We start from the raw sequence: 57,671 nt of genomic DNA, 5'->3' as shown, positions 1-57,671 counted from the left end.
GAGCTTGGGGAGAACGTGCTACGTTGTTGCGCTTCGGCTGAATTTTTATTGACATAATATTGATCAAAGAAGCGCTGACCAGGGTAGCTTTCTTTAATTGCAGTTTGAAGTGCTTGATTGTCCACCTCAGTTGTACTGTCTTTAGAGTCGGCATAACTTGAGACTGTGCTACCACACAATAAGGTTAAAATAGCAGTCGCCAAAGGGCTGAAAGTAAACTGATGCTTCATTTATATCATTAACCAAGTATGCAAATTGCAATTAATTATTGTCGCATCATAGAGAAAAAACGGATTAGTGGCTACACTTAGCACTTTAAATATTCAGCCTGTACTAGAATTTATAGCAAATGAATACACAACGTGAACAATTGATACATACGTGGGTGCAATCTGTACTTCAATCAGAGCAGTTCGAAATAAAATATTTAGCAGGCGATGCCAGTTTCCGTCGCTATGCGCGAATCACCTTGAATAATAAATCATTTATGTTAATGGATGCACCTCCAGAAAAAGAAGATTGTGTACCTTTTGTGACGATTGATGAATTCTTCGATCGTCATGGTGTTCGTGTTCCACATATTGTTGCAAAGGATTTAGAGCAAGGGTTGTTGCTTCTTGAAGATTTTGGGGATGAGCTTTTAGCGAACCATTTAAACAATGACACGGTAGATCAGCATTATTTACAGAGTTTTAAACAACTCATTCAATTACAGTCTATTCATGGTGTGGATCAGTTTCCAGAATATAGTTACGAAAAATTAATCAGTGAAATGGAGTTATTCACAGATTGGTTGCTTCCATCACTAAATATTCGATTAAATGCTGATGAACAAGGTTTGATTAAGCGTACTTTTGCGATATTGGCAAATGCGGCTTTAGCTCAACCACAAGTGATTGTTCATCGAGACTTTCACAGTCGTAATCTCATGCTGTTAAGTGATGAGCAAGAGCAAGGTGTAATTGATTTTCAAGATGCGGTAATCGGTGCGGATACCTACGACTTGATTTCAATTACACGTGATGCATACGTGCAATGGCCTCCAGCACGTGTAAAACAATGGTTTAAAACCTTCTATGAATTATTACCAGATGATTCAAAAATTGATCGTGATTTAGAGCGCTTTATTAAAGATGCTGACTTCATGGCGATTCAACGCCATTTAAAGATTTTAGGTATTTTTGTGCGATTGTTTGAACGTGATGGAAAGTCGGGCTATTTAAAAGACTTGCCTCGTGTCATGTGGTATTTACTCGAAGAGTCGAAGCCTTACGCTGAACTCACTCCATTTATTCAATGGGTTGAAGATAAAGTGCTTCATGCATTTGAAGCCAAGTATGGTCACTATGAGGTAGTAGCTGCATGAAAGCCATGATTTTAGCAGCGGGTCTGGGTAACCGTATGCGTCCCTTGACGCTTTATAAACCAAAGCCACTGTTGGAAGTGGGTGGAAAGCCTTTAATTGTATGGCATATTGAAAAATTAAAGTCGATTGGTGTTAGTGAAATTATTATTAATTCGGCATGGCTGGCAGACAAATTGATTGGTGCTTTAGGCGATGGTTCTCAGTTTGGTGTGAACATTCGCTGGACGCGTGAAGATGAGGGTTTGGAAACAGCTGGTGGAATCATCAATGCTTTGCCGTTGTTGGGTGAAGAACCATTTATTCTCGTCAATGGGGATGTGTGGACTCAGTTTGATTTTGCTCAGTTGCTTGAGCTTGATTTACAAGAAGATCTAGCACACTTGGTACTTGTGCCAAATCCGCTACAACATCCTCAAGGTGATTTCACACTATTAGATGGTCGTGCTTATACTTTTGAGCAAGAAAAAGAGGGCGAAAATCTGACTTATAGTGGTATTGCGGTGATTCATCCTCGTTTATTTCAAGGTCTAGAATGGGGCAAGCGTCCTTTAGCACCTTTGCTTAAAGATGCTATGCACAACCACAGAATTTCTGCTGCAAAAATGGCAGAAATGTGGGTGGATGTGGGTACTCCAGAAAGGTTGATGCAGTTGGATCAGCAAATTCGAGAAGGACAATTTAACTAACTGAGTATTCACTAAGCGTTAAATAGTGTTCCACGATGCATAAAACGGTATACTTTGATTAATTTTATTGAGATGTTTACTGTTTATGCATCCTTTTTTTCATGAGTTACAACAAGGTAGTCAAAAACTAGGTTTATCACTCAGTGATGAGGCGTTGAGTTTATTATTAAAATATCAAGATGCGCTTGTATTGTGGAATAAGGCGTACAACTTGACCGCGATTCGTGATCCTAAAGAAATGTTAGTTAAGCATTTATTGGATAGCCTCAGCATCTTGAAAGACTTGCCTCAAGGGCGATTGCTTGATATCGGTACCGGTGGTGGTATGCCGGGGATGATCATCGCGCTATGTCAACCTGAGCGAAGCTGTGTGCTTCTGGATTCGAATGGAAAAAAAATTCGTTTTCTCAAACAGTTTATTGCTGATCTAAAACTAAAAAATGTTGTGGCAGTTCAAACTCGAGTAGAGAATGAAGAGAGTATTAATGAACTGGGTAAATTCGATGTAATTACCAGTCGTGCTTTCGCCTCACTGACAGATTTTATTACTGCTTCTCGTCCTTTTATGCATGAAAACAGTGTTATTGCTTCTATGAAAGGTTTAATTCCTGCTGAGGAAATTGAAAACCATAAAGATGAGTTGAGTTGCGAAATTATTGAGCTTCACGTTCCTCGTTTAGATGAACAACGTCATTTATTGCTACTTAAACAAATTTAAAAATTCTAGGGATTGGGGTTACCATGGCTCAAATTATTGCTATTGCGAACCAAAAAGGTGGCGTAGGTAAAACCACGACTGCTGTAAATTTGGCTGCATCATTAGCAGTGCTTAAAAAGCGAGTATTGTTGATTGATATGGACTCTCAAGGCAATGCCACTATGGGTTCAGGTATTCAAAAGAATGATCTCTTATACTCAGTAACTGATGTTTTACTGGGTGAAGTGCCAATTGAAACTGCCATCACTAAAGCTGAAGTTGGATATCGCGTACTTGGCTCCAATCGTGATTTAGCAGGTGTTGAATTAGCCATTGCTGAGCAAGACGGTCGTGAATTTATTCTGCGTGATGCGATCCAACAAATTGAAGATAAGTTTGATTACATCATTGTGGATTGTGCACCAAGCTTAAGTTTGATCACGGTAAATGCATTGGCTGCTGTTAAAAGCGTGATCATTCCAATGCAGTGTGAATATTATGCCTTGGAAGGCTTGGCAGATTTAACACAAACGATTGATCGTATTCAACAAGCGTTAAATCCTGATTTAGAAATCATTGGTGTATTGCGTACCATGTACGATGCTCGAAATGCACTGACACGTGATGTGTCGGATGAGTTGGAGCAGTATTTTGGTAAAAAATTATACGAAACGGTTATTCCTCGAAATGTGCGTTTAGCGGAAGCGCCAGCACATGGGTTACCGATTATTTATTTTGAAAAAAGTTCTAAGGGTGCAGTGGCTTATTTGAATCTTGCTGCTGAAATGTTAAAAAAAACCAAAGTGAAAAAAGGAAGTAAAGCATGACCGTGAAGAAAAGAGGCTTAGCAAAGGGTCGTGGCTTAGATGCGTTATTGGGCTCTATTCAAAAAGAAAAATTACAATTAGAAGCACAGTCATTAGATCATGGTCAGCTCAAACAAGTAGATGTCAAACTTCTTAAACGTGGTAATTATCAGCCGCGACGTTTTATTCATGAAGAAGACCTTCAGGAATTAGCATCTTCTATTAAAAAGCATGGCATCATGCAGCCGATTGTCATTCGTCCAATTGAGGATGATGTGCATCAATATGAAATTATTGCAGGGGAGCGCCGTTGGCGAGCAGCTCAAATCGCTGGACTAAATGAAGTTCCTGCAATTGTTCGTGATTTGTCAGATCAAGTTGCAATTGCATTGGCATTAATTGAAAACATTCAACGCCAAGATTTAAATCCAATTGATCAAGCTATGGCATTGCAGCGTTTTCATGAAGAGTTTGGATTAAGTCACCAAGAAATTGCTGAAACAGTGGGCAAGGCACGTACTACAGTAAGTAATTTATTGCGCTTATTAAGCTTAGCGGATCCGATTAAAGACCATATCCAACAAGGTCAATTAGATATGGGGCATGCGCGTGCAATATTGACTTTGCGTGCAAAAGACCAAATTGAAATTGCAAAAATTGTCATTGAAAAAAACCTTTCTGTTCGTCAAACAGAACAGTTAGTGCGTGATTTTAATGCACCAAAACAGGATAAGCCAAAACCATCAATTTCAGCTGATTTAGAGCAACTGACTCAGCGTCTTTCTGAACGTTTCAGTGCAGATGTTAAAATTGATCACAATAAGCAAGGTAAAGGTAAGCTTGTGATTCATTATCATTCACTTGATGAGTTAGATGGTATTCTAAATATCTGTTTAGATGAAAAATAATTAATTTAAAAGCAGTAAATGTGATTTATTTAGATGAGTTTGAGATTTAAGTCATTTAGGTCTCAATACTCCAATTGAGCTAAGGTTTACTTTGATCATTCCATACAATCAGGTCATTGATTTTAGAGTGGGGCAGACTTTAGCATTCGATGTTCGAATTATGTATGATTAAATTGCATACGTGCTGAATCTGTTTAGGTGTTTAAGGATACCGTACCAATTAGAGGTTGTGAGTGAAGCAAGATTTTAAAGTTTATATGCGTTTGTTGAGTTACTTAAAACAGTACTGGACGATTGCATTGATTGTTGTATTTGGTTTTGTGCTGAATGCCGCGACTGAAGTTTCTGTTGCGAAATTATTAGAGCATATTATCAATGCCATTCAAGAACAGGATCGAAGTTTCACGAACTTATTCCCATTTTTGGTTGTGGTTTTGATGTTTGTACGAGGAGTGGGGCTATTTCTAGGTGGATACTACACTTCGGTGATTTCTCGAAATCTAATTTTTAATATTCGCCAAGAAGTTTTTGCTAAATTAATGCGATTGCCGTCGCAATATTATTTAGATAACACTAGTGGTCATATTACTGCCAAAATTATGTACAACGTTGAACAGCTGACTGCTGCCTCAACGGAGTCATTAAGAACCTTATTACAACAAGGTTTGATCACCATTGCGCTGTTAGGATATTTGTTCTATTCCAACTGGCGCTTGACTTTATGTATTTTGATTTTTGCGCCATTAATCGGTTTGTTGATTAGAAAAGCTGCTAAACGTATGCGTAAGCTGTCTACTCAAGTGCAAGATACGATGGGTGATGTAAACCATGTAGTGCAAGAAACCGTGAATGGTAATCTGGTTGTTAAAGGGTTTGGTGGACAGGCATACGAGCAAACTCGTTTTAAAGAAACCTCACTCGAAAACTTGCGTCGTGGTTTAAAAATGGTTGCAGTACAACAATTAAATAGTCCTGTTGTGCAACTTATTATGGCGATCGCTTTAAGTATTGTGATTTGGATTGCTTTAAGACCTGAGATATTACAGGATACTTCAGCAGGTCAGTTTGTTGCGTATATTACTGCAGCCGGTATGTTGAGTAAGCCAATTAAAGCTTTGACCGATATCAATGAAAAATTACAGCGAGGAATGGCTGCAGCACATTCAGTATTTGAATTATTGGATATGCCTGAAGAAAAAAATGAAGGGCAGTTAAAACCACAACTCAAAGGCAATATTGAATTTAATCAGGCAAATTTAACATATAGCGATGGTTTCCATGCCATCCATGATTTCAATTTAAATGTAAAAGCTGGGCAGACTGTAGCTTTGGTGGGGCGTTCGGGGGCTGGCAAGTCTTCTTTAGTTAACTTATTGGTTCGTTTTCAAGAATTAAGTTCAGGGTCAATCAAATTTGACGGCCATGATATTCAAGATATTGAAGTTACAGCGTTACGCTCACAAGTGGCTATGGTCAATCAGCAAGTCGTGCTGTTTAACCGTACTGTTCGTGAGAATATTGCTTATGGTCAGTTACAAGATGCTTCGGAAGAGCAGGTTATTGCTGCTGCGAAAGCTGCTTATGCCCATGACTTTATTATGGCACTGCCTCAAGGCTATGACACACCATTAGGTGCTCAAGGTTTAAATTTATCTGGCGGACAAAGACAGCGTATTGCAATTGCTCGCGCAATCTTAAAAAATGCTCCGATTTTAATTCTTGATGAAGCGACAAGCGCATTAGACAATGAGTCTGAATACTTCATTCAACGTGCTTTTGATGCAGCTATGCAGGATCGGACAACGATTGTCATTGCACATCGATTATCAACGATTGAGAATGCAGATCTTATTGTGGTAATGGATAAAGGTCGAATATTAGAGCAGGGAACACATCAGGAATTACTCGATTTGCGTGGTGCATATTTCCAACTGCATCAACGTAATTTTGAGGAATAAGTTATGTCTATTGCGCAGGTCATTCAAAACGCTTGGAATAAGCAATCCAAGTGGTTGATTGTATTGCGACCTCTGTCATTGCTTTATCGATTAGGATTTTTCCTGAACAAAGCCTTGTATCAACGTGGTATAAAACCTATTTATACTGCACCAGTTCCTGTCATGGTCATTGGCAATATAACGGTAGGTGGTAGTGGTAAAACACCGTTATTAATTCAATTGGTTAAATATCTTCAACAAAAAAATATTCGAGTTGGAGTAATTAGTCGAGGCTATGGTGGCAAAGGTCCTTTTCCTGCAAGCGTGAATCTCGATTCTGAGCCAAATGAAGTGGGTGATGAGCCCTGTTTAATTGTGCAATCTACTGGCGTGCCGATGGTCGTAGGTGGGCAACGACAGAAAAGTATAGAGTTACTTCTCTCTCAGCATCAACTTGATTTGATCATTAGTGATGATGGTTTGCAACATTGGGCACTTGATCGTCAATTAGAATGGATTGTGCTGGATAACAATCGTGGTTTAGGTAATCAGAAACTGTTGCCAGAAGGCTTTTTGCGTGAGCCAGTAGCACGGTTATGCAGGGGTACAGTAATTGAGCATGCTGAACAACCAAGCTCAAATCTGTATATGCAATTACAAGTTGCAGCGCCGTACTTGTTAAATCCAGTTGAAGATCAAGTTGAATATTTTGCCACTGATTTGAATTATTATGCGGTCGTTGGTATTGGGTTCCCGCAACGGTTTTATAAAACCCTTGAAAGTATGGGCTTAAAGCATTTTCAGTGTCATGAATTTCCTGATCATTATGATTATCAGATTGATGATTTACAATTTGAAGATTCAAATCCAATCATCACCACTGAAAAAGATGCTGTGAAACTCCTCCCTTTGTTAAAACAACATCCAGAATTTAGTCGTGAAATTTGGGTGGTTCCTGTTGAAGCAGCTTTATCATCAGCTTGTTATGATTTGCTGGATCACCAGCTTGCAAAACTCGGTATCGTAAACACATAAGGAATATCCATGAAACATATTGTAATACCTGCTCGCTTTGCAAGTTCGCGTTTACCTGGAAAACCACTACTTAAAATACACGGGCGTGAAATGATTTTACGTGTGGTAGATCAGGCACGAAAAGTGACTGGGTTTGATGATTTATGTGTTGCTACTGATGATCAAAGAATTGTTGATCTTTGTAAGGCAGAACAAATTGATGTTGTGTTGACCAGTGCAGAACACCCTTCTGGAACCGACCGATTGAGTGAAGTCGCACGAATCAAAGGTTGGGCGAGTGAAGATATTATTGTAAATGTGCAAGGTGATGAACCATTATTACCTGCTTCGTTAGTCCAACAGGTTGCTTCTTTGTTAGAGCAAAAGCCTGAATGTTCAATGTCCACTTTGTGTGAAGTGATCCAAGAATTAGAAGAGTTTAAACGCGATAGTATTGTCAAAGTCGTCATGAGTAAGTTCAATGAAGCGCTTTATTTCAGTCGTGCAACCATTCCATATGATCGTGATGGATCAAAGCAACAACCTCAGATACTACATCGAAAAGCCTACCGACATCTTGGTTTATATGCCTATCGAGTGAAGTTGCTACAAGAGTACGTGACATGGGATCAGGGAGATCTCGAGGTTTTAGAAAGCCTTGAGCAACTGCGTGTTTTAGAAAATGGTCATCGAATCGCAATTGATGTGGCAGAGGTGAGCTTACCACCAGGTGTGGATAAGCAACAAGATTTAGACCGTCTTAATGCAATGCCTATTTCTCATTTCCAATAGTATAGATTAGTCAATGACTCAGACTCAGCATGTTTATCCTTGGCAACTTAATGTATGGAGCACACTGACTCAGCGGTTTCCTCAAGTAGGTCATGGATTACTTTTTTATGGCAAAAAAGGCTGTGGTAAAGAAGCTTTTACCCAGCAATTTGTTACTTGGCTGCTATGTTTAGATAAGCAGCCAAATCAACCTTGTGGTCAGTGTTCGAGTTGTTTGTGGCTAAAATCAGATACTCATCCAAATTATGTTTACGTCACGACGGATGAGGACAATAAGAAACAAAACGCTAAAATTAAAATTGAGAAAATTCGTGAATTACAGCCATTCGTGCAACAAACCGTCGATGGTTGGCGGGTTATTGTGATTGAACCGGCGGAAGCGCTCAATATCGCATCGTCAAATGCTTTATTGAAAACACTTGAAGAACCAGGTGAGCGTGTTGTGATTATTCTTTTGGCGGATCATTATTTAAAATTACCAGCCACTATACGAAGTCGCCTACAACATTACGCCTTAGATCGGCTGACTGATGATCAAGCCAATGCATATTTGAATGAACATTTGAATGCAGAGCAGCAGACTTTGAGCTCACTGTTGCTTAACCTTTCGAATGGTATGCCTTTAGCTGCTATTGAGTTGGCCTCAAGTGAATGGTTAACTCTGCGAAGTGCGTTTATAAATGATTGGTATCATTTAGTCAGTCAAAAAAATATGCCAATGCAGTACGCCTCTAAATGGAATAAGCAACTCAACTTTTCCGAGTTGATTGTTATGTTTGAGTACTTATTAGCTGATCTTGTTGCCTATAAAATGGAACAAAATGTAAAAAATAGCGATTTAGACTTTAGTTTGTTGGCTGAGCAATATCAATTAGAGCAATTATTTGATATTTATAATGATGTGCATCAAGCAAAACAAATGGTTGAGCAGAATGTTCAATCAAATTTAATTGTTGATCAGCTTTTTATAAAATTAATGAATGTTCAATAATCATGTTTGAATACAGGGGATAGAGATGCAGCCACGTCCGGGCGGTTTATTACAAGTCAATATTAATGATCGCGAAACTCTGCAATCCAGTTATATGCCTTTTGTTGAGGGTGGTGGATTATTTATTCCAACCAAACATCCAGTCAAAATGGGTGAAGAAATTTTTATCTTGGCAACACTTCCTAATCAAACCCAAAAAATACCAATTACGGGTAAGGTGATTTGGATTTCCTATAAGCAATCGGGCATTAAACCACAAGGTTTTGGAGTGCAGTTAACTGGAGATAAAGGAGCCTATTACAAAATGGAAGCAGAAAAAATACTCGCTGGAAGTATGTCAACAGCACGCGCAAGCTTTACAATGTAGGCTCTGACTTAAAAAATTAAAAGGTGTCCTTGTGTTTGTAGATACACACTGTCATTTAAACATGCTCAATCTTGAACCTTACGAGGGAAATATCGATTTAGCAATTCAGCAAGCGATTGATGCTGGTGTCACAAAAATGATGGGGATATCGGTTGATTTAGATGATCATATTATTCTGTCAGAAATTGCAGCTCGACACGAAGGAGTAGGCTACAGTGTTGGGGTGCATCCATGTGAAGATCCAGCAGTCATGCAGCGTGCTACTCTTGAAATTTTGGTTGAATTGGCGAGTAAAGATAAGGTCTGGGCAATTGGTGAAACGGGTCTAGATTATTATCACAGTACTGAATTTGTTAAAGAACAAAAAGAATGTTTTGCACGACATATTCAAGCTTCACAGATGGTGAAAAAGCCAGTGGTTGTACACACACGCTCATCTAAAAACGATACGATAGATATTATAAGAGCTGAAAAGTCGACACACGGAATTTTGCATTGTTTTACTGAGGATTGGGATACGGCAAAAGCGGTTCTAGATTGCGGTTATTACATTTCATTTTCAGGAATAGTATCGTTTAAAAATGCTCAGGATTTACGTGATGTGGCCAAGCAAGTTCCATTAGATCGACTATTAATTGAGACTGATAGCCCTTATTTAGCACCAATGCCATATAGAGGAAAGTCTAATGAACCAAAGTATGTCCCATATGTAGCCAAAGCATTAAGTGATGTATATGATAAGTCAGTCGAGGAGATTGCCTTTATTACAACGCAAAATTTCGAGAATCTTCTACGAATGCAGTAAAAATTTAATACGGAAAATAGAAAGAAGAGAGTTTATAGAGTGAAGATGGATCGTCAGGCTCAGTTTAGAGCGAGAGAAGCATTAATATTTCAGGTCGCAGAACAACTTCTTTTGGAAAACGGCGAAGCGGGCATGACATTGGATGCATTGGCCGCTGAGTTGGATTTGGCAAAAGGAACACTCTATAAGCACTTCCAAAGTAAAGATGAATTGTACATGTTGCTCATTATTCGTAATGAGCGCATGTTATTAGAAATGGTTCGAGATACTGAAAAAGGATTTCCTGAACATTTAGCTTTTTTTATGTTGCACCATTTGCATCATCCAGAACGTACTGTACTCTTTCATCAAATTGAAGAGCGATTGTCTACAACCGGTCAAGGTATTAATCATTTGTTTAATGAAATGTATCAGATTCGCAAAAGTAGACTCAGAATTATCATTCGTATGACAGAAAATCATCTAGCATCCATTCAAAGTAAGATGAGTTCTCGGGATTATTTAGCATCCATTTGGTCGATTACTCATGGTGGTGCTGCGATATTAAACTCGAGTTTCTATCAACGCTATTTAGGCTGTCGAGATACGTTAAGGGTTGCTTTAATTGATCAAGCGTTGATGATGCCTAAACAGATTAATTTGACAGAATCAGTGGCCTAATATGCAATCTCTAGATCACCGTCAAGGCGGATTTACTTTAATCGAATTGATGGTGGTCATTGTGATCATCAGCATCATGGCGGCATTGGTGGTGATGAATATTGGTGGGATTGATCAACGTAAGGCAATGCAAGCTAGAGAAGCTTTAATATTAGATTTAAAACGTATTCAACGAGAGGCTGTTGATCAATCGTTAGTGGTTGCATTGATGCCACAATGGAATGGTGATCAGTTTCGCTATACATTTCAAAAATATAATGATTTAACTCGTCCTGAGCAGACGCTTGTATCGAACAATAATCGTCAACCTTCCACTTGGGTTGAAATGCCAGAGTTTTCTGCGAGAGAGCTACCTGCTAAGGTTTCATTTCAGATCGAAAGTAGCGACTATAGTTTTGAAAATGCAACTAATGCAGACTTGATGAATAATAATGCACCGAAATTAATTTGGTTGGGCAATGGCGAGGTTAAACCTGTCACAATTCAAATGTATTATGAACAAAAAGCAATTGGTGATCTTATTCAAATAGATTACTTAGGTAAAATCGATGCGGGCGCTTAAAGGATTTACCTTGATTGAGGTTGTGGTGGCTTTGGCTATTTTCGCTGTAGCAGCAATGTCATTGACGAAGGTAGCTATGCAGTACACACAGGCGACTGCGAATGCAATTTTACGAACAAAAGCACAATTCGTCGCACAAAATGAAGTCGCTGCAATGCAAATTAGTGGTGAATGGTTAGAGGGAACTCAATCGAAGCAAATTACCTCTCAAGGGTTAAGTTGGCAAATTGATAAAAAATCAGAAGCGACTATTAGCCCAGATGTTCAGAAAATAGAAGTGCAAGTGAGTCTATATAACAATGATTTAGGTAAAGTTGAATCAGGTGTCACCACCATGGTGTTTTATAACTATCCTATCAGAGAGCAATCCAACTCATGATCAAGAGTAAACAACAAGGTTTTACCTTGGTAGAGCTTTTGGTTGCCATAGCCATCTTTGCAGTATTGTCTGCTTTAGGATGGAAAATTTTTGATTATTTAAATAAAGTCAAAGATCGCAATGCGGTGCATGAGCAGCAGCTTCTCAGTTTGCAAGATAGTTATTTACAAATGCAAAGAGATGCTTTGCAAATTGTACCGCTGACTGCAAATATCGCAGGACAAATCCAACCTGCATTTTTACTGGATGATCAGTCTTTACAATTTAGTAAGGCAGGGGTCACTGATCCGCTGAAACAGGGTTTGTCTCCATTTGAGAGAATAGAATATCGTTATAATGCACAAGATCGAAAAGTTTATCGTTTAAAGTATCCCAATCTGAATGTTCTTCAAACAACCCAACCTTTATCCAGTACGATCCTAGAGAATGTGGATGAGTTTCAAATCACGATTTTAAACCCGAATGAATTGAATTCGTGGCCGGAAGCATCAACAATAAGTTCTAATAGTAATGATGCTCAAGATGGTGTTGCTCGGCTATTGCCTAAAGGTATGCGAATTAGATTTAAACAACAAGATGTTGAATTCGAGTGGATTTTTAGTTTGCTTAATACTGACTATTTAAAACCGGCATCTAGTTAATCATTAGGAAAATGCATGAAGCAGCAAAAAGGAATCGCCCTGATTACGATTTTAATGTTAGTCGCTTTGGCAACTATCATTGCTGCGACGATTGCCCATCGTCAATACAATACCAGTGAAAATACGGCTTATGTGATTCGTCAAAACCAAGCACTGTATTATGCAAAAAGTGCTGAAGCTTTTTTCTCAGAATTATTGGTTCAAGATGCTAAGTCCAATTCAAAATCAGATAATCTTCAAGAAACTTGGGCTCAACCGATGCCACCATTTCCAATTGATGGTGGTTATGTCGCAGGGCGAATTGTTGATGAAACGGGTAAGTTTAATTTAAACAGTTTGGTCAAAGATGATGGCGTGCCGAATGATAATGCGGTGAATTACTTTAAGGGATTATTAACAAAGCTTGGTTTGCCAGAAGAATTGAATGAAGCGGTAATTGATTGGCAAGATCAAGATGATTTGACGATTGGTGCGATGGGGGCAGAGAGTAATTATTATTTAAGTTTAACGCGTCCTTATTTGCCAGCGAATGGTCCTTTTCATAGCGTTGAAGAGTTGAAGCAAGTGCGAGGATTTGAAGGTGATAAGTTTTTATTGATAAAACCTTATGTTACAGCGATTCCTTTAAAAGAAATTAAAATTAATATTAATACAGCACCAGCGATGATTATTGCTGCTATAGACCCAAGTTTGGATGTGCAAAATGTGCAGCGTGATTTGGATCAGAAAAAAGCCAATGGTGAGTTTTTTGAGTCCGTAGATCAGCTCTGGGAACTCAACACTCTAAGTCAGTTAAGTGAAGAAGCAAAAAGCACAGCAAAAAATAATTTTGATGTTAAATCTGCATTCTATCGAGCAGATATTGAAATCATGCTATCTGATCGAAAGCGATATTTTTCGAGTTATCTGATGCGTGATGAAGATAAGGTTTATGTCTTCTCAAGAAGTTTGGCACCTCTTCAAACCAATTGATTAAATTGCTAAACTATTAATTTAAACAAATTGAATGATGGCTTTTTATTTTTTTTGTTTTTAATACGTTTTGCCAATTGCTTAAAACGTTAAAATTAATGATGAGTTGTGTGAATATGCACTATAATCATTTTAACCCATGATTTTTTATTGCTCTGACATATGTTAATTCGAAAATTATTTAAGTTTGAAAACGCGCATATTGTGCGAAATTGCACATCAGACCGCTGTAAGCGTTCAATTCATGGTCATAGCTATAAAGTCGAATTATTATTGAGAGCCTCAAAGCTAGACCATGGTCAAATGGTCTATGATTTTGGTTTGCTGAAAGGTGTGATCAAAGAACTTTATGATAGTTTTGATCATGCGATTTGTTTTTGGCAAGAAGATTCAGCTGAATATATTCAAGCATGTAAAACTTTTAGTGCGCGTTGGGTTTCATTACCCGTTTCACCTTCTGCTGAACAATTTTCTCGAATTTTCTTTTATTTGGCAGAACAAGTACTGAAATCAACTGTCACGCAAAATGGTGAAGGTGATGTTGAAGTCTATTCAGTGATCGTGCATGAAACTGACACAGGCTATGCGCAAAGTTTTGCTGAAGATATCGTAAATGAACAGATGGGCTTATTGGCGCTTGATCAAATCGTATTCTCAGAACAAATTCAAAATGAATGGTCTGATCCTAAAATGTACGAACAATTGAAACAAGGCTTAACTTTTAAGAACCCAAGTGTAGATTTACAAGTAAAACTTTAAAGCTGTGATTGATTTAGGGATGAACACAATGCAACTCACCGAACAAGAATTAAGTCAACTGAATCAAGTTCGGTTAGAGGATAGTTGGAAGTATGCTTTAGCAGAGTTTTTGCTCAGCGATAAAATGGATCAGCTGAAAGCTTTTCTCAAATCTGAATTACAGGCGAATAAGGTGATATACCCACCTAATTCTCTTATTTTTAATGCCTTCAACACCACACCCTTAGATCGTGTAAAGGTCGTGATTCTCGGTCAAGATCCTTATCACGGTCCAAATCAAGCACATGGATTGAGTTTTTCAGTGCAAAAGGGTGTTGCATTACCGCCGTCTTTGCGTAATATCTATCACGAACTCAGCACTGACCTTGGAATAGCGCCTGCCAAGCATGGTGATTTAACCCAATGGGCTGAAGAGGGTGTCTTGTTGCTGAACAGTGTATTGACTGTTGAAGCGGGCCAGCCGACTTCACACCAAAAGAAAGGTTGGGAAGATTTCACTGATGCTGCGATAGATGTTCTAAATGAGCAACGTGAAAAGATCGTTTTCATTCTTTGGGGTGCGTACGCGCATAAGAAAGGTCAACGAATTGACCAAAATAAGCATTTGGTCTTAAAAGCAGCACATCCATCACCGTTGGCAGCAAACCGAAGTGGTTTTTTTGGGTGTAAAGTTTTTTCAAAAACAAATAATTATCTTAAACAAAATGGCATTGAGCCAATTAAATGGCAGCTGGAAGCATGACAATATCTCCTGAGACGAATCAATATCATCCTGACTTAATTGTTGAAGAAGCACAGAATGGATGGAGAGTGGTTCGATTAAATCGTCCAAAATCTTTACATGCACTTGATGAATCTATTGTGACGGCTTTATTGGCTGTTTTTGAAAAGTTTCATCATGATGATGCCGTTAAAGCGATCTGGTTTGATTCAACAACACCTAAAGCTTTTTGTGCCGGTGGGGATGTGCGCAAACTCCGTCAGTTGGTCATCAATAATGAAGTTGATGCGGCAAATAAATTTTTTGAACAAGAATACGCGCTAGATCTTTTGTTGCATAACTACGCTAAGCCGATAGTCGTTTGGGGTGAAGGTTATGTGATGGGTGGTGGGCTTGGCTTATTTATGGCTGCACCATTCAGACTGGTTACACCTTATTCGCGTCTTGCAATGCCAGAAGTGAATATTGGTTTATATCCAGATGTTGGTGCTAGTCGTTTCTTGGCAGATCGTGGTCCAATTGGTCTATTTACAGGTTTAACTGGATCGATCATGACTGCGGCAGGAGCTTATGGTATCGGTTGGGCGACTCATATTTGTGATGCTCAGCGTGATGTTGTTTTACAAAAGTTGATCAATATCGATTGGGATCATTATCCTGCTGGCGATTTTAGGGCATTAGATGACACTTTAAATAGTTTGCATCGACCAGTTTCTCCAGGGCCACTGCAAATCTCGTTAGATGTGATTCACAGTGTCTGTCGCGGTGCAAACTTTGAAAATGACTACGAAGCAATCATCGGGTTAAGTGATGCACGAAGTGATTGGCTAAGACAAGCCAGTGAAAATCTGGCAAAAGGCTCACCGAGTACGGCTGCGATTACTTGGTTGTTATGGCAATGGGGGCGTCAAGTTCATCCTTGGCAAGAAGTATTTGAACTTGAAACTCAAATTTCTGATTGGAAAATTAGACATCCTGATTTTGTTGAGGGCGTGCGTGCGCGTTTAGTGGATAAAGATTTATCTCCTGAATGGACACCTGCAGAGTCTATGTCCTTAAAAGGAATTTTAGGTGCGCACCCACCAGTTACAAATATCGAGAGCTGGAATAACTTGTTAAAACAGTACGGTATTATCTAATTTTGACTGAAATCCAATTTGATACTGAAGATCTAAAATGGATGCAGCGTGCCTATGAGCAGGCTGCATTCGCAGCTCAATTGGGAGAAATCCCTGTTGGAGCTGTCATTGTGAGTCAGGGAAAAGTGATTGGTGAAGGATATAATCAACCCATCCTGAGTCATGATCCAACTGCTCATGCAGAAGTGGTCGCACTTCGCCAAGCATGTAATCAAATTCAGAACTATCGTCTACCAGAAGATGCAACCCTTTATGTAACCCTTGAGCCATGCACGATGTGTGTGGGGGCTTTAATTCATGCTCGAGTTCACCGTGTTGTATTTGGTACTTTAGAGCCGAAAGCGGGTTCTCTGGTCAGTGCGCGACAGTTATTAAATAATCAAGGTTATTACAACCATATATTTGAATTTGAAGGGGGCTGCATGCAATCAGCGTGTGCTCATCAGCTTTCAGAATTTTTTAAATTCAGACGTGAACAAAAAAAACAACAGCGTGTACGACAAAAAATAGAAAATAATCAGGAATGATTGCTATTGTTGATTGTGGAAAAATTGACATAATGTATTGTCAGTATGAAGCGGAATCAATGAAAAGGAATAAAAAATGAATTCAATCCAAGTTAAACAAGAATTTAACCAGCCTATAGATCGTGTATTTGAAGTTTTGTCAAAACATGCGACTTATAATGATGTATTTGCACCGATTCAGGTTGTACGCATTAAAGATGCAGCTGATCCGAGTCGTCCTGATGGGATTGGATCAGTACGAAAAATGGGATTAGGCCCAATAAAGCCAATTCAAGAAGAAATTACTGTACTAGAGCCAAATAAGCGTATTGAATACAAACTTATCAAGAATCCATTAATCAAACATCATCTTGGAATTATTGAATTTAAAGAGCTTTCAACAGCTAAAACTTTAGTCACATACACGATCGAATTACAGGCAAGAGCACCATTTGTGAGCAAATTAATTCTTGCACAACTCAAACTTGCTATTACACTTGGTTTTAAGAAATTAGCAAAACGCCTTTAAGGCGAAGTTGGTAAAGTAATGACAATTCAAATTATCACGATCGATGGACCAAGCGGTTCAGGCAAAGGAACTTTGGCAGCAAAATTGGCACAGCATTACCAGTTTCATTTACTGGATTCTGGCGCCTTGTATCGTTTGTTGGGATTGTCATTACATCAGCTGAATTTAATTGATTCAATTCACAATCGAGATGTGTTGGTCAAATGCGTAGAAATAGCGACTCATCTCGATATTCAATTTGTTAGTGATCATTTAAAAACAAAAATTTTACTTAACGGGTATGATGTAACGGATGAAATTCGCACGGAAAAAGTTGGAGAGTTTGCATCCAAGGTTGCAGTTGTACCTGAATTAAGACAGGCATTATTCGAAAGACAACGTGCATTTGCACAAGCACCAGGTCTTGTTGCCGATGGCCGTGATATGGCGACTTCAATCTTTCCAGAAGCCCAAGCGAAAATATATTTGACGGCTTCTGCTGAGTCTCGTGCTGAGCGACGTGTAAAGCAGTTGCAGGCTATGGGGCAAAATGTTAAAATGAGCGACATTTTATCTAATATCCAAGCACGTGATAAGCGTGATATGGAAAGAACCGTTGCGCCGCTTAAGCCGGCTGAAGGTGCTTACATTATCGATAGTTCAGATCTGGACATTGACGCTGTATTTAACCTGATGACCGCATATATTGATGCGCAATAAGATAAATTAATGAATATTAGTGGAAGCATAGCTTGATCAGTTCTATATGGACTATGTCGATACTTAACTAAACCGGCCTTGTCTGATCCAAGACCGCTGACTTTTCTAGGTATATCATGACCGAATCTTTTGCAGCCCTCTTTGAAGCAAGCGAATTAAACCTCAACGTTGAAAAGGGTGCAGTCATCCAAGGTATCGTTGTTAGCATCGATTCTGACTGGGTAACTGTAGATACTGGCCTTAAATCTGAAGGCGTAGTAGCTCGCTCTGAATTCTTAAACGAACAACGTGAACTTGAAGTTAACGTTGGTGACACAGTTGACGTAGTTGTTGAAGCGCTTGACAACGGTATGGGTCAAACAGTTTTATCACGTGAAAAAGCTAAACGTGCTGAAACTTGGACTAAACTTGAAAAAATCTTTGAAGACGGCGAGATCGTTACTGGTGTTATCTCTGGTAAGGTTAAAGGCGGTTTCACTGTTGACATCGGTCCAGTACGTGCGTTCTTACCAGGTTCTTTGGTAGACACTCGTCCTATCCGTGACACGACTCACCTCGAAGGCAAAGAGTTAGAGTTCAAAGTTATCAAACTTGACGCTAAACGTAACAACGTTGTTGTATCACGTCGTGCTGTTATGGAAGCTGAATCTTCAGCTGACCGTGAAGCTCTTCTATCTCAACTTGAAGAAGGTCAAACAGTTACTGGTACAATCAAAAACCTTACTGACTACGGTGCTTTCGTTGACCTTGGCGGTATTGATGGTCTTCTTCACATCACTGACATGGCTTGGAAACGTATCAAGCATCCATCAGAAGTTGTTGAAGTTGGTCAAGAAGTTACTGTTAAAGTACTTAAATTTGACAAAGAGCGTAACCGTGTATCATTAGGTCTTAAACAACTTGGTGAAGATCCATGGTTAGCGATCATGAACCGTTACCCTAAAGGTTCTATCGTTAAAGCGCGTGTAACTAACTTAACTGATTACGGTTGCTTCGCTGAAATCGCTGAAGGCGTTGAAGGCTTAGTACACGTTTCAGAAATGGACCACACAAACAAAAACATCCACCCATCTAAAGTTGTTCAGATTGGTGATGAAGTTGATGTTATGGTTCTTGAGGTTGATGAAGAGCGTCGTCGTATTTCTCTTGGTATCAAACAAACTCGTGCTAACCCATGGGAAGAGTTTGCTAAGGCTCACGACAAAGGTGAAAAAGTTTCAGGTACAATCAAGTCTATCACTGACTTCGGTATCTTCATCGGTTTACCAGGCGGTATCGATGGTCTAGTTCACTTATCTGACATTTCTTGGAACGAACAAGGCGAAGAAGCGATTCGTCGTTACAAGAAAGGTGACACTGTTGAAGCGGTTATCCTTTCTGTAGACGCTGAAGGCAACCGTATCAGCCTTGGTATCAAGCAAATGAACAGCGATCCGTTCAACGATTTCTTAGCTGCTAACGAACGTGGTGCTCTTGTTAAAGGTACTGTAGTTGCAGTTGATGCTCGTGGCGCAACAATTAAGTTGGCTGACGAAGTTGAAGCTTCTCTTAAAGCTTCAGAAATCAACCGTGACCGCGTTGAAGATGCAACTAAATTCTTAGAAGTTGGTCAAGAAGTTGAAGCTAAGATCATCAATGTTGATCGCAAATCACGCGCAATCAACTTGTCTATCAAAGCGAAAGACGAAGCTGAAGAGAAAGAAGCTGTTGCTAACTTGAAAACTGCTTCTGCAGGTCAAGACAACGGTCCTAAGACAATTGGTGATTTGATCAAAGCTCAAATGAACCACTAAGTCTTTCGTGTTCAATGTATTGTTAATGTAATTTAACTAATACTTTTTACACAAATACTGTAAACGGTAGCGTAGTATTGACTTACTGCGCTACCGTTTTGTATTTAAACAGGTTATTATCTCGCTATGCACAGAGTAGCTTGATAATTAAAGAGGTCGCAGATGACTACTGAAGCACTTAATAAGTCTGACTTAATAGAACGTATTTCTATCAAAAATCCTCATTTGGCTGAGCCATTGGTCGAAGAAGCTGTTAAAATTATGATCGATCAAATGATTGAGTCATTATCAGCTGATAATCGTATTGAAATTCGTGGGTTTGGAAGTTTTGCTTTACATCATCGCGAACCGCGAGTTGGACGTAATCCTAAAACAGGTAAGTCAGTTGAAGTGGCTGCTAAAGCTGTACCTCATTTCAAACCAGGTAAAGCACTAAGAGATGCTGTAAATGAATCAGCAGGAAAATAATAAATTACTCAGGGGTGGTTATGCGTTACGTATTAGTTGCACTGTTAGTTGTAATCTTCGGATATGCATTGGCATTGGTTCTGCAAAATGGTACAGAACTGACTGTTGATCTTCTCTTCACTCAAGTACCGGCAATGAGATTAGGTTTATTGCTTTTGTTGACTTTGGCACTTGGGATCATCGTTGGATTATTACTCGGAGTTCAAGTTTTCCGTGTATTCCAAAATAGTTGGGAAATTAAGCGTCTTCGCAAAGATATTGAATATCTTCGTAAAGAACAAATCCAAAATGCTCAGTTAGCTGCTGCTGAAGCTGCTGCAAATGTACGTCATGAAAAGACAGTACTAGATGTGCATTCAGATCCGCGTAACTCAAATCCGCTGTAATTTATAAATATTTAAAAAACCTCTAAAATTTATTTTAGAGGTTTTTTTTTATTGAAAATAAACTGTTGAATTTTAAGCTGAGTTTTTTAAAGTTAATTTTGCAGCTTAAGTTGAACATCTTTATAATGACGCAACTTTAGATGGACGGAAGAACAACCTTGAGTATCATTGTTGCTTTAGATGCAAAAAGCCAATACGACGCATTGAAAATGGCTGAAAATTTGGATCCTAAACTTTGTCGTGTAAAAGTGGGTAAAGAACTTTTTACACATGAAGGTCCGACTGTTGTAAAAGCATTGCATGATCAGGGTTTTGAAGTATTTTTAGATTTAAAATTTCATGATATTCCAAATACTACAGCACAAGCCGTTTGCGCTGCTGCAGATCAAGGGGTATGGATGGTTAATGTTCACGCATCTGGTGGACGAAAAATGATGGAAACTTGTGTAGAAAGATTAAAATCAGGTAACTATCAAACACAGTTGATTGCAGTCACCGTATTAACTTCAATGGGGCGAGAAGATCTACGTGATCTTGGTTTGGATATTGAGCCTTTTGAACATGTAAAACGTCTAGCGACCTTGACTCAAGAAAGTGGCTTGGATGGTGTTGTATGTTCTGCGCAAGAAGCAAAAATGTTACGCGAAACTTTAGGTCAGAACTTTGCTCTCGTCACTCCGGGAATTCGTCCGGAAGGTTCAGCAGCTGATGATCAAAAACGTATTGTTACACCTAAGCAAGCAATGTTAGATGGTTCTACACACTTGGTGATTGGTCGTCCGATTACTAAATCAGAAAATCCAAATCAGACTTTAAGAGACATTTTAGCGACTTTGTAATTTTCCAATTACAGTCATTAAATATTTTAAAACGCCATGAATGTTCATGGCGTTTTTTGACTAGTTTTTAAAATGAATGATGTTTTCAAAGTTAACCTTACATTTTCTTTAGGGGAGCTATAGTCCAATATTTGGACTAGCATTTACTCATCAATAAAATAAATAAGCCCTCTAAAAAGAGGGCTTAAAGTTAAAGATTATGCACGATTAGAGAATTGCTTTTAAGCGTTTAACAACTTCTTTACATTGGTCTAAATCTGCGACCAGTGCCAAACGAACATGGCTTTCACCTGGGTTTCCTTGTTCAGTATCACGAGATAAATAACGACCCGGTAAGACTTTGATATGTGCTTTTTCCATCAGCATTTTGGCAAAAGTTTCATCATTATCGACCTTTAACCAATAATAGAAACCCGCATCAGGCTTTTTCAGTGGTAGCAAATGACCTAATTCTTGTTGGAATAAATCAAATTTAGCACGGTATTGTTTACGGTTTTCTTCAACATGTGCCTCATCATTCCATGCAGCAATCGATGCCAATTGATGTTGTACTGGCATTGCAGCACCGTGGTAAGTGCGGAATTTTAAATAAAGTTTTAATAGACTAGCATCACCTGCAACGAAGCCAGATCGCATACCTGGTAAATTAGAACGTTTAGACAGAGAGTGGAATACGATACAGTTTTTATAGTCATCACGACCTAGTTCAGCACAAACTTCGAGTAATCCTACAGGGGCTTCATGAAACCATAGTTCTGAATAGCATTCATCAGATGCGATGACAAAATTGTATTGATCAGAGAGCGCAATTAATTTTTTGAACTGTTCTTTTGAAAGAACAGCACCTGTTGGATTTCCGGGTGTGCAGACAAAAAGTAAAGCTGTCTTCTCCCATACTTCTGCAGGGACAGTATCGAAGTCACCAAGGTAACCATTTTCTTCAGTACAGTTGATGAAATAAGGTTGAGCGCCAGCGAGTAAAGCTGCACCTTCGTAAATTTGATAAAAGGGATTCGGCATAACTACATAAGGCGCTTCATCACGATTAATCAGCGCTTGTACGAATGAGAAAATTCCTTCACGTGTGCCAGTCACAGGTAAAATATGATCTTCTGCGCTAATAGCATTTAATTTGAAACGGCGTGTGAGCCATTGCGCAATACTTTCACGTAATTCTGGTAAGCCTTTACTGTTTGGGTATGTCGAAAGATGATTGAAGTTATCGACAATAGCTTGTTTTACGAATTCAGGTGCAGGATGTTTTGGCTCACCAATTGACAATGGAATTAACGGAAGATTTGCAGGTTTTACATCCTGAAAAAGTTTATTCAACTTTTCAAATGGATAAGGATGTAATAGGTTTAAACTAGAGTTCATGAAACAGTTACCGTCGGGTTAAATCTAAATTTTAATGATGATTACAGACCTGATTTGAAGCCTCATCTAATGCTGCTTTTAATTGTTCAGCAAAAGCCTGAGCTTCAGTTAAATTCATAGGTTCGCCATTCTTTTTGGTTACAAAGAAAATATCTTCTGCGCGCTCACCCAAGGTGGCGATTTTCGCGGAATGGATATCGAGACCTTGCATCATAAATAAGCCACCGATACGGGCAAGTAATCCAGGCTGATCAAGGGTAGAGATCTCGACCATATTTTGCTGTAGCGCCTCGTTCAACGTAATATCAATTGTGTTTTCGATATCAAAATGACGAAGTTGGCGTGGTATACGGCGTTGCATTAAACCTGGATAATTTTGTGAATCTGTTAATGCGTGCACCAATGATTCTTTTACCGTATTTTCACGTTCTGGATCTGTTACTAATGTGCCAAAACGATCAAGCACCACGTAGGTGTCTAAGCTAAAGGATTTAGTTGCTGTAATAATGCGTGCATCTTGTACATCTAGATTCATACGATCTAGAACTGCAACAGTGGTGGCAAAAAGATTAGGTTGATCTTGAGTGTAAATAAAAATCTGCACAGCATCTTGCGCTGATTTACGGTGCGCGCGCATCATCACCAATGGTGCTGAATTATCACCATGATCTAGGATTGCACGTGTATGCCATGCGACTTCATCTGCAGTTTCTTTGAGGAAGTATTCGTCACCAAGTTCTTGCCAAACTTTTTCAACAGCTTCTAAAGCATAATCATTGACAAGTAATTCACTTGCTGCAAATTTGGTATCTTCGATCAGCATTTGGTAATCGACAGGACGTCCCAAACCACTACGAATTACATCACGAGCATTGGTATATAACTGACGCATGAGCGATGCTCGCCATGTGTTCCAAAGCTTAGGATTGGTTGCGTTAATGTCAGCCACTGTAAGCGTATACAGATAGTCTAAGTGTTCCATATCACCGAGCTTCTCGGCAAAATCTTTTACAACATCTGGATCAGAAATATCTTTTTTCTGCGCAGTCATCGACATCAATAGATGATTTTGGATCAACCACGCAACAAGATTACACTCACGCTCAGTAAAACCGTGCTTGCTACAGAACTCAATGGCATCAACCGCGCCCAATTCACTATGGTCTCCACCACGGCCTTTGGCGATATCATGGAACAAAGCAGCGAGGAATACGATGTCTCGGCGCACCAGACGCTGGAATACCGAACTTACGACAGGAAAATCTTTAGCAAATTCTGGCGCTTTAAAACGATTTAAATTACGTAAGAGTAGGAGTGTATGTGCATCTACAGTATAGATATGGAATAAATCGTATTGCATAAGGCCCATGATTTGCCCAAATGCAGGAATATAGTTGCCGAGTACACCATAACGTTTCATCGCAAGCAATGTTTCATATAAGTTATTCGGTGATCGGATGATCGCCATAAACAAGGCTTGATTAACTGGATTGTCTCGATACGCTTGATCAATGCGTTTTGCAGCTAAAGTAAGCAATCGAAGTGTACGAGCTCGAATGCCATCAATATCAGGGCGATTTGCTAGGATATAGAAAATCTCAAGGATGGCTGTAGGCTTCTCTGCAAAAATTTTATGGTGTTGAACTGCGAGTTTACCATCCACCAATTTGAAGTTTTCATTCACTTCCTCAATTTTACGCTCATAGTTGGGTAAACGAGGCGTGATGACAGACTCATTAAAATAGGCGAGTAGCATTTCATTCAGGGTTGAAACCTGCTGAGCTGCTCGATAGTAGCGTTTCATGAACTGTTCAATTGGATAATTGATATGTTCACCTTCGACTTTGTGGTAACCAAATTTTGCTGCGATATCGCGTTGGTAATCAAACAATAGTCGGTTTTCATCACGCTTAGTTAAGCGGTGTAAATGATGACGAATTTCCCAGAGAAAATTCTCAGCATCTTCGAGCACCCCAAGTTCAAACTCAGAAATGAAACCTAAATGTACAAGATCGTATATACGATTTACTCGGAAATGCCGTTTTGCAATCCAACCAATTTGGTTAATGTCTCGAATGCCGCCCGGTGCATTTTTGATATCAGGTTCTAAATTACTTTCAGTGTTGTTGTGCTGAGCGTAGCGTTTGGCTTGTTCTTCCATCTTGGCATCAAAGAAGGTTTTATCCGTCCAAGTTTGTGAAACAACACGACGAGGCCATTTCGCTAGGTGTTCATTGCCAATAATTAAACGAGACTCAATGAGAGATGTTGCTACCGTTAAGTCATTCATGGCCTGTTCAAAGCACTGTTGAATGGTTCTTACACTTACGCCAGGTTTAAAATTTCCAACATCCCATAGAGAGGAAATAAAAATGGTAATGGCATTTTCTTGTTCTTGTGTAAGATCATCTTCTGAAAGGATCAGAATGTCGACATCAGAGTAGGGCATCATTTCACGACGACCATAACCTCCTACAGCGAACAAGCCCAGATCGGTTTGATCTAACTCAGCATGTTGCCAAAGGAATTTAAGTGCCTCATCAATCAGGTTAGATCGAGTGAGGATGATCTCACGTATCGCCTTACCATTTTCAAACTCATGTTGTAATTGATTTTCAACATCTGAGCGCCATTGATTAATTGCCTTGATGTCGTGATTACTCGAAACATAGTTTGCTAATGGAGACGTATTGATCATGAAATGATGGCCTACCTAATGAATTATTTGTTTTGATTTACAATTACTTTTGAAGCTGCTTCAGTCGCTAATTCGCGTGCAATGTCAGTTGTTTCAGCACGTGCAGTTGCGACCCCCATACGGCGACGTTTAAAACCTTCAGGTTTACCAAAAAGACGTAAATCGACATTAGGGTTTTGCATAGCAAGATTTACGCCAGAAAATGACAAATTCGTATCATCAACACCTGCATAAATCACAGCGCTTGCAGCAACACTGTGACGTTGCGTGTTCACTGGAAGACCTAAAATCGCACGGGCATGAAGTTCAAATTCACTTTGATATTGAGATGCAAGTGTGACTAATCCAGTGTCATGTGGACGAGGAGAAACTTCACTGAACCAAACTTGATCACCTTTAACGAATAATTCCACACCAAAAATACCGCAACCGCCGAGCGCTACTGTGACTTTATTGGCAATACGTTTTGCTTCATCAAGGGCAGCTGTGCTCATAGGTTGAGGTTGCCAGCTTTCTACATAGTCACCTGCATCTTGACGGTGTCCAATAGGATCGCAGAAGTGCGTTTCGATTTCTCCTGTTTCAGGATTTTTTGCCCGTACTGTGAGTAATGTAATTTCGAAATCAAAATCAATTTGCGATTCTACGATGACAGTACCTTGATTGACACGACCACCTGTTTGAGCATATTCCCAAGCAGCGTCGACTTCATCAAAAGATTTTACACGTGATTGTCCTTTACCTGATGATGACATCACAGGTTTTACAAAATTTGGATAGCCAATATCATCACATGCTGCACGGAATGATTCCAAACTATTGGCAAAACGATAAGCCGAGGTTGGTAGCCCTAGTTCCTCAGCTGCGAGGCGACGAATTCCTTCACGATTCATGGTGAGATTCACGGCTTTCGCAGAGGGAATAACTACGGCAGTTTTAGCATCTTCGATTTCCACTAAGACTTCAGTGGCAATGGCTTCAATCTCAGGAACAATTAAATGAGGTTGAACTTGTTCAATCAGTTTTTTTAATTCTTTTGGGTCCGCCATATTCAAAGTGTAGGAATGATGAGCAACTTGCATGGCAGGTGCATTGTCATAGCGATCTGCTGCATGTACTTCTACACCTAATCGTTGTAATGATATTACCACCTCTTTACCCAACTCACCTGAACCCAATAATAGAACTTTAAACGCCGAAGATTGAAGTGGAGTACCGAGTGTAATAAGCATTTGATTCATCCGTGCTTGATATTATGGACTTTTAGCATATCAGAACTAAAACCTCTTGAGCGCGATGAATACAAGAAAAAGCAAGAAATTATTTTGATATCGTTTAATTTTTTTATTGATAAAAATGCATAAGCCTTATCCAAGGATCAGGCTTATACATTTAGAATTTGAATGAACAATACGGGAGAAATGCTTTAAAGTGGGAAATAGGTATACACCAAACCATATGTGAGTGCCGCTGTGAGTGTTGCAGGTACAATCTGTTTAAATTTGAAATACAAACCCGAGAGCACAATAAAACCAATTAACATGGCAACGCTCTTATTGGGTGTTTCTAAGAGCGGCGGTAAAGTCGCGAACACGAGCATTGAACTGATTGCTGTAATACCGATAGATCCAAGGGCGATTTTAAGCCAAAGAGCACCGCGTTTCTGGCGACCTTGTTGTAGTTTCTGAATCACAAAAAAAGGACCAAAGCGTGAGGCGAAATTCGCGATGCCGACCAGAATACCGACACAAATAATTTCTAGATTCATGATTGTTCACCTGTGTGCAAAGGATCATGTTGCTTCAGTACATAATGTTTAAACAAACCAGCCAAAATACCAGAGCTTATGCCAATGAATATCGCTGCAGATAAATCGATAAAGTAACACGAAATAGCAGAAACAATAATGGTGATGGTCACGACAAAGGTATGTTTTTTCTCAAATGCAGCTAGTAAGAAGCTCAAGAAAAGTGCAGGTAATAGAAAGTCGAGCGCTGCTTGCAAAAATTGGGGGAGATGACTGACTTGATCTGCAAATAAGCCCCCGAGAAAAGATCCAAGTGCCCAAGACAACCAGCTAAACAGACTGAGACCTAACATCCAAGATTCAGACCATTCTTGACGGCGTTGCGACAGTTTAATCATGCCTGATGCAAAAACTTCGTCGGTCAAGCCCCATGACCAAATTGCAGTTTTTTTCAGATTGAGTTTATCTTGAATTAAGTTTTGTAAAGCAGGACCATATAACAAATGTCGAATATCAAGCGCTATTACAGTTAAGGCTGTCATCCAGATGGAAGTGCCACTGCCGAGTAAGGCAACCACCAAAAATTGACTGGCACCTGCATACATCGAACAGGATAAAAATAATGCTTCCCACGCCGTAAATCCAAATTGAGTTGCAGATACACCAAACGCGAATGAAACAGGCAAATAGGTGAAAATGATGGCTTGACTGTCTTTGGCACCTTGCCAAAAACCTGCCGGTGTCATGTGTGGGGAGCTTGATTGGGTCACGATAAACCTAATTGGAGATTGGAACAAAAGGTATAAAACGAGATTGAGTATTCTACCCGAATTTACTAGCATAGTGCCGAATAGTTTATTAGAGCGATGTCATGTTTGCGATTCAATCTCCCTTTAAATTAGCTGCATTGACTACATTCCTCATCTTCACTTTATCCGGTTGTGGTGGTCAGGCAGAAACTGCCGATGAAAAGGTTGAAATTAAAGAAGCACCGAAGCTGACTAATGACGCAACTGAATATGCAAATCATGCTTGGCAATTGATTAATCAGGTTGATCCTATTCTGTATCAAGCCAATAAAGCGCTTATACCATCACAAGTACGCGAGCCTGTGCGTCAATTGGTATTAGATTGGCGTATTAATGTCAAAATGACCGACTCAGTGACTGAAGGGAAATATGCGCTTTGTCGTAAAGCGCTAACAACCATAGATGCTTGGGCACGTGCAATCGTGGAAAATGAGGGCCAGCTCGCACAGCGTCAAGCCAATTATGAACGCGATAAAGCGCAGTGCAAAACTGCAATTGAGCAACCAGAATTAGGAAACACTAAGGCGTATACAAAATTATTTTAAGTGACCCTAGCGACCCCAATACAATGATTAATCCAGATTTTACTGAAGCACATCATCTTTAATCGATTAAGTTTGATCGGCTAAAGCTTTAAGTTGATTAAGATTAATCACCTCAATTTTTTTAAATGCAATTTTAATTGCGCCAATTTTTTCTAAATGTTGTAGTTCTTGATTAATGGTCTGTCTTGAGCAGACCAACATTTGTGCCAATTGTTCTTGAGATAGGTTGATGGTGTTTTTTTCAATCTCTTTGAGATTACCGTATCCATTTAAGATAAAGATTAATCTTTGAGCTAAACGTTGAATAAGGGGTTGTGTTTGAATAGACACCAACTCCATGAAAGCATAACGGAGTTTATGACTGACCAATTGGGCCAGATAAAACCAAAATTTTGGATATTGTTCTAAAATCAGATCAAGTCCTACACGACTTATTTTGAGGATTTTGGATTTTTTACTGGTAATCGCATGATGAGAGCGGGGTTGTTGATCAATCAACGAAATTTCACCAAACCACATAATGGGATCTGCGATAACTGTCACCGTCTCACGACCTTCTACGTCAATATGTGCTAAACGAACAGCACCATCAATCACGGCATAAATGCCATCAAATTGATCAGCTTTAGAAAATATCAGTTGCTCTTTGCCATATTCAATGAGCTGTGCATGTTCGAGCATCAGCTGTTGTAGTTCATGATCAAACTGGCTAAACCACCAATTATTTTTTAAAAGATAAACGTATTGATTTAAAAGCAAAATTATCCCTTTTATACTGTTTATTTGTCGTCTAGTCGACAACTTATTGGTTTACATTTATATATATTGAAGGAAATAGTCAGAAAAAGGAATGATAACATGACTCGTTTAGAGAGCTTGCTTGGACAATATGCAGCTTATCACCTAGATCGTAAAAACGTATTTTCGCATTTTATTGGAATTCCCTTGATTGTATTTTCGATCTTGTGTTTTGCAGCCAAAGCGCAATTTACGGTTGCTGGATATTCCATTGATTTTGCAATGTTATTGATCGTCGCATCAGTGATTTATTACTTGAGTTTGGATCTCATTTTTGGTGTGGTAATGGCAGTGCTATTTGCTTTAATTTATCAGCCAGCCACACAAGTAGCAGCTTTAGCGACATCCTCTTGGTTATTGGTAAGTGCTGGATTTTTTATTGTGGGATGGATTATTCAATTTATTGGTCACTATTATGAAAAGAAAAAACCAGCTTTTGTGGATGATCTTGTAGGTCTCGCGATAGGCCCTTTATTTGTCGTAGCAGAATTTATCTTTCTCATTGGTTTACGTAAAAAACTGGAGGAGAAAGTATTGGTTCGAGCTAAACAATTGCGCTATGACATGGACCATAAACACGTAAATCACTCGAGTACTTCAACTCAAAATCCATGATCTCAATCTTTTAATTAATCTTTGCAAAAAAAAAACAGCCTTTCGGCTGTTTTTTTAATGACTTAAACGTTGAAACGGAAATGTAAAACATCACCATCTTGAACGACATAAGTTTTACCTTCAAGACGCCATTTTCCAGCTTCTTTAGCGCCAGCTTCGCCGTTGTATTGAACAAAATCGTCATAGGCAATGCATTCTGCACGAATAAAGCCTTTCTCAAAATCAGTGTGAATCACACCAGCAGCTTGAGGAGCGGTCGCACCGATTTTTACAGTCCAAGCACGAACTTCTTGAACACCTGCAGTGAAATAAGTTTGTAGGCCAAGTAAGCCATAACCTGCACGAATAACCACGTTAAGACCTGGTTCTTCCATGCCCATCGCTTCTAAGAATTCAGCACGCTCATCATCTTCAAGCAAAGAAATTTCAGCTTCGATTTGGTTGCAAAGTGGGACAACAATGGCATTTTCTTCTGCCGCTAATTTTTTAACAGCATCAAGGTGTGGATTGTTTTCAAAACCGTCTTCAGCAACGTTTGCAATATACATTGTTGGTTTAAGGGTTAATAAACCAAAGCCACGAACTAATTTGCGCTCGTCGTCATCAAGATCAGCTGCGCGAGCAGGGCGACCTTCATCAAGTAATGGCTGAATTTTTTCTAGTACAGCTTTTGTTGCAACTGCTTCTTTATCACCACCTTTCGCAGACTTTGCTAAACGTGTAACCGCTTTTGATACTGTTTCTAAATCTGCTAAAGCAAGCTCAGTGTTAATAGTTGCAATGTCATCAAGTGGGTCAATTTTGCCGTTCACGTGAATAACATTTTCGTCTTCAAAACAACGTACTACGTGTGCAATTGCATCAGTTTCACGAATGTTGGCTAAGAATTGGTTCCCTAAACCTTCACCTTTAGAAGCACCAGCAACTAAACCTGCGATGTCTACAAATTCCATTGTGGTTGGAATAACACGTTGAGGTTTAACAATAGCAGTTAATTTATCTAAACGTGGATCTGGAACAGGAACGATGCCAGTGTTTGGTTCAATGGTACAGAATGGGAAGTTTTCTGCAGCAATAGCAGCTTTCGTCAATGCATTGAAAAGTGTAGATTTACCAACGTTCGGCAAGCCGACAATACCGCAATTAAAACCCATGAAAAGACTCACACAGTGTTATTTAAAAATTGTCGGTGATTTTACATCAAAGCCATGACAAAGTCAGGTCATGGCTTTGATGTTTCTCGAAAAGACAGATGAGACTCAATTGAATAGTGTGAATTAGATTTTACGTTTGTCCAAACTATGTGCCAATTGATCACCCAAAGCTTGAATCAGCATGACCAATACGACTAATACAATGATCACCGCCAACATAATTTGCATATCGAAGCGTTGGTAGCCATATCGATAGGCGATGTCACCTAAACCACCCGCACCAATAGCACCCGCAATCGCAGAGGAATTGATCATGGTTACAAGCGTGACAGTAAAACCTGCAACAATACCAGGCAGTGCTTCTGGTAAAAGTACATGCCAAATAATTTGTTTGCGATTACAGCCCATGGCTTGTGCAGCTTCTATGAGTCCATGATCAACTTCTCGTAGACTGACTTCCGCAATACGTGCGAAAAAAGGTGTAGCCGCAATAGTTAAAGGTACAACCGCAGCCCATACCCCATAACTGGTCCCCACAATCAGTCGAGTGAAGGGAATGAGCGCCACCATCAAAATTAGGAAGGGAATAGAGCGCGTAATATTCACCACCCAACCCAAGGTATGATTAATTTTTTTTGACGGATAAATCCCATTTTCTGAGGTATTGACGAGGATTACAGCCATAGGCAATCCAATGAGAAGCGCTAAAAATGCAGAAATACCGACCATTAACAAAGTATCAATGGTACCCATAATTAAAAGATCAATGAGCTGGTTGTGCATAGCCAAGCACCTCGATTTGTGATGTTTTATGGTGGAATTGCTGATGGAGCGTATGTACATCAACATCTAATTGAGGAATACCTACGATAAGTGAGCCAACCAGATGATGTTGAATAGTGTCTACATGGCTTTGATATAAATGCACAGGCAGTGTAATTTTAGAAAGTACATCATTTAAGTTGGGAGGATTTTTCAAATCAGTTGCATAGCTGATTTTCAAAATGGTATGCGTTAAATGTGTAGCTCGCTCTTGATGTAACTGGAATGGCAAATCAAGCTGTTCCAAATTGAGGAGTTCTTGCGTGATTTTCTGCTGGGGACGAGAGAAGACTGACCAAACTTGCCCTGATTCAACGATTTCACCTTGATCAATAACCACCACTTGATCGCAAATTTCACGAATTACCTGCATTTCATGTGTAATGAGAACGATGGTGAGTCCTAATTTTTGATTAATTTCCTTCAGTAAAGATAGAACAACAGATGTGCTTTCTGGATCAAGTGCCGATGTTGCTTCATCGCACAATAGTATTTCAGGTTTACTGACCAATGCGCGGGCAATCCCAACTCGTTGTTTTTGCCCACCCGATAATTGTGATGGATAGTGATGATGCTTTTCAGCCAGACCGACTAGATTTAAAACCTCATCCACACGAGTTTGAATCTCAGCAGCAGGCACTTTTGCGATTTTCAATGGAAGCGCGACATTTTCCCAAACTGTTTTGGCAGATAGTAAATTAAAATGTTGAAAAATCATGCCAATACGCTGGCGTAGGGCGATTAATTCATTGTGATTAAGCTGCCCTAGATCATGTTGATGTATATGAATACTACCATCAGAAATTGTTTCTAACCCATTTAAGGTGCGAATCAATGAAGATTTGCCCGCACCACTTTTGCCGATAATGCCGAAAATTTTTCCTTCGGGAATATCCAAATTAATATTTTTGAGTGCGTGAACTTGTTTTCCTTGTACATCGTAATACTTATTTAAATGACGAATTGTAATATGGGGTACTGCAAATTCAATGTGTGAACCAAAACTCACCATGATCATTCTCCTTATTTCCAGCCTTCAAACCACAAACCTTGTCCAAAGTCTTTGTCTAGAATCTGACGGACTTTTGCAGAGTTTTGGAAGGTTTCAACCACAGTTTTTAATTTGTCATCCTGATCTTGATAATCTCGACGCGTTACAAACAAAATCGCAAATTTTTTATTAATCGGATCTAATAACAGTGCAGACGTAGGATCAGCAACTTTTGCCATTTTCAAATAATGAGGAAAACCCATAATTAAGTCAGCTTCATTGTAAGCATGCGCGGTTTGCGGGCCTTCAACTTCAATAATCTTGAGTTTTTTAGGATTACTGATAATGTCTCGGGTGCTGGTGAGCTCATTATTAATATCTTTGACTTGAATTAAGCCTGCACGAGCCAGCAAATTTAAACCACGTGCCATGTTAACTGGATCATTCGGTACGACTACTTTCGCTTGATCAGGTATTTCCTGTAGGGATTGATATTTTTTTGAATAAAGTCCGACATGACTGCCTGAACCTTTCGCAAAAGGCACAAGGTCATAGCCTGTTTCACGCACTGCATTCGCTAGAAAAACACTTTGTTGAAAGAAATTAGCGTCAATATCACCATTTTGCACAGCAACATTGGGTGCTTGCCAGTCTGAAAACTCAATCAACTCCAGATGGATTCCTTGTGCTTTTACATCCTCAGCGACACTTTGCAGTAATTCAGCATAGGGTGGGCTAATGCCGATTTTAATCACTTTATCATTTGAGTTTTGACTGATATAACGATATCCCACTAAGGCCGCCAGTACTGCGACGATGATGACTGCAATTTTGATGAATTTAGATGATTGAGTTGAAGTAGACATGAACACTCCTTATTTCCAGCCTTTGAACCATAGTTTTTCACCAATATCCTCATTCAATGCTTGTTTAACTTTGTCTGAGCTTTGATAAATTTGGATAAATTTTTTCAGTTGAGCTGCTTTTTCAGGCTGAGTTTGTTCAAAGTCATCGCGAACAACAAATAAGATGGCATAAAGCGTGTTGTTAATTTCATCCAAAATTAAGGCATCATTTGGATCAATTGTTTGCGCTAAGCGTAGGTACATTGGATAGCTAAATACGAGGTCTGCATCATCTACGGCACGCGCAGTTTGCGGGCCTTCGACTTCAATAAAGTTCAATTTTTTTGGATTGGATTTAATATCTTTTAAGTTGGATAAGTGGTTGTTGGAATCCTTAAGTTGTATTAATCCAGCGTGTTGTAAGAGGAGTAGGGCGCGACCCTGATTCACAGGATCATTTGGCAGTACAACTCGAGCGCCATTTTCAACTTCACTAATCGCTTTATATTTTTTTGAATATAAACCGACATGTGTTCCTGAGCCGATGCCCAAGGGTTTGAGCTTAAAGTTGGTTTCTTTTAACGCATTATTCAAGAAAGGTTGATGCTGAAAATAATTTGCATCAATATCCCCATGATTTAGGGTGATGTTGGGTGTATTCCAATCTGAAAATTCTACCAAACGTACATGAATGCCTTGGGCCTTTGCTTCTTCAATTGCGGCTTGAAGTGGTTTTGCAAATGGTGGGCTAATGCCAATCACAATTTCTTGTTGATCATTTTTTTTCAAAAAGGACCATGCAAACGCTGCAATCACAATAATGGCGATTGCAACGCCGATCCATTTAAGTCGAGAAGACTGAGCTTGTGCCATAGAAAGACCCCTAAATATTAAAAACTTAAGCTGAATGTTGGTGTATAGGATTTAAATTTGATTGTTGTATATCTTGTGTTGAGCTTGGACATCGGAAATGATGTGCAGGATGTGAAAGTGGTAAATGATCTCCCGCATTGAATAGCTTGTGCCTTAAGCTACCCTCAGCATAGGCGGTCTTATAGCGACCACGTTGTTGGAGTTCAGCAATGACATAACGAATAAAATCTTGATGTGACTCTGGAGCGACTGTACGGGCAAGGTTAAAACCATCTAATCCAGAAATATCAATGAATTCGATTAGCTGTTGAGCAACTGTTGCTCCACTGCCAACAAATAAGGGATAACGTCCACCGAGTACATGCTGAGCTTTTAAATCTGCCAAAGTGACTTTGTTTTCCTTAAAGCGTTCATTTACAGAAACGATGCTGTTGGTTTTTTTATATGGAATAGCATCCTCATCTTTTAGATGACCTAAGTCTGTTCCGATTGAGCTTGAAAAATGCGCAATCCCTGCTTCAGGACTTGCATATTGAATATAGTCCTGCAGTTTTTCTTGCGCTTGTTGATCTGTTTCAGCAGTAACGACAGTGATACCCGCAAATAATTTAATTGCTGTACCATCACGACCGTGTGAATGGGCTAATTGGCGAATCTTTTGTGTTTGCGACGCAATTTTTTCAGCAGTATCTCCACCAATAAACATGGCTTCTGCATGCCGAGTGGCAAACTGTAGTCCTTTAGGTGATGCTCCTGCTTGATATAGCACAGGTGTACGTTGCACTGAAGGCGAGACTTGGAAGACGCCGTGACTGTTATAGAACTGTCCTTGATGGTGGATCGTATGTACTTTGGTCGGATCGGTAAAAATGCGATTGAGCTTATCTTGGATGACAGCATCATTTTCCCAAGAGCCTTCCCAAAATTTGTAGCAGAGTTCTAAAAATTCTTCAGCTTGTTCATAACGTAAATCATGATCTTTCAGTCCTTGCTGACCGACCAATCGCGCTGCGCTATCCAAATAGCCAGTGACGATATTCCATCCCAAACGTCCTTGGGTCAGATGATCCAGACTCGCGAAGCGACGAGCAAATTGATAAGGAGATTCATAACTTAAGTTCACTGTAATACCGAAACCCAAATGCTGTGTGACGGCTGCCATTGCAGACACCAGCGTGCTTGGATCATGGCTCGGCAGTTGAATCGATTCTTTCAAGGTTAGATCAATGCCATTTTGATAGACATCGTAAACGCCAGTAATATCGGCAATGAATAATCCATCGAAAAGACCTTTCTCTAAAGTTTGAGAGAGTTCTGTCCAATAACTTAATTCATTAAATCTGTTTGATTGATCACGTGGATGTGTCCAAAGTCCATGATTGATATGACCCACACAATTCATATCAAATGCATTGAACAGGATCTGTTTTTGAGGATTCGATTGAATTTTTGTCATTACAGCGTACCTCGTCTTGGAGGGAATACGCCGTTTAAAACATAATTGGCTATGAAGAAATATTTCCAACGCGCTGGATCATGCAAGGTATGAACACGTGCGTTTCTCCAGTATCGGTCAAGATTATCTTGTCGTTGACTTCCACGACTACCAGCCAGTTCAATTAGTTTTGACGAGACTTTTAGTGCAGTTTCGGTACTGTGTGCACGTGCTTTAGCCACTTGAATAGAAGCATTTGCAACTGAATGTTCTGAAGGGGCGATTTTGGCGTCTTGAACCGCTTGCGCTGCTTGTTTAAGTAGTAACTCAGTGGCCTTGACGTCTGTTGCAATTCGACCAATTTCGTACAGTGTCAAAGGGTCTTGAGTGGCATGTTCAACTTTTGCATCTATCCAAGGGCGTGCTTGACGAACGCGTATTAATGTTTCTTCAAAAGCAGCTCGAGCAATGCCTGTTTCAATTGAGGCATGAATAATTTGTGCAAATGGACCTGAAATTGTGACAGTTGAATAAGCCAAATCAAAAGGGACTACATCCTCAGGGTCAATCTGTACATTTTCAAATTTAACCGTCCCACTGCCTGTGGTTCGTTGTCCAAATCCACTCCAATCATCTATTAGGCTTAAGCCCTTGCTATGACGTGGAACAAAGACCAGAAACTGGCGCTCTTGTTCATCACTAGCAAGAGTTGGAATACGGTGAGCGAATAGACTGCCAGTGCAATAAAATTTTTCACCATTGAGGACATATCCATTTTCAACTTGTCTTAAAGAGGTATAGCGTTGTGCTGCATTCTTAGTTTTAAACTCAGCCAAGGCATTTCCAAAGCGAGCACCTTGTAAAACTTCAGTAAATAAACGTCTTTTTTGAGCATCAGACCCAGTATTTCTCAAAATTTCAAGTGCATAGAAATGATTTTGTGGAATTTGTCCGATAGAGCCATCTACACCACTCATTAATGCGATGATTTTTGTCAGTGTATGAATAGAAACATCGGCACCGCCATATTGTTGAGGTACTGTAATGGCCCATAAGCCAGATTGACTGTACGCTTCGATTTCTTCATGAGGAAGTTCACGATTTAAATCTCGTTCAGATGCACGGTACTTAAACTTTTCTGCAAGTTCGTGTGTGACTTTTAATGCTTCTTCATCAGAGCGAATAATATGCGCTGGTCTATAGCTGCCTGATTCTTGGATCTCTAAAGCTTGTAAAGATGACATGATGACTCCTTAAATCCAGGCATGACGTGCAGGAAAAGTATGGTTTAAGTAATACGAACCCAGCGCGTGAAGTTTCCAGCGAATAGGATCATGAAGGGTATGTACACGTGCATTTCGCCAGTGTTGATCAAAATTATGAACATTGAGGCTGGCGCGACTTCCTCCGAGCTCAATCAACTTTTCTGAGATATGCAGTGCAGCATCATTGGCATAGACTTTAGCTTCAGCAACTTTGATCGAAGCTTCAGCAATCTGTTCATCGGAGATTTGTTCAACTACACTGAGTGAATCTAAATAATCAGCTGCTTCATCAAGCAAAAGAATGGCGGCATCTAACAAAACATTAGCTTTGCCAGCTTCTTGTAAGGTGAAATGCTCATCACTGGCACGTTCAACTTGTGCATCCACAATTGGGCGTGCTTTACGGATCGCAAACAACATGTCCTCAAACGCTGCTTCAGCAATACCAACATCGATAGCCACTTGCATCAGCTGTGAAAACGCGCCTCTAAAATTAGGGACGTCCAATAATTTTCTTTCATCAAAAATCAGTAATGGATCAACTTCAACATGGTCTAAAATCACTGTGCCACTTGAAGTGGTACGTTGACCAAATCCATCCCAGTCATTGATGACTTTGATACCAGTGGATTCACGGTTCACTAAAATTAAAACCACGTGACCTTCAGGGTGTATGGCTTTGATGGCTAACCAATGTGCAAATGAACTGCCTGTAGAATAGAATTTTTTTCCTGAAACTCGATATTTCCCATCCTCCAAAACAAGGTGTGTGTCTAAAGTCTTGGTATCTTTGGTATGTCGTTCTGGGCCCCCATTGGCAAGACGCTTACCTTTTAAAATTTCGTTGAAAATAAATTGCTTTTGTTCATCGCTTCCCATGATGTTGATCATATTGAGCAATGCAATTTGATTTTGTGGAATTTGCCCTAAACTTGAGTCCGCTTTATTTAGAATACGAAATACTTGGGCAAGGGTACGATGAGATACTTCAGCACCGCCATATACGTGGGGGATGCGTAAGCCTCCTAAACCTTTTTGGCTGAATAATTCAATTTCTGCAAATGGTAAAGCTCGTTGTTGGTCACGCTGATTGCGACCTTCGAGCGCATAATCAGCAACATGATAGGCTGCATGAATGGCATCTTGATCATTTTCAATAACATGAACATTTTCAGTAATTAAACGAGACATAGATCAATTCCTCTTTGAGGAGATATACGCTACGCCCATAGAATATTTTTTTTAAATGCTGGTTTTCGTTGAACTATTCAAAAAAAATGCTTAAGACAAATATAGATATCGATTGAAAAATATTAGAAAACTTAAAATTTTGATTAATAATGAATTTTAATAAATTTCAGTGCTCTAAACACGTTGAATTCATTTAGACTTTGCAATAAAAAAGATAAAGATTTGCTAAACATTTATAATTTAACGGATTCATATTTCCAAAAATAACAATTTAAGTTGCAATTGATGCATTATCACATTGTGTTTTGGCATAGGGTTGCATAAAGTAAGCAAAACAATAAATCCTATGATTGATCAAGACTTCGGAGATTTTATGCGCATCCTTTACCAGTTTCCTTTATCTCACTTTTGTGAAAAAGCTCGCTGGTTACTTGATCATAAGGAATTGGATTATGTTGCTCAAAATATGATTCCGGGCGTACATCGTGCATTCGCAAAATTAAAAACAGGTCAAAACTCTCTGCCGATATTACGTGATAAAGAAAAGTGGATTGCAGATTCAACCCAAATTGCCCTGTATTTGGATGATGTTTATCCAGAGCATTCATTGCTCAGATCAGATTTAAAGTTAAGAAAAAAAGCACTTGAAATTAATGACCTGAGTAATCAATTGGGTGTATCAGTGAGGCGGTGGGGGCTTGCTCAAGCTTTATCTGAAAGCGATGAGCCGCTAGAAATCATGATTGGTGAAAAAGGATATCTGAGAAAATTTCAAAAGATCAGTAAGCCACTTATTAAAACTTTAGTTTCAACTAGCTACCAACTTGATGATGAACAAGTTGCGCTTGCTAAAGAAAATATGCATGAAATTATTTTGCAGTTAAACGACCAATTGATTCAGAATCAAGCTCGATATTTGGTAGGAGATCGTTTAGGTTTGGCAGATATCGCTGTTTGTTCAATGCTTGCTCCACTACTCGAGATTTCTGGTACACCATGGGAAAGAGAATATCATCAGCCAGTTTCATCTGAATTTGAGGACTATCAAAATCAATTGCTTGATTTGCCGATAGGGCAATATGTCAAACGTATTTATGCCAACGAACGAAATGCGCGGGTAGATTGGCGCGGGATATAACAGAGCATATTTTCTGTTATGTTGTCTGATTGGTTAATTTATTTTCATTTTAATCGATATTTTTGAAAAAATAACGCATAATCATTTTGTGCCATGAAAATATTGAGAAGAAGATGGAATTAGATCGATACGATAAACAAATTTTAGAAATCCTTACGCATGAAGATTTGAATCTGAACGAGCTTTCGGAGCGTATTAACCTGTCTGTAAGTTCAGTGCACCGTCGTATTAAACACCTCATTGAAACCAATATCATGACAAATTTAAAGCGTGATATTAATTATCAAAAATTGGGGTTTAATTTACATGTGTTGTTACAAGTATCATTGAGTAAGCATGACTCAGATACTTTTGCAAAATTTTTAGATGAACTTAAAAGTATTCCTGAAGTGATCAATGCTTTTTTAGTCACAGGGCAATCTGCTGATTTTATTATAGAAGTTGTTGCTCGTGATATGGAAAATTATAGCCAGATTTTGTTACAGCGCATTGGTAAAATTGATCATGTTGTGGCATTGCATTCAAGCTTTGTCATTAAAGAATATGATGTATTTAACTGTCATGGTTTATTGAGTAAAGCATAATTCAAGCAATTACAAAATAAAGACGACCATCAGTTATAAAAAAACGCACCTGAAGGTGCGTTTTTCTAATTCTGAATATAGATTAAGCATCCAATTGTGCTAAAACTTCTTCAGAGAATTCAACGTTGGTATATACGTTTTGAACATCATCTAAATCTTCAAGCATATCAATCATTTTCATGATTTTTTTCGCTTGATCGATATCTGTGATTTCTGCTTTAGTTGAAGGGTTCATCACCACTTCTGCATTGTCAGATTTTAAACCTGCAGCCGCTAAAGCATCTTGCACTGTACCAAAAGACTCTGGTGTAGTGATCACAAGAATTTCATCTTCTGTCACTTCAATGTCTTCTGCACCAGCTTCCAACGCAACGTCCATAATTTGGTCTTCTAAAGAAACATCTTCAAAAGTAATTTCGCCACGTTTTGTGAAAAGGAAAGCAACTGAGCCGTTAGTACCTAAGTTACCATCTGTTTTAGAGAAGCAGTGACGAACATCTGGTACGGTACGGTTTAAGTTATCAGTCATTGTCTCAACAATAACAGCTACACCACCAACACCATAACCTTCGTATGTGACTTCCTTTAAATCATCATTGTCTTCACCACCAGCACCACGCTGAATGGCACGGTTGATGACATCACGAGTCATGTTAACGGACAATGCTTTTTCAACAACTGCACGAAGACGTGGGTTGCTTGCTGCATCTGGACCACCGAGTTTTGCAGCTGTAACAATTTCACGAATATATTTTGTGAAAACTTTACCACGACTAGCATCTTGTTTAGCTTTACGATGCTTAATATTGGCCCACTTGGAATGACCCGCCATGCGAAATATGCTCCTTGTAGATTGGCCTTATGCCTAATCAAATCTGCGAAATTCTACCATAAGGGCTTTTTTTTAATAAAGACCCTTATTTTAGCAATTGATCAAGATCAGGCTTTATTCTTCGGTTCAGGAATAATAATGTCTAAACCTGTATGTTCCTTATAAAGTTCCTGAATCAATTTCAAATCATGATCCAACTCTGATGGCATGATTTTGCCAAAAATTCCGCCTTGTTTGGTTTTTTGGTTCACAAACAAGAAAACGATAGGGACGTTTGCCGCTTTTGCGATATGCCAAAAACCAGTGCGGATCGGTTTACGTTGTTCACCATTTTTCGCACGAGTCGCTTCAGGAGCAATCACGAGATTAAATTTGTCATTAGAGTTGAAGAGTTCAACCATTTGCGCCACGATATCTTTATTTGAGTGACGGTCAACTGGAATACCGCCAACCCCTTCTAGAATTGGCTTAAAAGGTCCTTTGAATAGTTCTTTTTTAATTAGTGTGTGAATCGGGATATCATGGATTTGGAACAGTGCGATTGAGAGTACAGCATCCATCATCGTGGTATGTTCAAAACCGATAATGACTTGTTTATCACCAAGAACATTCGGTTCAACATGATATTTGACACCAGCAAGTTTAAATGCCATTTCGGCAATGTGTTTTTTCATGATTCACAGAGATATTTGAATTTTATATGGCAGAGTTTCTTACTTCATTTTAAAAAATTCAATCCCTTTAGTAATAAATTATAGAAAAATTGACTACTAAATTTAGATTTTATCTGCAAACTTTACATCCTCGACGCTTACCGAAAATTCATAATTTTTCACATATTTGTGACTGAAATTCTATAGGTGATCAAGATCGTACGTGATTTGCAAACTATGATGAATAAATTTTGGTCAAGCTGAAGATAAAAAAATGAAAAACCTTGTTTTTGAATTTGATATTGGCTAGTATTCTGATTCGAAAATACTTGAGAAATCAGTATTTATAGGGCCTATAGCTCAGTTGGTTAGAGCAGCGGACTCATAATCCGTTGGTCGACAGTTCAAGTCTGTCTGGGCCCACCAAATTTTATAATCATATGCATTCATATGAGATCCAAACCCTTAATTCTAAAAGAGTTAAGGGTTTTTTATTGCTTTGTTTAACGTCATATAACTTCATATGGGAACACGCTCTGTGTATCCTTGTTTGTATCCTAAATTTAAAATATAACTCAGGGATACAAGATATAAATAATATAAGGATAATCCTGCGTTATGAATACACATTCAGGAAAGGCTGATGTTATAAACCGTTCAACAAATATTGTTCAGAATGGAACAGTAAGACGTAAAAAAAATGTAGAAGATAGATATAAATCTTTAAAGCCTAAAGTTAAAGAATATCGTGAGCCAACTGATATAGCGGGTTTATATTGCAGAGTTCAGTCTAATGGCAAAAAATCGTGGCAATATCGTTATAAAAATTCCAAAGGCAAATGGTCCTGGATTGGATTAGGAGCTTACCCTTCGGTCAGCTACTTACAAGCAAGAGAAAAAGCTGAAGATATGCTCAATGGTAAAGTTGAAATAAAGACACAGGCTGAGGTTAAGCAACTCAAGCTGCAAGAGCAAAGTGAATTATTTTCAAATTTAATATATGAGTGGTTAGACCGAAAAAAATTAGTGTGGGCTGCTGATACTTATCGAAAAGAAAAGCAATCAATTGAACGGCATTTAATACCAGTCTTTGGACATCGTGCATATAAGTCAATTACGCCGACAGAATGGTTGGAGTTTTTTACTGAAAAGCAAATAAATGAAAGAATTTTTAACAGAATTGAAAAGCTGATTTCATGTTGTTCAGGTGCCTATAGTTTAGCGAAGTTTAAAAAGGGAATTTTATATAATCCGCTCGAAGGTATTGGAAACCATTTAGCAAAAGGTGAGTCCGAAAGCATGAAGCACGTAAAGATTCATCAGTTACCAAAAATGATTTCGTTGATTCGAAATTCTTCATCTCGACCGATTGCTATAGGTTTAGAGCTTTTAATTCATATGTTTCCGCGTCCAGGAGAGCTGCAAAATGCACGATGGGAGCAATTTGATTTTCAAGAGGCTGTATGGGTAAGACCATCGTATATGATGAAAAATAGAATTGAACATGGAATTCCTTTATCAAGGCATGTAATTCAGCTTTTACAAGAACTTAAGCAATATTCTGGAGAAAGTGAATATCTATTTCCAGGTAGAAATGATCTAGGCAGACCTATTTCAAATTTAACATTCAATGCTGCACTAAATAGATTGGGTTATAAAGGGAAGCAAAATCCCCACGGTTTTAGACATATTGCCTCGACCAACTTAAATAAACATTTTAGTAATAAATCTCAGGTGATCGAAGCAGCATTATCTCACGTGAAAGGCGGTGTTAAAGGAGCATATGATCAAGGAGCCCACTTAGAAGAGCGTTATGAGATTATGGAGTGGTGGAGTGCCCATATCGAATCACTCTTAACTTAATACTCAACAACTAATTTTAAATATCACTCGTGAGAGTGATTTTTTTTTGAGTTTTACATGGATTTAATTTCCTAAAAAAAAAATTTGTTAGGCTTGGTGTAAGTTTTTTAGAAAGAGGATCCAAAGTTGGATCATTCGAGAATTTATAATTCAAATGGAAGACGTAGCGTTATCCGTAATCAAGCTTCTGAAGCTATAGAAATACCTTCAGTTTGTAAAAATCTCAAGCCACTTCGGTTGAAGTATAATCAGGTTTGTGAGTTGCTTAATGTCACCAGAGATTGCTTACGCAAAATTATAGAAAATGATGTTACTTTTCCAAGATTTATGAAAGATGGCACATCTCGTCAATCGGCGGTCTATTTTGATACAGAAGAAATAGAAGAGTGGTATAGAAATTACAAAGCAAAATGTAGAAGTGAACGATAATCCGATTTTTATGACCATCTAATTGACAATAGATGATGAATTGATCCATAGCGTACACACAATGTGTCGATAACCAATTAGGCGCTATGTAAAAAAACCACTTAAATGTGGTTTTTTAATATTTAGGGTCTTTACAAATTGCTGAGAAAGTTTTTTTCGAATACATTATTCGCATTCAAGACTATCTTTTTGATAGGCTGATTTGATAACAGAGCTATAGCGATCAGACTGTTAGCCATTCTGCTAGCGACTTTTGTATGTTTAGTATACTCAGGAATCTATTGTGGGCTTATACACTTTTTAGGCTTAATCATAATATTTTCGGATAAATTTTTTATAACCTTAGATTTATGAAAGAGATTTATTTAAGAGTTATTTTCCAAGATCAAAAAATATATTTAGATAAAAATTGTATCATTCATATCGATGTATTTATCCATATCATTTAATAGCCCTTATTTTGAAATTATTTTTAACCCTTCAATCTCATTCTTTTTGAAGTGAGATAATGAATTTTTCAATCATTTTGCGTTCTAACTCTGGTAAGTCCTGTAAAGCATTTGTAATAGGATCAATCCCTGTGGTACTCATTTTTTCACAGCGTCCCAAAATGTAATCTGCCGATATATTAAGTATGACAATAAGCTTATAAAAATTTTCCAGCGATGGCTTTCGTGAGCCTGCTTCGAAATGTGCGATTGATGTCACAGGTATTCCCGTTTTTTCAGCTAACTCTTGCTGAGTTAACTTACGTATCTTTCGGGCTTCTTTCAATCGAATTTTAAAATTATTCGAGTTTAATTCAAATGTCATTACTACCGCCATATAGACAATAAAAATATGGCGATATAGCCATATTTTTATATAAATGTAGAAACAGTTTAGAGATTAACTAAAGAAACGTGAAGCCTCTAAATCATCACATGATAAAAAAAATAGCAAAAGGTAAAACGACCATCATGGATTATTCCGCGAGTCGTATTGTTACATTGATGCCTCCGAGTATCAGGTACTAGTATTCGGCAACTTAATAATCGTAATGTATCTAAAATAGGGGCTACAAAAATCACCCTGAATCCGGCGTTACAGCTACAATATAACCCTGATTTTTGTCCTCAACTGGGTGTAAATAATTATTAGAATACACATTTTGTATTACCTTATTTAAATGATAAATACCACATGGTACATGATGGATTACAGATGGGAAAAACAAATAATTTCTCTTTTGTTTGCAATAAATTGGTTTAAGCTTTTGATGAGATATCGTGTTTTCAACCATATCACTTATAATTTATATTGGAACGCATCTCATAAAATTATTAAAACCAACTTTTAGTCGATGTTGTTCATCCACAGTTTATGCTTGAACGTATGAAGTTCTTCAGTTTAAAAATCAGTATGATATAGATTGTTTTTTGAGAAGGATTTTCTATCTATGACAAATTGTTGTTAATTGTTGGCAAATATCTTGAATTCTATATTTGCAATTTTCGATGATCTCATAATCAATTCCTATGGATTCCATTTTAGTTAATAAGCCTTTGTATAAGTCAAGCTGTTCAGTAAACGTGTATTTTATTTGATCCTCGGTTATAGAAGTATTTTGTAAAATATAGTTTGTAATTTCTCTCCAATTAGTATCGTCATTTTCCCATCTAGTACATCTAGAGATTCCATCTGGATGCATCCATGTAGGAGTGAAATCGTAGAGAGGAGTTAATTGAATACAACCATTATTGAGTCGTTGAAATGCAGTATTTCGTGTATGGTTATCTTTGTTTCCTAAAGCAATATTTGCTAAATCTCTTTTAATGTATTCGATGATATCAAGTTCAGGATGACTGCAATATTTCATAATTAATTGGCAAACTTCATTATGGGTCATTGCCACTCCAAAGCCAGCTTTTCCACCAAATGAGGCTAAACTTTCTTGAGCAATTCTTTCAACACAATTATTTTCTACCTTTCTATCAAAACGTGGAATGAACAATGTTTTTCCATATAGCTCTAACTTTTTAAATACATTCAGACCAAGATATTCAGCTAATTGCATATACAGTGGTTCATGCATTAAAATTTTATTGAGACGTTCATCTCTACCACGGCTGAACTTAACCAACCAGTGTTGTTTTGCCTTGTTATCTGGTAGTGTGTGATCTAGATAAAATAGGTCATCATAACTCTGTGTCAATAACAGTTTTGGCCATTCACCTTGGACACCAGTAGATCCATTAATAAATAAGCCTAAAGAAGTTAAATATTCTAGAAATTGTTCACCACGTTGGATGATTTCTTCTAGTGAAAATCCTATTATTGGTTGAGGTGAGTACTGAGATAGAAGCCATTCGTGTGCCTCTTTAACCCTTAAATTTCCAATGCAGTTACTAGCTCCTGCCCTAAGTAAAGACCAATCTGCTAGCTCTTGTGCATATTCAGAGTGACCAAGCTTTTTTAATAACTCTCTTCGACCGTACCCTTGTGGTAATAAATCCATAAGAAAAGCTGGCCATGTGGTTTCAAGATTACTATTTATAGTTACAGGATAATAATTTGAAAGAGCATGATTATCTTTCAAATTAATGTAATCAATTGCATAATCAAATAAGTAGCATGTTGCAGTTTTAGCCAACCAACCTTTAGTTTCTAGATCTCTAAGTTCAACAGTTGCACAGTCGATCCACTCATTATTTAAAAATACTTGAATGGTACAAAAATTATCCATATATATGATTAAATAAAAAAATTAGGGATGTAATTAAGTAGTTTATTATTTTTTTAATAAAAAACTAGTCTCTGAAATTAAAAGGTTCTAATCCAAAAAATCTTGTAAATTTGCAATTTTATTTTACCAAAATATGTATATAGAATTTATGGCTATTCAGTATTATTAGACTGTGCTGTGTTATTAAGAAAAACCGCATTAAGTGGTTTTTTTAATTATTACTAGTAGCATACAGTATATAAAACATATAAAAAGCCTCCAGAAAAGGGGGGCTTTCATTAATTAAATTCATAAATAATTATACATAATACTAGTGAAATTCATATAAAATATAAAATCTTAAGTCAACATAATTTGATGTTTAGGATAGAAATCTGTTTTATTAGTAAATAATAATTAAGGAAATAAGACATGTGCTCAAATTATGAGTTTCCTTCAAAAAATAAATTACATTTATTAGATCTTTATGAATCACAACTAGAATTGGATTTTAGACAACATGTCTTCCCTTTATACGATGCCCCTATCATTATGAATGGTGCTGAACAATTTGATTTAGACGTGGCTAAATTTGGTTTAGTACCTCATTGGTCCAAAGACCTTAAATTTGGTCGGCATACATACAATGCACGCACAGAAACAATTGCTGAAAAACCTTCATTCCGAAGCGCTTGGAAAAATGACAAGTTTTGCTTGATACCTGTACAAGAGTTTTATGAGCCCAAGTATATCGATGGAAAGCCTCATTGGTGTGGTATATCGAGAGAAGATAAAGCTCCTTTTACGGTCGCAGGTATTTATGAGGACGCAATCATCGATGGTCGAAAGATACGCTCATTCTCAATGTTGACGATCAATGCTGAACATCATCCCTTTATGAAACAGTTTCATGGTCCAGACGATGAAAAGCGATCTATCATTGTTATTCCAGAGAAGTATAGAAAAGACTGGTTAACAGTCTCCCATTTAGATGCTCATGAACTTTTTTTTGAAATGGATGATGAATATATAACCAAACCTTTCGACCGTTCATCTGAAAATAAACAGCAAGACTCTCTATTTTAAAGCCTTTTTAGCATTAGCTAATTTTTATATGTTGAAATAATTTAAAGCATGAATACAATCTTGATTACGTAACGCAATCAAGGGGAAATTAATCATGTCAGAAATTATATCAGGTCATGGTGGAAAGCGCGAAGGTGCTGGTCGAAAATCTCGGTTTGATGAACCAACAAAAGTTATTCGTGTACCAGAGTCTCGAGTTGTAGAAATTAAAAATTATTTAAAAAAATCACCTAATCATGAAATTTCTGATATTCGATTATTAGATCCATTAAGCCGTGTAGAAATTCCTGTAGCTACAGAGCGCGTCCAAGCTGGCTTTCCGTCACCAGCCCAAGATTACATCGATAAGAAACTAGATTTAAATGAATATTTGATTAGTAATGATCACGCAACTTTCATTGTAAAGGTTAACTCTTTATCTATGCTCAATGCTGGTTTAGATATCAATGACTCTTTGATTGTTGATCGTAGTATTGAGCCTCAACATCGAGATATTGTTATCGCATTGATTGATAATGAGTTCACTGTAAAGCGCCTCATTAAAGATGCATTAGGTTGTTGGCTCAAAGCCGAAAACGAAGGTTATAAAGATATCCATCCAATGGAAGGTCAAACTTTTGAAATTTGGGGTGTAGTTACTAGCGTTATTAAGAAGTTCAAATGAAGTCAAAACAAGAAATTTACGCGCTCATAGATGTAAATAATTGCTATGTCTCATGTGAGCGTCTGTTCAATCCTTCTCTTATAAATAAACCAGTCATTGTGTTATCAAATAATGATGGCTGTGCAGTTGCTCGATCTCAGGAAGCCAAAGATCTAGGCATTAAGATGGGTGTACCTCTATTTAAAATTAGAGATATTGTAGAGCAACATAATGTTCAGGTCTTATCAAGCAATTACGCTTTGTATGCCGAGATGTCACATCGCTTTCATTCAATCCTTGGACAGTATGTTGCACCAGATGAGCAAGAAATATATTCAATTGATGAATGTTTTCTAAAATTGACGGCGTATGCAGAACATTATGATCTTGATGATCTTGCCAGAGAAATGAAAGAACGAATCCTTAAATGGATTGGATTGCCTGTGTGCGTAGGAATTGGTCGTACTAAAACAGAAGCTAAAATTGCTAATCACATGGCAAAAAAAGCTAAAAGGTTTAATGGTGTGTGTAATTTGGTAGACATGGATTCACGTCATCGGGAACATTTTTGGGGGATTATTGAGGTATCTGAGGTTTGGGGAGTTGGTAGAAAACATTCGAAACGCTTAAATGATATGGGGGTAAATACTGTATTAGATTTATCTAAATGTAGCCCACACCAAATTGGAAAATTATTTTCATCTGTTATGCAGCGAACAGTAATGGAGTTACAAGGGATTTCATGCATCGAACTTGAAGATACACCACCACCTAAAAAACAGATTGTGGCAAGTCGTTCGTTTGGTGAGAAGATTACTGACATCGGGGATATGAGAGAGGCGATTTGCAAATACATTCAGGATGCAGTCAAGCGATTACGAGAGGATGGTTCGCTTTGTGGAACATTAATTGTATTTGTACAATCAAATCCATTTGATAAGAATGTTCCATACTATGGAAAGTCAACTTCTATAGACCTTCCCGAGCCATCGGATAGTGTTACTGTTCTAGCAAGATACTCCTTAAAGCTTTTAGATCAAGTCTATAAGCCGGGCATTCAATTTAAAAAATGTGGCGTGATGCTTTCTGATTTAATAGATAAAGATAAATATATACCCGAACTATTTGCAGATCATGATGCTATCGAAATAAATGAAAGATTAATGCAGGCTTACGAACATATTCACAAAAAATTTGGAAAGACTAAAATTTCAATTGGTACTTGTTATTTACCAAATAGAAAATGGATTGGAAAGAGAGCGAATGCAAGTAGAAATTATTTTAGTATCGAAGGTATGCTTACTATAGATATGTGATGTAAATCGGTGGCTATTCAAAAAGCTCATTGAATTTACTGCAATCAGCTTTTTAGGTTATTTTATATATGTATAAAATATCTATAACACTTAAGTTGATGAAAATTAAAATGAAAACACATAAAATCTAAGTTTTTAGATGTTTTAACTAGTAATAATGATAATTATTGGATTCAATGATTTCAGTTAGTTTGATCACTCGATATTGGAATAATAAATTTATCGACTATTTTGCTTTAAGCATCAGATAGGTTTTGTAGTGTATTGGTTTCTTGGTGGACCCCTGAATTAATCAGATCGTTATTTCTCAATAAAATTTAATGACCATATAAGTTCAATATGAAAAGTAGCTTATAGAAGTTTTCAAGCGAAGGTCTCATCAGCATGTTTCAAAATGACCAATAGAGGTTACAGATATCCTCGTTTATTCAACTAACTTTTGCAGAGTTAGTTTTTTGACTTCTAACTTATTTTTTAATCGAACTTTGAAGAATGTTTGAGTCTAATGTAATTTACAATAATTGTTAAGTAGACAATAAAAACTTGACGATATAGACATATTTTTATATAAATATAAGTACAGTTTAGGGATTAACGAAACGACGTTAAGCCTCTAAATCATCACCTGATAAAAAATTAAATTAACAAAAGGCCAAACGATCATGATGGATTATTCTGCGAATCGTATCTTGACATCGATGCATCCAAGCATTCGGCAATTGAATATTCGTAATGTGTCCAAAATTGTAGCGTCTAAAATTATTATGGATACAGCATTACAGCTACAATATAACCCATATTTTTGTCGACTGCTTGGCGTATCCACTTCTCTCAATACACATATTGGTTTAGCTTACTTTATTGATGATCGTTATTTTGACCACTACGGCTTACAGCGAGAAAATTTAATTAACTTTTCTGAAGTGTATGAAAAATTAGTACAAGATTTTTATGAATATTCAGGTTATCAGCTGGATCAGTTGTGAATTGGCTATAACGGCATACATAAAATAAGCAAAATCAAATTGCAATAGCGAAGTACTGCTAAAGCTTTAGCATTGTTTTGAGATACTAGCTCGATTTTAAAAGAGTTACTCAAACTGCTGTTTGTATTGCTAGATTGAAATTTAAATTCTAATCGCTCCATGAGTTTTCCTTGAGTGATTTCAGGCGATATAGCTACATTCCAATATTTATTTGGAAACAGTGAATAAATCCCCCTCAAAAATATATTCGCTTGTCTTATATCAGACATATTAAAAATTAGTCCTGCATGTGAAACACTTGCTTTTTTTTCAAATATATCTATAGCAGCCAATAGATTAGCATCATCATAATGATACAGATTGAGCTGTTTAAAGAAATACTCTAATAGTCGTTTTTCCTCTTGCGTTTCAATATGTGGAAGTATGCGTTGTGATTTATCCGCATCAATAATAAAACGTGCACGGTTTTTACGATTTTTGAGTTGTTTGAGCCTGAATAAATTTTGCTGCCATCGTATCAGTGGCTTGATCGGAAAATCATACTTTTGAGAAAGAAGCTCAGGTGTATATGACTGATCTAATGCTTTGAGTATTTTTATGATCAGTGCAGATGGGTATTCTGATTGAGTAGTACCATAGATGCAATCATCAGTAGGTTTTTGCTGAATTTCTTTTTTATTGATTGGCATACTTGATTGTTTATCTATGTCTAATAGTATTAGATGAGTCGCTTGAAGCATTTGAGTGTCAAAACGACTGAGATGAATCTCTTCTGTGTGTTTCAACGGCGTTATTAAAGTTGGGCAGATTTTTTGAATAATTTGGGTAGAAAGCATTGGGTCAAATTGACGTAATTGTAAACCTGCCATCACATAGCTGATATGGATATAGCTTCGGAAGGTCTCGGTTGGTTCAATATGACCGAGCAGGTGAGCAATTAAATACCAGCTGTCTTGTGGTGCTTTAGAGCGCAATAGATGACTCCTAATGCGATTGTAATGATCGTATGAATAATCTGTGAAAGTAGAAACAAATTCGTAGTTTAAGTTTAATATCAAAGCGAGATTATTCGCTGCGGTATGTCTGAGACTATGAAAAGAATAACGATGTTCTGGCAATAATGTATCTAGTATTCGTTGAAAAGGGAGTGTCACCAAATGTGGTTTTAGACGATCTGTTCCATTCCATGTCGTAAACAAATATTGATTTGGCATATAAGCACGTCGCCGTGCTTGACAGTAATACTGAAATTTAAGATGCTCTTCTTGAGTGAGTAGAATTTGAATGTTGAGATTGCGTTCAGCACTATCCGTTTTAAGTAAGTGTTGTTGATGCTTGGCACGATATGGGCGAATCCAAATCGAACTGGCATGAACGCCTTCCACGTCTTTTATTCGAAGTCCAAGAATTTCATTAATCCGCGTTCCCGTACGATATGCTAACGTATATACGATACTGAGCATTTCTAGGTCATGTACTGTATAACTTGGGCTTTTGTAGTATTCAAGTCGCGCAAGCATCTGTTGGAATATTTTTGCAGAGATGATTTCAGCTTTCGGGGAGCTTAAGTGTTTACCTTCATGGGCGAGTGGGAACGGTTCAGCATCAAATAAGACATGTTGGAATTGATGAAATCGTTTTATGAGATCAAATTTTTGAGATTTAGATTTACCTACGTTGCTTAACATACGGATATAGATCGCTTCCAAATGATCGTTAAGGTTAGGTTCTTCTATAAAGTCATTGCTGTGGAGTAACCAAGTCTCTGCGAGTTTTGTGTAATAGCTATAAATTGAAGAATATCTAATTTTTTGTTGTTGCGAGATATGGAGCAAATATTTCGCTGAATCCAACTGATAGAGTTGAGCGATAGAGTGAATATCTTTTACAGCAGGATGAAACAAGCTATACAGCCAAAGAGCTAACCGTTTGCTATTTTCAGGCAGGCTGTTATGTTGGGTGTGTAGAAAGTTATATATGTCTGTAGAGGTCTTATAGCTGTTTTTGAAGAATCTCAAAATCTGTTTATGCAAAGCAGTAAGTGTCTCAAGAGTATTTTCAGTGTGTAATCGTTCCTCTTTTGCCGTGGAATTAATATTTTTGAGCAGTGGCTCTTTAGTTTGTTCAGAATGGCAGGGTATTAGCTGGGGTGAAAGATAGCGTTTAAATGCACTAGGGCTTAAGCCACAAGTTTCTATTTCTTCAGTCAAACACAGGGCAAGCGCAGGGCTTAAATTGACATTGTCTAATTGCATTAATGAATGACTGGAAGCCTCTAAGAGTTGATTAAATTGCTTTAGATTGTAAGGTATTTCTAATGCATTAAAAATGAAACGGATATAAGCGTAGCAATCAAATTGAATATCGATAGTCTTTGCTTTAAATCTAAGGATCCACAGTTGAGTCAATCGATCAGGTACAAAATTTCGTGATTTCTTGAGGGGATGCTTAGGATCATACAAGTCACCATAGTGTGACGATTGAGGTTCAAGGAAAATGATTGGTAGTTGTAGAGCCTGAATATGATAGATCGGGTTATCTAACTTAAGGTGTTCAAGTAAATTATTTAAGCTCGCTTGATGTGAAAGCCCGCCGTACAGGATTGCACTGATAAGAAGATTGCCAATAATTTCATCATCTGAAAAATGTTCTGTAGTATGCCAATAATGCCAAATCCGCTCTTTCATATACGTAATGTATTTTGAATTATCTAACCAAGATTCATTAAAAAGCAAAGGATTACGTTGAATAGAAACGAGATGCTGTGTAGGGAGTGGTAAGTCTGTATTATTGGCAAGGTTGTATTGAATAACATGTTTGCGAAAGTGCTGATAAAATGCCTTTCTTAAAGAAAAGCTGAATTTATGATGATCCAAATGTTGAGTCACTTGGTGATAAAGATCGGGAATGCTTTGAGATTGTTGTGCCAGCTGTAATTTTTCAGGTGATATAAACTCATCAATGATCAATTGAACCTGTAAGCGCTCTTTGCGGATTTTTTTGTCTCTATTTTTTGAACGCCGTTCATGTGCATAGTTTTTTTCTTTAAGCATCTTCATACATCCCATCAATTTGGTAAGCGTGTTGCATATCGTTGAGGTCGTTGGCGAGTTCTTTATATTGTTGAAGTGAAAAACTTGAGAATTTTTGCCCCATTTCTTGCTGATTTTGCTCATGCCCAAATAAAGCAAGAATTAAATTTTCATCTGCTTTTTCTGTGAGATACGCTCGTACAGTATGACGTAACCAATTGGGTTGCTTGAGCTGCATGATATTGGTGAATTGATCGATAATATGAGGACTAAGTGCTTGCCATTGTCCTTGTTGGTAAACGCTAAGCAGTGGTTTTTTACTGTTTAAAATTTCTTGAAGATGAGACTTATGCTCTGGATATAGTTGTTGAAACTGCTTTAAGTAGGCTATGAATTTGCGGATTTCCTTCACTACAAAATCGCACAGTGGAATTAAACGGCCATCATCCGTTCTTGAATGAATTTCTTTATCTGAAACCCAAAGCCATTGTAGATTTAGATCAAAATTTTTTAAGAAGCCAGGAAACTCGCTAACAGGTCGAGCAGCACTGAACAATAATAAAATGTGCCACAACCAAATGTTGTAGTGATTGAACATCTCCAACATTTTTCCTTGATGTTGAGCTTGAATGATTTGGTAGTGTAGATATGCAAATATTGCGGTCACTATTTGTGGCTTGGGTGCTTTGCAACTCCCAAACCGTAGTTGCTCATCATGAGTAAAATGAACTTGTTGTGCTAAATCATGAGAAAGCTGTTTTACAGTTGTTTGATAACATTTCTGTAAGCGGTATATAGGGTATGAACAATAAGAAATAGAAACAGATCGATTAGCATCAATGCCTGTCAGGATGTCGGCAAGTTGTTGGTTTTTAGTATGCTGGTAAATCCAGTGATGTAATAAAACACTTATTTTTTTAGTTGATAGTGAAGGAATAAACAGTTCTTCACGGCATCTTTTTAAAGCATGTGCGACCTGTTCTTGTTTTATTATGGGAGGCTTTCTTAGACCTTCTACTAGCTCTTTGACTAACGGTAAGTCGAAGTAGGTCACTTGATTGAGTAACTGATCTTTATAGCCAAAATTAGTATCTTCAAATAACGTAAATTTGGAGCGTAAAAAATATTGTTCGTTTTCTAAAATCAGTTTTTGTCGTTTATTGAGCGCATAGCGTTGTTTGATCTGCAGATTAAGCCATTGTTCAATCGGAGCCCCGCTGAGAAAACTCAGGAGGATAAACAGATAGGCTTTATTTTTATTTGGGTTGTTTAAATAATGTTGGTGGCAATGTTGTACCAGTAGGCTCAAACTGTTGAAATCTGGGTAATGTTTGCTACACGTAAAATCATGCTGTTGCCGAATGATGTGTTGTTGAGTGAGTTGCCTGATTTTATGTTGTAAGAAACTTGATTGAGTTGCTAGAGGGAATATTTGAGCAGTATCTACAGCATATTGAGGATCAGGTTGCTCATCTTGGGATTTTTCGTAGAAGAGGGCAGGATCTTCCTTTTGTGGCATGTCTTGTGGATGACATAAAATTGCGCCGTGTTCATCGAGATAATGGGGTTCATTAACATGTTTGATTGAGGGTGAATTATTCTTTTTGGGCTTGAGTGCTAATACATAATCATAAAAACGCCGTAGATCTAGCAGTAATAAATATTGAAAACGAGTGAGTTGGGGATTCGTTTCTAAGCGACGTAAATATTGTACAAATTCATATAGTCCTATTTCATCTTCAGGCAGCTGTTGCCATAGCCATAGGTACTGACGCTGAGATTTACTGAGCGGTTTTTCCTGTTGTGATGCGTCATAAGCTTCATTTGCTAACCTAAATCGATCAAGAACTTTAATAATTGTTGTTTGATGGTCTTTGTTACCTTTATTCTGGATAGATTTAAGAATACATGCAGCATGTAAATTGTGGATCGCCCATTGCTGTATTACAGAATGCTGTAAGTGCTGTTTTACTGAATAAAGATAAGCGCAAATTGGATGTTGAGAAACGCTAGGCGGTGAGAGTAAGCACAGTTGAATGTGATCATATTCTGTGGTGATCTCTGGATTTAATAATTGTTTTAGCTCATGAATATAGACTTTGCCTTTTAAATGTTGGCTTAGTATCTCAGCATAATGTTCATGGATAAATTCTTGCTGTAATAATTGATGAATGATGCTTTTAGTTTGCATGTTAAGCGCTCCAAAACAGTTCTGTACTTGGCTGAGGGTGTTGGAGTGCTACACACTTTTGCTTGAGTTGTTGGACTTTAATTGAATATGCATCGTTGATTTGTTTTTGTTGATATAAGAGTTGATTACGGCTACAGCCGATTAGTTTTGAGAGTAAATCGAGTGAAAATTCAGAGCGCGGTTTATCGGTGTGAGTGGAATTCAAGTCATAAATGGCATGCTTGGAAAGTGATGTGTTAAATGCATTTAGCACGTTATTTGGATTGATCTGCTTAATATCAAATTTAAGTTCAGTAATTAGTGTGAATAAGCGTGTACTCAGTTGATATTCAAGCCTAGGTAAATCGATGTCGGTCTGCAAAATATAGCATCCGCTAATAGGTAAATTTTGTATTTGGATCGAATATAGAAGCAGAAAATTGTCTAGAAAAAAGATCTGATTATTTGTAGCTGTGGTCGGATAAGCGAGGTTGGTTTTTGTATCAAAGAATGAAGGTAATCTTGCTGCCTTTAATATATGAACATAGCAAAGATAAATTCTACTTAAAGGCGGATAAGGGACGGGAATAGTTTGATATGAGTCAAACTTTACTTTGGTGTATTTCTTAAAATTTAAAACTCTAGATTTCATAATCATGCTCCTTGTTACTATTATTTAAGGAAAGGCATGTGAAAAAAATATTTTTAAACAGAAGGTCAATAAAATGGTTATAAATGTGGTTGGTTTTTATTGAATTTGAGATTTAAACAATTAGCATATAGAGTGTTAAGAGAGCTAAACCTAAATATAAGCTATTGATTTTACGTTTTTGAATGTGGATGGTTTTATTCTATTTTGTATTTTCTTCAATGCTTTGAGGTGACCATTGAATTTCAATTATAATTTTGGCGTTATTCTTCTGGGCATAAATATCAGCAATCCAAACTTCACCAGAAGGTGTTTGACCACGAAACGCAGGCGTTACTGTCCATCCATTTTCATGTAAATATTTTAAGATGAGATATTTGCAAAACTGGTGTTCACGGCTCTCGCCGGATTGGGCATTACAATTACTAGTAGGGTGATGTGCAAAATATTGTGTCCCTAATTTGCTCTTTTTAGGAATGGCGCGAGTCTGACAGCAAGGCATATTAATGCTGAGATTTTTATATTTATTTTTAAGTCTATCCCATTGTTCATCATTGAGCATAAAACTATAAATTTCTTTATTTTCTATAATGCTTAAAAAACCCATAGGTACGAAATTATATTAATCTTTTGTACAGTCTATCTCTAGCAAATTACGTTGTAAATCTGTCAAACAACATCATATATTTTAAGCATTTGCCCATCCACTTGTTCATATAAAATGAAAAAAGAAGTGCTAAAAAAATTAATTTCAAAAAAAAGATCAAGAAAGTGACTATTAATGCAAGTGGTTTTTGATGAATTTAAAATTTTGCTTTATATAAGGTTTGGCGAAAAGTGAGATGATTTGCATGTAACTTATTGATATCTAATTGTTGAATGTGGCTGGTTTGAACCTACTATGTATTTTTTCTATAATGCTTAAAAAACCCATAGGTACGAAATTATATTAATCTTTTGTACAGTCTATCTCTAGCAAATTACGTTGTAAATCTGTCA

59 protein-coding genes and 1 tRNA gene (1 of these 60 running past the window's edge) are annotated in these 57,671 nt (G+C 37.8%); 37 read left to right on the top strand and 23 right to left on the bottom strand.

The features are described 5' to 3' along the window. On the bottom strand, positions 1 to 230 hold the 5' portion of the coding sequence (locus AC1M86_RS00300; RefSeq protein WP_481606979.1) for an LPS-assembly protein LptD. Its footprint begins 2,245 nt before the window's first position; the window shows 230 of its 2,475 coding nt (coding positions 1-230); it begins with the start codon at positions 228 to 230; the stop codon falls past the left edge of the window. A gap of 119 nt (positions 231 to 349) precedes the next feature. Between AC1M86_RS00300 and AC1M86_RS00295 the strand changes: the two genes are divergently transcribed. The 26 genes from AC1M86_RS00295 to pyrF all read left to right on the top strand — a co-directional run bounded on the left by AC1M86_RS00295 (position 350) and on the right by pyrF (position 21,422). Beyond that, a complete protein-coding gene (locus AC1M86_RS00295) occupies positions 350 to 1,366 on the top strand; it encodes an aminoglycoside phosphotransferase family protein (protein WP_481606978.1) in 1,017 nt (338 codons plus the stop codon). Further along, positions 1,363 to 2,052 (top strand): N-acetylmuramate alpha-1-phosphate uridylyltransferase MurU, encoded by a 690-nt coding sequence (gene murU / locus AC1M86_RS00290; RefSeq protein WP_481588357.1) that lies wholly within the window; start codon positions 1,363 to 1,365, stop codon positions 2,050 to 2,052. The genes AC1M86_RS00295 and murU overlap by 4 nt, the downstream gene beginning before the upstream one ends. Positions 2,053 to 2,137: 85 nt before the next feature. Further along, complete coding sequence (gene rsmG / locus AC1M86_RS00285; protein WP_481606977.1) at positions 2,138 to 2,770, top strand: 16S rRNA (guanine(527)-N(7))-methyltransferase RsmG; 633 nt, start codon at positions 2,138 to 2,140, stop codon at positions 2,768 to 2,770. A 23-nt stretch (positions 2,771 to 2,793) separates the two neighbouring features. Further along, positions 2,794 to 3,576 carry a ParA family protein gene (locus AC1M86_RS00280; RefSeq protein WP_035264598.1) on the top strand — a complete coding sequence of 261 codons (783 nt, stop codon included), beginning with the start codon at positions 2,794 to 2,796 and terminating at the stop codon, positions 3,574 to 3,576. Further along, positions 3,573 to 4,463: a ParB/RepB/Spo0J family partition protein gene (locus AC1M86_RS00275; RefSeq protein ID WP_035264597.1), complete on the top strand. Its 891-nt coding sequence runs from the start codon at positions 3,573 to 3,575 to the stop codon at positions 4,461 to 4,463. Before AC1M86_RS00280 ends, AC1M86_RS00275 begins: the two co-directional genes overlap by 4 nt. 233 nt (positions 4,464 to 4,696) lie before the next feature. Then, positions 4,697 to 6,421: a lipid A export permease/ATP-binding protein MsbA gene (msbA, locus tag AC1M86_RS00270; RefSeq protein ID WP_481593004.1), complete on the top strand. Its 1,725-nt coding sequence runs from the start codon at positions 4,697 to 4,699 to the stop codon at positions 6,419 to 6,421. Positions 6,422 to 6,424: 3 nt separating this feature from the next. Continuing rightward, entirely contained in the window at positions 6,425 to 7,435 is a 1,011-nt protein-coding gene (lpxK, locus tag AC1M86_RS00265; protein WP_481606976.1) for a tetraacyldisaccharide 4'-kinase, read from the top strand. A gap of 9 nt (positions 7,436 to 7,444) precedes the next feature. Then, positions 7,445 to 8,206 carry a 3-deoxy-manno-octulosonate cytidylyltransferase gene (gene kdsB, locus AC1M86_RS00260; protein WP_481606975.1) on the top strand — a complete coding sequence of 254 codons (762 nt, stop codon included), beginning with the start codon at positions 7,445 to 7,447 and terminating at the stop codon, positions 8,204 to 8,206. 13 nt (positions 8,207 to 8,219) lie between these two features. After that, positions 8,220 to 9,197 (top strand): DNA polymerase III subunit delta', encoded by a 978-nt coding sequence (locus tag AC1M86_RS00255; RefSeq protein WP_481591156.1) that lies wholly within the window; start codon positions 8,220 to 8,222, stop codon positions 9,195 to 9,197. Between the two features lie 25 nt (positions 9,198 to 9,222). Continuing rightward, the gene (locus AC1M86_RS00250) at positions 9,223 to 9,564 is read left to right on the top strand and encodes a PilZ domain-containing protein (protein WP_481606974.1); all 342 of its coding nucleotides are present in this window, start codon (positions 9,223 to 9,225) and stop codon (positions 9,562 to 9,564) included. 31 nt (positions 9,565 to 9,595) lie between these two features. Further along, the gene (locus AC1M86_RS00245; protein ID WP_481606973.1) at positions 9,596 to 10,369 is read left to right on the top strand and encodes a TatD family hydrolase; all 774 of its coding nucleotides are present in this window, start codon (positions 9,596 to 9,598) and stop codon (positions 10,367 to 10,369) included. A gap of 45 nt (positions 10,370 to 10,414) precedes the next feature. Beyond that, complete coding sequence (locus AC1M86_RS00240) at positions 10,415 to 11,029, top strand: TetR/AcrR family transcriptional regulator (protein ID WP_035264575.1); 615 nt, start codon at positions 10,415 to 10,417, stop codon at positions 11,027 to 11,029. 1 nt (position 11,030) lies between these two features. Continuing rightward, the gene (locus tag AC1M86_RS00235; RefSeq protein ID WP_481606972.1) at positions 11,031 to 11,591 is read left to right on the top strand and encodes a pilus assembly FimT family protein; all 561 of its coding nucleotides are present in this window, start codon (positions 11,031 to 11,033) and stop codon (positions 11,589 to 11,591) included. Further along, the gene (gene gspI, locus AC1M86_RS00230) at positions 11,578 to 11,970 is read left to right on the top strand and encodes a type II secretion system minor pseudopilin GspI (protein WP_481588351.1); all 393 of its coding nucleotides are present in this window, start codon (positions 11,578 to 11,580) and stop codon (positions 11,968 to 11,970) included. The genes AC1M86_RS00235 and gspI overlap by 14 nt, the downstream gene beginning before the upstream one ends. Next, the gene (gene gspJ, locus AC1M86_RS00225) at positions 11,967 to 12,611 is read left to right on the top strand and encodes a type II secretion system minor pseudopilin GspJ (protein WP_481606971.1); all 645 of its coding nucleotides are present in this window, start codon (positions 11,967 to 11,969) and stop codon (positions 12,609 to 12,611) included. The genes gspI and gspJ overlap by 4 nt, the downstream gene beginning before the upstream one ends. Before the next feature lie 15 nt (positions 12,612 to 12,626). Further along, a complete protein-coding gene (gspK, locus tag AC1M86_RS00220) occupies positions 12,627 to 13,583 on the top strand; it encodes a type II secretion system minor pseudopilin GspK (RefSeq protein WP_481591151.1) in 957 nt (318 codons plus the stop codon). Between the two features lie 162 nt (positions 13,584 to 13,745). Then, positions 13,746 to 14,342, top strand: a complete 597-nt coding sequence (locus tag AC1M86_RS00215; protein WP_481588348.1) for a 6-pyruvoyl trahydropterin synthase family protein — start codon at positions 13,746 to 13,748, stop codon at positions 14,340 to 14,342. 28 nt (positions 14,343 to 14,370) lie between these two features. Then, positions 14,371 to 15,084 (top strand): uracil-DNA glycosylase, encoded by a 714-nt coding sequence (ung, locus tag AC1M86_RS00210; protein ID WP_481606970.1) that lies wholly within the window; start codon positions 14,371 to 14,373, stop codon positions 15,082 to 15,084. Further along, the gene (locus AC1M86_RS00205) at positions 15,081 to 16,202 is read left to right on the top strand and encodes an enoyl-CoA hydratase/isomerase family protein (protein WP_481606969.1); all 1,122 of its coding nucleotides are present in this window, start codon (positions 15,081 to 15,083) and stop codon (positions 16,200 to 16,202) included. The genes ung and AC1M86_RS00205 overlap by 4 nt, the downstream gene beginning before the upstream one ends. 2 nt (positions 16,203 to 16,204) lie before the next feature. Beyond that, a complete protein-coding gene (gene tadA / locus AC1M86_RS00200; protein ID WP_035264563.1) occupies positions 16,205 to 16,729 on the top strand; it encodes a tRNA adenosine(34) deaminase TadA in 525 nt (174 codons plus the stop codon). Positions 16,730 to 16,805: 76 nt separating this feature from the next. Further along, complete coding sequence (locus tag AC1M86_RS00195; RefSeq protein WP_481606968.1) at positions 16,806 to 17,237, top strand: SRPBCC family protein; 432 nt, start codon at positions 16,806 to 16,808, stop codon at positions 17,235 to 17,237. An 18-nt stretch (positions 17,238 to 17,255) separates the two neighbouring features. Beyond that, complete coding sequence (cmk, locus tag AC1M86_RS00190) at positions 17,256 to 17,936, top strand: (d)CMP kinase (RefSeq protein ID WP_481606967.1); 681 nt, start codon at positions 17,256 to 17,258, stop codon at positions 17,934 to 17,936. Between the two features lie 116 nt (positions 17,937 to 18,052). Further along, on the top strand, positions 18,053 to 19,729 hold the full coding sequence (gene rpsA / locus AC1M86_RS00185) for a 30S ribosomal protein S1 (RefSeq protein ID WP_035264556.1): 1,677 nt from the start codon (positions 18,053 to 18,055) through the stop codon (positions 19,727 to 19,729). A gap of 162 nt (positions 19,730 to 19,891) precedes the next feature. After that, positions 19,892 to 20,197 carry an integration host factor subunit beta gene (locus AC1M86_RS00180; RefSeq protein ID WP_035264555.1) on the top strand — a complete coding sequence of 102 codons (306 nt, stop codon included), beginning with the start codon at positions 19,892 to 19,894 and terminating at the stop codon, positions 20,195 to 20,197. A 20-nt stretch (positions 20,198 to 20,217) separates the two neighbouring features. Next, on the top strand, positions 20,218 to 20,583 hold the full coding sequence (locus AC1M86_RS00175; RefSeq protein ID WP_035264552.1) for a lipopolysaccharide assembly protein LapA domain-containing protein: 366 nt from the start codon (positions 20,218 to 20,220) through the stop codon (positions 20,581 to 20,583). 140 nt (positions 20,584 to 20,723) lie between these two features. Continuing rightward, positions 20,724 to 21,422, top strand: coding sequence for an orotidine-5'-phosphate decarboxylase (pyrF, locus tag AC1M86_RS00170; protein WP_179998209.1), 699 nt, complete (start codon positions 20,724 to 20,726; stop codon positions 21,420 to 21,422). 207 nt (positions 21,423 to 21,629) lie between these two features. Here pyrF and dapC read toward each other — a convergent pair whose 3' ends face one another. The 5 genes from dapC to AC1M86_RS00145 form a co-directional block, all read right to left on the bottom strand. Then, on the bottom strand, positions 21,630 to 22,799 hold the full coding sequence (gene dapC / locus AC1M86_RS00165; protein WP_481606966.1) for a succinyldiaminopimelate transaminase: 1,170 nt from the start codon (positions 22,797 to 22,799) through the stop codon (positions 21,630 to 21,632). Between the two features lie 31 nt (positions 22,800 to 22,830). Further along, positions 22,831 to 25,497, bottom strand: coding sequence for a [protein-PII] uridylyltransferase (gene glnD / locus AC1M86_RS00160; RefSeq protein ID WP_481591145.1), 2,667 nt, complete (start codon positions 25,495 to 25,497; stop codon positions 22,831 to 22,833). Positions 25,498 to 25,520: 23 nt separating this feature from the next. Then, complete coding sequence (gene purT / locus AC1M86_RS00155) at positions 25,521 to 26,738, bottom strand: formate-dependent phosphoribosylglycinamide formyltransferase (RefSeq protein ID WP_481591144.1); 1,218 nt, start codon at positions 26,736 to 26,738, stop codon at positions 25,521 to 25,523. Positions 26,739 to 26,923: 185 nt separating this feature from the next. Continuing rightward, the gene (ygaH, locus tag AC1M86_RS00150) at positions 26,924 to 27,265 is read right to left on the bottom strand and encodes an L-valine transporter subunit YgaH (protein WP_481606965.1); all 342 of its coding nucleotides are present in this window, start codon (positions 27,263 to 27,265) and stop codon (positions 26,924 to 26,926) included. Beyond that, the gene (locus AC1M86_RS00145; protein WP_180027874.1) at positions 27,262 to 27,990 is read right to left on the bottom strand and encodes an AzlC family ABC transporter permease; all 729 of its coding nucleotides are present in this window, start codon (positions 27,988 to 27,990) and stop codon (positions 27,262 to 27,264) included. The genes ygaH and AC1M86_RS00145 overlap by 4 nt, the downstream gene beginning before the upstream one ends. Positions 27,991 to 28,115: 125 nt before the next feature. Here AC1M86_RS00145 and AC1M86_RS00140 point away from each other — a divergent pair, with 125 nt between their 5' ends. After that, positions 28,116 to 28,598 carry a hypothetical protein gene (locus AC1M86_RS00140; protein WP_035264529.1) on the top strand — a complete coding sequence of 161 codons (483 nt, stop codon included), beginning with the start codon at positions 28,116 to 28,118 and terminating at the stop codon, positions 28,596 to 28,598. A gap of 66 nt (positions 28,599 to 28,664) precedes the next feature. On the opposite strand, the gene AC1M86_RS00135 is transcribed toward AC1M86_RS00140, so the two are convergent. After that, positions 28,665 to 29,357 (bottom strand): Crp/Fnr family transcriptional regulator, encoded by a 693-nt coding sequence (locus AC1M86_RS00135; protein ID WP_481606964.1) that lies wholly within the window; start codon positions 29,355 to 29,357, stop codon positions 28,665 to 28,667. Positions 29,358 to 29,456: 99 nt separating this feature from the next. Here AC1M86_RS00135 and AC1M86_RS00130 point away from each other — a divergent pair, with 99 nt between their 5' ends. Beyond that, positions 29,457 to 30,011: an Mpo1 family 2-hydroxy fatty acid dioxygenase gene (locus AC1M86_RS00130; protein ID WP_481606963.1), complete on the top strand. Its 555-nt coding sequence runs from the start codon at positions 29,457 to 29,459 to the stop codon at positions 30,009 to 30,011. Positions 30,012 to 30,073: 62 nt separating this feature from the next. Here AC1M86_RS00130 and ychF read toward each other — a convergent pair whose 3' ends face one another. The 8 genes from ychF to AC1M86_RS00090 all read right to left on the bottom strand — a co-directional run bounded on the left by ychF (position 30,074) and on the right by AC1M86_RS00090 (position 38,587). Beyond that, positions 30,074 to 31,165 carry a redox-regulated ATPase YchF gene (gene ychF / locus AC1M86_RS00125; RefSeq protein ID WP_035264512.1) on the bottom strand — a complete coding sequence of 364 codons (1,092 nt, stop codon included), beginning with the start codon at positions 31,163 to 31,165 and terminating at the stop codon, positions 30,074 to 30,076. Positions 31,166 to 31,288: 123 nt separating this feature from the next. After that, positions 31,289 to 31,948, bottom strand: a complete 660-nt coding sequence (locus AC1M86_RS00120) for a methionine ABC transporter permease (protein ID WP_481606962.1) — start codon at positions 31,946 to 31,948, stop codon at positions 31,289 to 31,291. Then, on the bottom strand, positions 31,929 to 32,999 hold the full coding sequence (locus AC1M86_RS00115) for a methionine ABC transporter ATP-binding protein (protein ID WP_481595433.1): 1,071 nt from the start codon (positions 32,997 to 32,999) through the stop codon (positions 31,929 to 31,931). The genes AC1M86_RS00120 and AC1M86_RS00115 overlap by 20 nt, the downstream gene beginning before the upstream one ends. A gap of 11 nt (positions 33,000 to 33,010) precedes the next feature. Then, positions 33,011 to 33,844, bottom strand: a complete 834-nt coding sequence (locus AC1M86_RS00110; protein WP_481591139.1) for a MetQ/NlpA family ABC transporter substrate-binding protein — start codon at positions 33,842 to 33,844, stop codon at positions 33,011 to 33,013. Positions 33,845 to 33,853: 9 nt separating this feature from the next. Then, on the bottom strand, positions 33,854 to 34,696 hold the full coding sequence (locus AC1M86_RS00105; RefSeq protein WP_481591138.1) for a MetQ/NlpA family ABC transporter substrate-binding protein: 843 nt from the start codon (positions 34,694 to 34,696) through the stop codon (positions 33,854 to 33,856). 25 nt (positions 34,697 to 34,721) lie between these two features. Next, positions 34,722 to 36,152, bottom strand: coding sequence for an LLM class flavin-dependent oxidoreductase (locus AC1M86_RS00100; RefSeq protein ID WP_481606961.1), 1,431 nt, complete (start codon positions 36,150 to 36,152; stop codon positions 34,722 to 34,724). After that, positions 36,152 to 37,375, bottom strand: coding sequence for an SfnB family sulfur acquisition oxidoreductase (locus AC1M86_RS00095; protein ID WP_481606960.1), 1,224 nt, complete (start codon positions 37,373 to 37,375; stop codon positions 36,152 to 36,154). The genes AC1M86_RS00100 and AC1M86_RS00095 overlap by 1 nt, the downstream gene beginning before the upstream one ends. Positions 37,376 to 37,384: 9 nt before the next feature. Continuing rightward, positions 37,385 to 38,587: an SfnB family sulfur acquisition oxidoreductase gene (locus tag AC1M86_RS00090; RefSeq protein WP_481606959.1), complete on the bottom strand. Its 1,203-nt coding sequence runs from the start codon at positions 38,585 to 38,587 to the stop codon at positions 37,385 to 37,387. A 373-nt stretch (positions 38,588 to 38,960) separates the two neighbouring features. On the opposite strand from AC1M86_RS00090, the gene AC1M86_RS00085 reads away from it, so the two are divergent. Further along, a complete protein-coding gene (locus tag AC1M86_RS00085; protein ID WP_180027696.1) occupies positions 38,961 to 39,725 on the top strand; it encodes a glutathione S-transferase family protein in 765 nt (254 codons plus the stop codon). Between the two features lie 113 nt (positions 39,726 to 39,838). Further along, positions 39,839 to 40,309: an Lrp/AsnC family transcriptional regulator gene (locus tag AC1M86_RS00080; RefSeq protein WP_035264497.1), complete on the top strand. Its 471-nt coding sequence runs from the start codon at positions 39,839 to 39,841 to the stop codon at positions 40,307 to 40,309. A gap of 82 nt (positions 40,310 to 40,391) precedes the next feature. Here AC1M86_RS00080 and AC1M86_RS00075 read toward each other — a convergent pair whose 3' ends face one another. Then, entirely contained in the window at positions 40,392 to 41,141 is a 750-nt protein-coding gene (locus tag AC1M86_RS00075) for a YebC/PmpR family DNA-binding transcriptional regulator (protein ID WP_035264495.1), read from the bottom strand. A gap of 107 nt (positions 41,142 to 41,248) precedes the next feature. Further along, positions 41,249 to 41,815: a 1-acyl-sn-glycerol-3-phosphate acyltransferase gene (locus AC1M86_RS00070; protein WP_171076734.1), complete on the bottom strand. Its 567-nt coding sequence runs from the start codon at positions 41,813 to 41,815 to the stop codon at positions 41,249 to 41,251. A 328-nt stretch (positions 41,816 to 42,143) separates the two neighbouring features. Between AC1M86_RS00070 and AC1M86_RS00065 the strand changes: the two genes are divergently transcribed. The 3 genes from AC1M86_RS00065 to AC1M86_RS00055 all read left to right on the top strand — a co-directional run bounded on the left by AC1M86_RS00065 (position 42,144) and on the right by AC1M86_RS00055 (position 44,086). Further along, positions 42,144 to 42,220: transfer RNA gene (locus AC1M86_RS00065), tRNA-Ile, on the top strand. A gap of 192 nt (positions 42,221 to 42,412) precedes the next feature. Continuing rightward, positions 42,413 to 43,657 (top strand): tyrosine-type recombinase/integrase, encoded by a 1,245-nt coding sequence (locus AC1M86_RS00060; protein WP_481606958.1) that lies wholly within the window; start codon positions 42,413 to 42,415, stop codon positions 43,655 to 43,657. A 126-nt stretch (positions 43,658 to 43,783) separates the two neighbouring features. Beyond that, on the top strand, positions 43,784 to 44,086 hold the full coding sequence (locus AC1M86_RS00055; RefSeq protein ID WP_481606957.1) for a hypothetical protein: 303 nt from the start codon (positions 43,784 to 43,786) through the stop codon (positions 44,084 to 44,086). Positions 44,087 to 44,572: 486 nt separating this feature from the next. On the opposite strand, the gene AC1M86_RS00050 is transcribed toward AC1M86_RS00055, so the two are convergent. Beyond that, the gene (locus AC1M86_RS00050) at positions 44,573 to 44,899 is read right to left on the bottom strand and encodes a helix-turn-helix domain-containing protein (protein WP_180027699.1); all 327 of its coding nucleotides are present in this window, start codon (positions 44,897 to 44,899) and stop codon (positions 44,573 to 44,575) included. A gap of 619 nt (positions 44,900 to 45,518) precedes the next feature. Next, positions 45,519 to 46,811: a type II toxin-antitoxin system HipA family toxin gene (locus AC1M86_RS00045; RefSeq protein ID WP_481606956.1), complete on the bottom strand. Its 1,293-nt coding sequence runs from the start codon at positions 46,809 to 46,811 to the stop codon at positions 45,519 to 45,521. A gap of 411 nt (positions 46,812 to 47,222) precedes the next feature. Here AC1M86_RS00045 and AC1M86_RS00040 point away from each other — a divergent pair, with 411 nt between their 5' ends. The 4 genes from AC1M86_RS00040 to AC1M86_RS00025 all read left to right on the top strand — a co-directional run bounded on the left by AC1M86_RS00040 (position 47,223) and on the right by AC1M86_RS00025 (position 50,821). Then, positions 47,223 to 47,876 carry an SOS response-associated peptidase gene (locus tag AC1M86_RS00040; protein WP_180027708.1) on the top strand — a complete coding sequence of 218 codons (654 nt, stop codon included), beginning with the start codon at positions 47,223 to 47,225 and terminating at the stop codon, positions 47,874 to 47,876. Between the two features lie 94 nt (positions 47,877 to 47,970). After that, the gene (locus AC1M86_RS00035; RefSeq protein WP_180027709.1) at positions 47,971 to 48,540 is read left to right on the top strand and encodes a LexA family protein; all 570 of its coding nucleotides are present in this window, start codon (positions 47,971 to 47,973) and stop codon (positions 48,538 to 48,540) included. Next, positions 48,537 to 49,835: a Y-family DNA polymerase gene (locus AC1M86_RS00030; protein ID WP_180027710.1), complete on the top strand. Its 1,299-nt coding sequence runs from the start codon at positions 48,537 to 48,539 to the stop codon at positions 49,833 to 49,835. The genes AC1M86_RS00035 and AC1M86_RS00030 overlap by 4 nt, the downstream gene beginning before the upstream one ends. A gap of 662 nt (positions 49,836 to 50,497) precedes the next feature. Continuing rightward, the gene (locus AC1M86_RS00025; protein WP_180027711.1) at positions 50,498 to 50,821 is read left to right on the top strand and encodes a hypothetical protein; all 324 of its coding nucleotides are present in this window, start codon (positions 50,498 to 50,500) and stop codon (positions 50,819 to 50,821) included. Between the two features lie 5 nt (positions 50,822 to 50,826). Here the strand turns inward: AC1M86_RS00025 and AC1M86_RS00020 are convergent, their stop codons facing one another. The 4 genes from AC1M86_RS00020 to AC1M86_RS00005 form a co-directional block, all read right to left on the bottom strand. Further along, positions 50,827 to 53,874, bottom strand: a complete 3,048-nt coding sequence (locus tag AC1M86_RS00020; protein WP_481606955.1) for a tyrosine-type recombinase/integrase — start codon at positions 53,872 to 53,874, stop codon at positions 50,827 to 50,829. Continuing rightward, on the bottom strand, positions 53,867 to 56,044 hold the full coding sequence (locus AC1M86_RS00015; protein WP_481606954.1) for a hypothetical protein: 2,178 nt from the start codon (positions 56,042 to 56,044) through the stop codon (positions 53,867 to 53,869). The genes AC1M86_RS00020 and AC1M86_RS00015 overlap by 8 nt, the downstream gene beginning before the upstream one ends. A 1-nt stretch (position 56,045) precedes the next feature. Next, on the bottom strand, positions 56,046 to 56,405 hold the full coding sequence (locus AC1M86_RS00010) for a hypothetical protein (protein WP_481606953.1): 360 nt from the start codon (positions 56,403 to 56,405) through the stop codon (positions 56,046 to 56,048). A gap of 469 nt (positions 56,406 to 56,874) precedes the next feature. Beyond that, positions 56,875 to 57,279, bottom strand: coding sequence for a competence protein CoiA family protein (locus tag AC1M86_RS00005; protein ID WP_481606952.1), 405 nt, complete (start codon positions 57,277 to 57,279; stop codon positions 56,875 to 56,877). Positions 57,280 to 57,671 lie beyond the last annotated feature (392 nt).

It is taken from the genome of Acinetobacter sp. ANC_7654 (assembly GCF_056779855.1).
Note: the sequence above shows the minus strand (reverse complement) of the source record. Positions and strands in the feature narration are given on the sequence as shown.

Coding starts and splice junctions, on each gene's coding strand:
- AC1M86_RS00295 (WP_481606978.1), top strand. CDS start 350: ATGAATACACAACGTGAACAATTGATACATACGTGGGTGCAATCTGTA.
- murU (WP_481588357.1), top strand. CDS start 1,363: ATGAAAGCCATGATTTTAGCAGCGGGTCTGGGTAACCGTATGCGTCCC.
- rsmG (WP_481606977.1), top strand. CDS start 2,138: ATGCATCCTTTTTTTCATGAGTTACAACAAGGTAGTCAAAAACTAGGT.
- AC1M86_RS00280 (WP_035264598.1), top strand. CDS start 2,794: ATGGCTCAAATTATTGCTATTGCGAACCAAAAAGGTGGCGTAGGTAAA.
- AC1M86_RS00275 (WP_035264597.1), top strand. CDS start 3,573: ATGACCGTGAAGAAAAGAGGCTTAGCAAAGGGTCGTGGCTTAGATGCG.
- lpxK (WP_481606976.1), top strand. CDS start 6,425: ATGTCTATTGCGCAGGTCATTCAAAACGCTTGGAATAAGCAATCCAAG.
- kdsB (WP_481606975.1), top strand. CDS start 7,445: ATGAAACATATTGTAATACCTGCTCGCTTTGCAAGTTCGCGTTTACCT.
- AC1M86_RS00255 (WP_481591156.1), top strand. CDS start 8,220: ATGACTCAGACTCAGCATGTTTATCCTTGGCAACTTAATGTATGGAGC.
- AC1M86_RS00250 (WP_481606974.1), top strand. CDS start 9,223: ATGCAGCCACGTCCGGGCGGTTTATTACAAGTCAATATTAATGATCGC.
- AC1M86_RS00240 (WP_035264575.1), top strand. CDS start 10,415: ATGGATCGTCAGGCTCAGTTTAGAGCGAGAGAAGCATTAATATTTCAG.
- AC1M86_RS00235 (WP_481606972.1), top strand. CDS start 11,031: ATGCAATCTCTAGATCACCGTCAAGGCGGATTTACTTTAATCGAATTG.
- gspI (WP_481588351.1), top strand. CDS start 11,578: ATGCGGGCGCTTAAAGGATTTACCTTGATTGAGGTTGTGGTGGCTTTG.
- gspJ (WP_481606971.1), top strand. CDS start 11,967: ATGATCAAGAGTAAACAACAAGGTTTTACCTTGGTAGAGCTTTTGGTT.
- gspK (WP_481591151.1), top strand. CDS start 12,627: ATGAAGCAGCAAAAAGGAATCGCCCTGATTACGATTTTAATGTTAGTC.
- AC1M86_RS00215 (WP_481588348.1), top strand. CDS start 13,746: ATGTTAATTCGAAAATTATTTAAGTTTGAAAACGCGCATATTGTGCGA.
- ung (WP_481606970.1), top strand. CDS start 14,371: ATGCAACTCACCGAACAAGAATTAAGTCAACTGAATCAAGTTCGGTTA.
- AC1M86_RS00205 (WP_481606969.1), top strand. CDS start 15,081: ATGACAATATCTCCTGAGACGAATCAATATCATCCTGACTTAATTGTT.
- AC1M86_RS00195 (WP_481606968.1), top strand. CDS start 16,806: ATGAATTCAATCCAAGTTAAACAAGAATTTAACCAGCCTATAGATCGT.
- cmk (WP_481606967.1), top strand. CDS start 17,256: ATGACAATTCAAATTATCACGATCGATGGACCAAGCGGTTCAGGCAAA.
- rpsA (WP_035264556.1), top strand. CDS start 18,053: ATGACCGAATCTTTTGCAGCCCTCTTTGAAGCAAGCGAATTAAACCTC.
- AC1M86_RS00180 (WP_035264555.1), top strand. CDS start 19,892: ATGACTACTGAAGCACTTAATAAGTCTGACTTAATAGAACGTATTTCT.
- AC1M86_RS00175 (WP_035264552.1), top strand. CDS start 20,218: ATGCGTTACGTATTAGTTGCACTGTTAGTTGTAATCTTCGGATATGCA.
- pyrF (WP_179998209.1), top strand. CDS start 20,724: ATGGACGGAAGAACAACCTTGAGTATCATTGTTGCTTTAGATGCAAAA.
- dapC (WP_481606966.1), bottom strand. CDS start 22,799: ATGAACTCTAGTTTAAACCTATTACATCCTTATCCATTTGAAAAGTTG.
- glnD (WP_481591145.1), bottom strand. CDS start 25,497: ATGATCAATACGTCTCCATTAGCAAACTATGTTTCGAGTAATCACGAC.
- purT (WP_481591144.1), bottom strand. CDS start 26,738: ATGAATCAAATGCTTATTACACTCGGTACTCCACTTCAATCTTCGGCG.
- ygaH (WP_481606965.1), bottom strand. CDS start 27,265: ATGAATCTAGAAATTATTTGTGTCGGTATTCTGGTCGGCATCGCGAAT.
- AC1M86_RS00145 (WP_180027874.1), bottom strand. CDS start 27,990: ATGACACCGGCAGGTTTTTGGCAAGGTGCCAAAGACAGTCAAGCCATC.
- AC1M86_RS00140 (WP_035264529.1), top strand. CDS start 28,116: ATGTTTGCGATTCAATCTCCCTTTAAATTAGCTGCATTGACTACATTC.
- AC1M86_RS00130 (WP_481606963.1), top strand. CDS start 29,457: ATGACTCGTTTAGAGAGCTTGCTTGGACAATATGCAGCTTATCACCTA.
- ychF (WP_035264512.1), bottom strand. CDS start 31,165: ATGGGTTTTAATTGCGGTATTGTCGGCTTGCCGAACGTTGGTAAATCT.
- AC1M86_RS00120 (WP_481606962.1), bottom strand. CDS start 31,948: ATGCACAACCAGCTCATTGATCTTTTAATTATGGGTACCATTGATACT.
- AC1M86_RS00115 (WP_481595433.1), bottom strand. CDS start 32,999: ATGGTGAGTTTTGGTTCACACATTGAATTTGCAGTACCCCATATTACA.
- AC1M86_RS00110 (WP_481591139.1), bottom strand. CDS start 33,844: ATGTCTACTTCAACTCAATCATCTAAATTCATCAAAATTGCAGTCATC.
- AC1M86_RS00105 (WP_481591138.1), bottom strand. CDS start 34,696: ATGGCACAAGCTCAGTCTTCTCGACTTAAATGGATCGGCGTTGCAATC.
- AC1M86_RS00100 (WP_481606961.1), bottom strand. CDS start 36,152: ATGACAAAAATTCAATCGAATCCTCAAAAACAGATCCTGTTCAATGCA.
- AC1M86_RS00095 (WP_481606960.1), bottom strand. CDS start 37,375: ATGTCATCTTTACAAGCTTTAGAGATCCAAGAATCAGGCAGCTATAGA.
- AC1M86_RS00090 (WP_481606959.1), bottom strand. CDS start 38,587: ATGTCTCGTTTAATTACTGAAAATGTTCATGTTATTGAAAATGATCAA.
- AC1M86_RS00085 (WP_180027696.1), top strand. CDS start 38,961: ATGCGCATCCTTTACCAGTTTCCTTTATCTCACTTTTGTGAAAAAGCT.
- AC1M86_RS00080 (WP_035264497.1), top strand. CDS start 39,839: ATGGAATTAGATCGATACGATAAACAAATTTTAGAAATCCTTACGCAT.
- AC1M86_RS00075 (WP_035264495.1), bottom strand. CDS start 41,141: ATGGCGGGTCATTCCAAGTGGGCCAATATTAAGCATCGTAAAGCTAAA.
- AC1M86_RS00070 (WP_171076734.1), bottom strand. CDS start 41,815: ATGAAAAAACACATTGCCGAAATGGCATTTAAACTTGCTGGTGTCAAA.
- AC1M86_RS00060 (WP_481606958.1), top strand. CDS start 42,413: ATGAATACACATTCAGGAAAGGCTGATGTTATAAACCGTTCAACAAAT.
- AC1M86_RS00050 (WP_180027699.1), bottom strand. CDS start 44,899: ATGACATTTGAATTAAACTCGAATAATTTTAAAATTCGATTGAAAGAA.
- AC1M86_RS00045 (WP_481606956.1), bottom strand. CDS start 46,811: ATGGATAATTTTTGTACCATTCAAGTATTTTTAAATAATGAGTGGATC.
- AC1M86_RS00040 (WP_180027708.1), top strand. CDS start 47,223: ATGTGCTCAAATTATGAGTTTCCTTCAAAAAATAAATTACATTTATTA.
- AC1M86_RS00035 (WP_180027709.1), top strand. CDS start 47,971: ATGTCAGAAATTATATCAGGTCATGGTGGAAAGCGCGAAGGTGCTGGT.
- AC1M86_RS00030 (WP_180027710.1), top strand. CDS start 48,537: ATGAAGTCAAAACAAGAAATTTACGCGCTCATAGATGTAAATAATTGC.
- AC1M86_RS00025 (WP_180027711.1), top strand. CDS start 50,498: ATGATGGATTATTCTGCGAATCGTATCTTGACATCGATGCATCCAAGC.
- AC1M86_RS00020 (WP_481606955.1), bottom strand. CDS start 53,874: ATGCTTAAAGAAAAAAACTATGCACATGAACGGCGTTCAAAAAATAGA.
- AC1M86_RS00015 (WP_481606954.1), bottom strand. CDS start 56,044: ATGCAAACTAAAAGCATCATTCATCAATTATTACAGCAAGAATTTATC.
- AC1M86_RS00005 (WP_481606952.1), bottom strand. CDS start 57,279: ATGGGTTTTTTAAGCATTATAGAAAATAAAGAAATTTATAGTTTTATG.